Genomic DNA, 43,940 nt, shown 5'->3' with positions numbered 1-43,940 from the left:
TTATTAAAAAGTATTCATGCTACGACTGGTGAAACTTTGCCTTATGAGTTTCACCATGCAACCGAGCAAGAGATTAATCAGGCCTGTGAAGCAGCCAGTCAAGCCTTTAAGACTTACCGCCATACCTCACCTGAACAGCGTGCAGTTTTTTTAGAAAATATTGCCGATGAGCTCGATGCTTTGGGTACAGATTTTCTTGAAATTGTCTCACAGGAAACCGCTTTGCCAATTGCACGCCTACAAGGTGAACGTGCCCGTACCAGTGGGCAAATGCGTTTGTTTGCCAAAGTATTGCGCCGTGGTGATTTTTTAGGTGCCCGTATTGATACTGCTTTACCTGAGCGTCAGCCTTTACCTCGCTCAGACCTGCGCCAGATTAAAATCGGTGTTGGCCCTGTTGCAGTCTTTGGGGCAAGTAACTTTCCTTTAGCATTCTCAACTGCGGGTGGTGACACTGCTTCGGCACTGGCAGCAGGTTGCTCTGTAGTGGTGAAAGCCCATAGTGGACATATGGCGACAGCAGACTTTGTAGCGCAGGCAATTGAACGTGCCGTAGAAAAATCAAATATGCCAAAAGGTGTGTTTAATATGATCTACGGTAATGGTGTGGGTGAACCACTGGTTAAGCATCCTTTAATTCAGGCAGTTGGTTTTACCGGTTCACTGCGTGGTGGTCGTGCTTTATGTGATATGGCCGCAGCCCGACCACAACCGATTCCGGTGTTTGCTGAAATGAGTAGTATTAACCCGATGTTGATGTTGCCCGAAGCCTTAAAAAACCGTGGTGAAAAAATTGCACAGGACTTGGCTGATTCAGTAGTTTTAGGCTGTGGTCAGTTCTGTACCAATCCGGGTTTAATCTTGGGAATTAAATCAGCTGAATTTAGTCAGCTCATTAACAACCTGACCGACATTATGGGGGCTAAGCCTGCACAGACTATGCTCAATGCTGGCACCTTAAAAAGTTATACCGCTGGTCTTGAGCACTTAACCGAGCATCAAGGCATCAAGCATTTGGCAGGTCAAACTCAACAAGGTAATCAGGCGCAGCCACAACTGTTTAAAGCTGATGTTGAGCTTTTACTGGCGGGTGATCAGCTTTTACAAGAAGAAATCTTTGGGCCAACCACAGTCATCATTGAAGTTGAAGATAAAGCCCAACTCATTCAAGCCCTACAAAGCATGAATGGGCAACTGACTGCGACTTTAATTGCCGATGAAGCTGACTTAACCGAGTTTGCAGATGTAGTTCCTGTACTAGAAGAAAAAGCCGGTCGTTTACTTATAAATGGCTACCCAACAGGTGTTGAGGTCTGTGATGCGATGGTACATGGTGGACCATACCCAGCCACTTCAGATGCACGAGGCACCTCAGTTGGAACCTTGGCCATTGACCGTTACTTGCGCCCTGTGTGTTACCAGAACTATCCACAGAGTTTATTGCCGGAAGCCTTAAAAGACAGCAACCCGTTGCAGATTTTAAGACTGGTTAATGGTGAGATGACCAGAGAAGCGATCTAAAAAATAAAAAGAGACCACGAGTTGGTCTCTTTTTATATCTCGAAGAATAGATTTATAACGGAGTAGGCAAATTAAGGACTGCTTGGGCATCTTGAATAACATCTAAGCGGAGAATTTTTGAAGCGCCAAGTTCATTTAGCAACTTTGTCAAAGGGCCTTCATTTTTCACAAATTGTACTTTCTTTGGAAAAAGCTTTTGCGCAAAAGAAAGAACGTTTGATTGAACATCTGTTTGATGCCATTTCCCATCGACTATATGTAGCATGGTTGCTTTATTAATATGTGTTTCAGAATCGACATGTTTTAAAGTCGGTACACTGGTTTTTAAACTTAAATCCAATTTGCCATTAACATCGAAAATTTTGGCTTGAAGCTCTTTTGAACTAATACCGATATCAATTTTTGTTAACCATTTTGGTAACTGGTAACCATATACACCACGGACTCTAGCAATTTCTGTATCTACAGGCAAAGCTAAAACATGTGCATGAAAGTGGCGTTGACGCATCGATTTCATTAACTCTGCGATGTGAGGCCCACGAGCCTTGGGTTTGCGTACAACAATCGCAATCGACACCTCGTTATACGGGTCATTGTCACAAACCGAATAAGAGAAAAAAGTGACGGCGACTAACCCATAACCAGGAAATGGTTGTAAGGGCGTTAAAGCATCAGGAAGTTTTGCCTTAATCTGTTTAATGGGAGCAAGCATTAATAGCTGAACATTTGCACTACGATAATAAAAGTTCGGTGCCCAAACACGTCCAACTCTTGATTCAACTAATTTTTTAGGAATATGACGGAAAAAGTCGATATTGCCAGCAGCAGGGTCTTGAGCGACTTCATCTAAATCGGGATTCATTCTAAAACGGTCATAATAACCACCTTTGGGTACTTTGATTTTTTGTTGTCCAAATTCAACCTCAGTAAATTGTTGTTTTATATTCATTGGAGTTCACCTTTACATTAATTGACCGCGTAGCTACCGTTGTCTTTATCAAGACGTGTTAATTTATAGCCAACGTTGGCACTATAAGGTTAAAGTTCACTTTAAAGTCAAGACTTTAATTTCTAGCTGTAAAGTCTTTGACATTTAAAAGGAATAAAATAAAAAACAATTAAATATTAAAAAGATACAGAGTACAGTAGAGTCTTCATATAAATTTTATTTTAACAATAAGATTGAGACTATTGACCTTAAAGCTAACTTTAATCTTACGATAAACATTCATACCTTTATAACGAATCTAGAAGCAGATTTTCAGCAGGAGTACAAAGATGGGATATGTAACCACAAAAGATGGCGTAGACATTTTCTATAAAGACTGGGGGCCACGCGATGCCCAAGTTTTATTTTTTCATCACGGTTGGCCTTTGAGTTCAGATGATTGGGATACACAATTACTTTTCTTTTTAGGACAAGGCTACCGTGTGGTGGCTCATGACAGACGCGGCCATGGGCGTTCAAGTCAGGTGTGGGATGGTCACGATATGGACCATTATGCAGATGATGTTGCAGAAGTGGTTAAACATCTCGATATTAAAAATGCTATTCATATTGGACACTCAACTGGTGGTGGCGAGGTAGTCCGCTATATTGCACGTCATGGTCAGGAAAATGTTAACAAAGCAGTCCTTGTGAGTGCAGTTCCTCCACTAATGGTTAAAACTGAAAATAATCCCGAAGGTTTACCAAAAGAAGTTTTTGATGACCTTCAAAACCAGGTCCTTACAAACCGTGCGCAATTTTTCCGTGATCTACCATCTGGCCCGTTCTATGGTTTTAACCGACCAGATGCGAAACCATCTGAAGGTATCATTTCTAACTGGTGGCGTCAGGGTATGACGGGTAGTGCAAAAGCACATTACGATGGTATTGTGGCATTCTCACAAACTGACTTCACCGAAGATTTAAAGAAAATCACGGTTCCTGTTTTGGTGTTGCATGGTGACGACGACCAGATCGTGCCGTATAAAACTTCTGGCGTAAAATCTGCTGAGTTACTTCAAAATAGCCAACTCAAAATCTACCCAGGTTTTTCTCACGGTATGTTAACCGTAAACCATGAAGTGATTAATGCTGACTTGTTGGCGTTTATTTGCGAATAATTTAAAGCTTTAAACTTTAAAAAAAAAGAGGCATATTAAGTGCCTCTTTTTTATTTATAAATTACTGAAATTGAAAGTAATAAATATAAAAATAATAAAAGGTATTGACATTAAAGTTAGCTTTAATCTTAAAGTAAAGTCATACTGAATGAGGTCATACCAATGAAAGTGTTCGAAAAATTAGTATTCCCAAATGGCTCATATGTTCCTAACCGTATTGCTAAAGCAGCAATGGAAGAAAACATGGCTGATTTAAACCATGCACCATCAGAAGAATTAATGCGTTTATATCAGGCTTGGGCAAATGGTGGCGTAGGTCTAATCATTACCGGAAATGTAATGGTAGACCGCCGAGCGATGACTGGACCGGGCGGCGTAGTGCTTGAAGATGAAAAGCATCTAGATACTTTTAAAAAATGGGCACAAATTGGGCGCTCAAAAGGCGCTCAGATGTGGCTTCAAATTAACCATCCGGGTCGCCAAATGCAAGCCAATCTTGGTCAGCAGACGTGGGCACCATCGGCTATTTCACTTGATCTTGGCAAAATGTCAAATCGCTTTAATACACCAATTGAAATGACTGAATCTATGATTGCAGAGGTGATTCAGCATTTTGCAAACACAGCGCGTCTAGGTGAAAAAGCTGGGTTTACTGGTGTAGAAATTCATGCAGCACATGGTTACTTATTAAGCCAGTTTCTTTCACCACTCAGCAATAAACGCCAAGATCAGTGGGGTGGTTCTTTAGAAAACCGCGCTCGCATTTTAATTGAGATTGTTGAAGCTGTTCGTAAAGTGGTTTCGCCTCAGTTTACTGTTGCAGTGAAACTAAATTCAGCCGATTTCCAACGTGGTGGGTTTAGCGCTGAAGATGCTCAACAAGTGGTTAAAATGTTAAATGAGCATGCAGTCGATTTGGTTGAACTTTCAGGCGGTAGCTATGAAGCGCCTGCAATGCAAGGTCAAGCACGTGATGGCCGTACACTTGCTCGTGAAGCTTACTTTTTAGAATTTGCGCAAGAGATTCGTAAAGTTGCCAAAATGCTTGTTATGGTGACAGGTGGGATACGCCGTAAACAAGTGGCAGAGAAAGTGATTGAAAGTGGTGTAGATATGGTCGGTATTGCCACAGCTCTAGCAATTGAACCTAATTTGCCAAATGCTTGGAAACAAGGCCAGAATCTTACTCCTGAGTTAAAACCAATTACTTGGAAGAACAAAACACTTGCTTCACTTGCCAATATGGCTGTGGTCAAATTCCAGTTACGTAATTTAAGTGCAGGTAAAAAAACAAAACCAAATGTTTCACCAGCTTGGGCTTTAATTTTGCAACAATCAGCTATGTCATGCCGTACTCGCCAATACAAAAAAGGCATGCGTGACTATTCATTTGCTTCTTAATAAGTGAGTTGTGTTATGACAAATGCGAACGATTCAAACTGGATAATTTATGGAGCAAATGGCTACACGGGCGAGTTAATCGCTCGTGAAGCTGTACGCCAAGGTCTAAAACCAACTTTGGCTGGTCGTAACAAAGCTAAGGTTGAAACACTCGCTCAAGAGTTGGGACTCGACTATAAAGCTTTTGGGCTAGATAACGTGGATGCGGTAAGTGAACAACTCCAAGGCTTTAAACTGGTCATGCACTGTGCAGGGCCATTTTCCGCGACATCGAAACCCATGATGGAAGCTTGTATAAAGGCAGGTGCTCACTATCTAGATATTACGGGCGAAATCTCAGTATTTGAGTTGGCACAGTCACTTAACAGCCAAGCCGAAAAAGCCGATGTTGTGCTTTGTCCGGGTGTTGGTTTTGATGTGATTCCGACAGATTGCGTTGCCGCTGCGCTCAAAGAAGCTCTGCCAGATGCGACCCATTTGGCGCTTGGTTTTGATTCAAAAACAGGGCTTTCACCAGGTACTGCAAAAACAAGTACAGAAGGTATGGCCGAAGGCGGCAAAATTCGTAAAGACGGAAAAATTACCACTGTTCCATTAGCACATTATGTCCGTACTATCGATTTCGGTGATGGTAAAAAAAGTGCTATGAGCGTTCCGTGGGGAGATGTATCTACAGCGTTTTATACAACGGGTATTCCAAACATTGAAGTATTTGTTCCTGCGCCTCCCAAAATGATTTTTGGTGCGAAAATGATGAACTGCTTCCGCCCTGTATTAAAACTCAATGCCGTGCAAAAGTTTATTAAATCACGTATTGAAAAAACGGTTGTCGGACCAAATGAGGAACTCCGCGCGAAAGTACCCACCTATGTTTGGGGAGAAGCAAGAAATTCACGTGGTGAAATAAAAACCGCCCGTATCCAAACTGAAAACGCTTATAGCCTTACCGTAAATGGCTCACTAACTGTGGTGAATTATTTACTCAAAAATACCGTTAAGGGTGGTACATATACGCCTGCAAAACTGATGGGTTATAAGCTAGTGACTGAGCTGCCGGGTTCTGGTCCGCTGGTTATTACTTAAAAGAAAAGCCAATTAGAGAGTTAATCTGTAATTGGCTTTTTAATATGAATATTTTATCAATTTACTGAATGCTGCTTAAACGCTTAACGACTGCTTCTGCAATTTCTTTACTCGACTGCGGGTTTTGTCCAGTAATAATTCTGTTGTCCGAAACTACATAAGACGTAAACGGAATAAATGCTTGTTTGTAGTTTGCTCCACGTTCAATGAGTCCGTTTTGTAAAGAAAATGAAACTTGAGACTTAATACCAGATAAAGTTTCTTCAATATTTGCAAAACCAGTAACAGTTCTACCCGCAATTAGTGGTTTACCATTTTCATTCTGTAGAGGTAATAAACCACCTACGCCGTGACATACTGCTGAAACAACTCCACCTTGGAGATAAATTTGTTCGCTAATGTTTTGCAAAGCTTTATTGTTTGGGAAATCCCACATGGTGCCGTGACCACCCGTATAGTAAATGGCTTTGTACTGTGAGGGATTAATTGCACTCGGGGCTAATGTTGTTTTTAACCGCTGCATAAATGCTGACGCGCTGATTTATCTAAGTAAATGGACTTTAAACTACGCTCATCAAGGGGAACCTGACCACCTAAAGGACTTACAAAATCCATTTCATAGCCAGCAGCTGATGCAACATCATAAAAATGGGTGAGTTCAGTCAACCACAGCCCTGTTTTATCCGAACGAGAAGGGTAAGCCGAGTGATTAGTCATGACGACTAAAATTTTTCCATTTATTTTTGCAGGGCTTTGAGCTTTATCTGAACCTGCGGCATAAACCGCATTTGTAGATAAAAGAATGGCAAAAATAATGCTTAAACAACGTTGAAAATTCCACACTTTAAACATGATAGGTCCTCATTTATCACCTGTAATCAATCGTATGTTTAAAGTGTACTTTAAGGTCAATAGAATTCTATAGGTTTACGGCGTTTTTGATTTATCGTAATAGAGGTTCATAAGGCGTTCGGCATTTTCTTCACAGGTAATTTCATCGGGTTTGTTATTAATTGCTTCAATCATAGTACGTAAGTTTTGCTTACTGATTTTTAGCTTTTGTTCTAAAAGCTCTATTTCCTGAATTTTAGATTCAAGTGTTTGGATGAGTGCATCATGGTTCCAAGTAGTTACCTTTGACGGTAAAAATGATTTAATTTCTGCTAAAGAAAAGCCAACTTGCTGAGCTTGCTGAATTAAAGAAAGTTGTTTCAAATCATTATCAGTATATTCACGATAGCCATTCGATTTTCTTTTTGCTTTAGGCAAGAGTTTGATTTGCTCATAATAACGAATTGTAGGGGTACTTAAACCACTTAGTTTTGATAACTCGCTAATATTCATAGCCACATACTCTCTTGACATTAAAGTTAACTTTAGACTTATAGTAATGTAAAAGCAAGGTTCATAACTTTACTAAGCGCACACTTTCAGTAACAGCTTTCTATGCTTTGATAGATGAAAGAATAGAATTATAAATATGAAGAATGAGGTGAGAAAATGTCTAAACGCATATTACATGTCGTGACCAATGTTTCACGCTATAAGAATGTCGATGAACCAACAGGGCTGTGGTTAGGCGAACTCACTCATGCTTATGATGAGTTTGAAAAGCAGGGTTATGTGCAAGATATCGTCAGCCCAAATGGTGGAAAAACTCCAATTGAACCAAAATCGCTTGTGCCTTTAGTGGCAGATAAATCTGTTAAAGACCGAGAAAAAGATCAAGCTTTTATTACGCTGCTGGCAAATACCTTTAAGCCTTCCGACATTAATTGGCAAGATTATGACGTGATCTATTACACGGGTGGTCATGGTGTGATGTGGGATTTTTTAGATAACCCTGAACTTCAAGAAATCACCAAAAATATTTATGAAAAAGGCGGTATTGTTTCGAGTGTTTGTCATGGCTACTGTGGCTTGCTCAATGTCAGACTTTCCAATGGCGAAAGACTTATAAAAGGCAAAAAGTTAACAGGCTTTGCATGGAGTGAAGAAGTTTTGGCAGGGGTGGCAAAAAAAGTGCCATACAATGCCGAAGAGTTAGCGAAAGAATATGGTGCTCGTTATGAAAAGGCTTTTATTCCTTTTGCACCGTATGTCGTTCAAGACGGTAAGTTAATTACGGGGCAAAACCCGTTTTCAGCTAAGAAGACGGCTTTAGCGATAATAGAAGAGCTAGAAAAGTCATAATTTAATAATTCAAATATAAACCCTAAAAGTAGAACCAACGATGGTCTTACTTTTAGGGTTTTAAATAAATGGATTGGTGCAAAAATTAAGCTTAAGGAACAATCACAAAATCAGGGTTTGCTATTGCAAAAACTGCTTCACGGTCTGCAACTGGGGGATAAATCCAAACAGTATTAATTTCCTGTTTAATTTTTTTCGCTTCTTCACGCACAAATTGAACCTGTCGATCCCAACCTTCAGTATAAAGTGCGCCCCAAGGACCTAAGTCAACACAAGTGACATACTTTGGTTGGCTGTATGGATGAAGTGGTAAATTAACCAATTCTGCCGCAGCGTTATAACCCGCCACACGGCCTAAGCTCATAGCATGCTGGCACGACATCACATTAAAATTGCCTAAATCATCGGTTGGAACTTTTACAGTGTCACCAGTCACAAAAATGTTTTTTGCTTCAGGTGCATGTAAATAAGTATCCCCAATCAAACGACCTAAATTATCTTTTTCACCAGCAATTTGAGAGGTGAGTGGATTAGCCCGCATACCGGCAGTCCAAATCACGGTTTCTGTTTCAATTTTTTCGCCGTTAGAAAGCGTTACGCCAGTGGCATCTAGCGCAGTAACTCTTAGCCCAGCTTTACCTTCAACACCGAGTTCGTTAAGGGCCTCTCGAATAACAGTCGCAGCTTGGTCACCCATTGCCGCACCAATGTCTGTCGAGGAATCAACCAAAACCACACGGACATCAGTTTCACCTAAAATGCTACGCAAACGTTCAGGCATTTCGGTCACAGTTTCTAACCCAGTAAGACCACCACCAGCAATGACTACAGTATTACGGGCTGCATTTACAGGTTTGTTGACTAAATTTTTAAGATGTTGGTCCAGTTTTTCAGCATCTTCTAATGTATTTACGCTAAATCCATATTCTTTTAGACCTGGTATAGGTGGCATAAAAGTCGTACTTCCGGTTGCCAGAACAAAACGGTCATAGCTTAAATTTTGTTTGTTACCATCGGTGGTTGCAACTTCGATAGTCTGTTGGTTTGAGTCAATTTTATTTACCCAACCTGCCAGAAATTTAACCCCAACCACGCTTAATAACTCTGAAATATCAGGGTTCATGTTTTCAAGCACAGCCTCATAAAGACGTGGACGAATCCCGACATTTGGGCTAGGGGAAACCATCATCACTTCAATGTTTTGTTCTTGTGATGCTAAATGGATTGCTCTTTGTGCAGCGAGTGCAGCCCATAAACCTGCAAAGCCAGAACCAGCAATAATAATACGCTTACTCATTGGATTATCCTTTTGATCGATTTTTCGGACAACACGTTCCAGCTCATCATAAAATTTAGGGTGAGCGAATCCATTCTCTGATTGTCCGAAAAAATCTGAGAAGGCGTTTAAAACGGATTAGGGATGTTTTACTTTAGTATTTGAGGCTTATTAGCTCATTAGTCGGGAGTATCCCGCGATATTTTACTTTTCCGCATTTTTGCTGTTCTTCCTTCAATGCGTTCATTGATCCAACCATTTACATCACTAAAAAATACGTCGGGGGCATAACGGCCAAAACGGTCTGCAATATCGCCAAGTGTATGAGCACCTAATGCGTCTCGCATAGCTTTTTCGGCTTGTAGCATGACAGCATGTACGGCACACACACCACTGGTTGCCCAATCTGGTGGGGCATTGTTAAAGACTGCACATTTACCGCGAACTTCTTGACACTCAAAAAGCGGTTTTTCACCTTCGATTGCATTCACGATATCTAAAAAGCTGATTTCGTGAGCAGATCGAGCCAGTAAATAGCCGCCGCGAACACCTTCTTGAGCAACAACCAGACCTGCCTTTTCAAGTTTGGGAAAAATCTTGGCCATAAAACTCGGAGAGACTCCTTGTAATTCAGCAAGATCCTTACTACTCAAAGGTTTGTCTTCATTGTTCACAAGAAAAAGAAGACAGTGAATCGCATACTCGACGCTACTAGTGATATAAGCCATTTAATTTCATAATTGATCAACTATAAACACAGACTAATGTAGTCTGTGTTTTAAGTCAATAATAAAACTAAGACAAATTTAGTCCTAGTTTTATTTGGAAGTGGTATTGAGGCTAGATTTGTAGGTTATATAACTGAATTTAAATACCTTTAAATTGAAATTTAATAAGATAAATAATTTAAAAAATTATCGAAAAACTTACGAACGCCACCAATAATTTTCAATATTTGGTTCCTCTAAGTTCAATAATTCACCCATTTGCGGTGTGCTAATCGCTAAATTATTTTGTTGAGCCAAAGCGACAATACGTTCAAATGGATCATCCCAAGCATGAAGGGCCAAATCAAAAGTACCGTTGTGCACAGGCAGCAAATGACGTCCTTTTAAATCGATATGTGCTTGTAAAGTTTGCTCTGGTTGCATGTGAACATCAGGCCATTCGGGGTCGTAAGCACCCGTTTCTAACATGGTCAGATCGAAAGGTCCATAACGATGACCGATTTCTTTAAACCCGTCAAAATAGCCCGTATCTCCACTAAAAAATACACGTAAATCATTATCAATAATCACCCACGATGCCCAAAGTGTCGCATTGCTATCACCCATACCACGGCCTGAAAAATGATGGGCAGGAGTAGCCACCAGTTCGAGTCCATCTACATGTGTGGTATCCCACCAGTCGAGCTGCTGAACCTTTTCTGCTGGAATTCCCCATTTAATAAGGGTGTCGCCTACACCAAGTGGTGTTAAGAAATGCTCAACTTTATCGTTAAGCTCCATGACCGCATGGTAGTCTAGATGGTCGTAGTGGTTATGCGACAAAATCACGCCTTTAATGGGTGGTAAGTTTGCAATACTAATCGGTGGTTGGTGAAAACGTTTTGGACCAATCCATTGAAAAGGTGAGGCACGCTCCAAAAAAACAGGGTCGGTTAACCAAAACTCATTTTGCAGTTTTAACAAAATGGTTGAGTGGCCCAAACGAAATAGAGAGCGGTCAGGCGCACTTAATAATTGTTCTTTTGACAAACTTAAAACAGGAATTGCCGTGTTTGGAACAGTGTCTTTAGGTTTGTTAAATAGAAACTTCCACATGAGTTGAAGCGTTTTGCCAAAAGAAGGCTGGTGTTGGTTTGGACGTGTATTTCTAAATTTGCCATTGTGTTGTTGAGATGGCATTAGGGGAGAAGATAAGTCTGTTGTATTTGAAATAGTCATCTTATTTTTCCTTATTGGAACAAACCTAATGTGCAAATAAGAACTTGAATTAAGTGCTTATTTCGATTCATTTAAATGAGTATTTACTCACTCATTAATTGATTTAAAAATAAGGACGCCGTGCATCCTTACTCTTTTATCTATAGTGAAACTGCGTGCCAAAATGCTTCAAAACCAGATTTGCGGTAACGCTCGGCTTGAGAAGGGTCTTGGGCAATAAAATTGAGGGTAACTTCGGCAAGCGCACCTAAAATTGAAGCAATAAATAACGGCGGGTAATCTCTTAATTTGCCATCGTTAATACATTCTTGAATGTTTTGGGTGAGGTCACAAAAGGTTTGCATACCAATTTGTTTACTTTGCTCAGTAATTTGTTCCGATGTTGAAAGCTGCGCCATCACTTTACGTTTAAGGGGAGCTTCTAAACTCCAGTCCAAATAGCTTTGCCAAATGTGCGACATTTGTGTTTGCAGGTCAGCGTTAGTCGGGTAACCATGCATCATGACCTGACGTAACTCAGCTTTTAGCGAAAGATATAACTGGTTAAGCAGCTCTTCTTTATTACTAAAATAGGTAAATAAAGTACCTTCTGCTACGCCAGCAACTTTGGCAATTTTTGAGGTAGACGCACGCTCACCAAGCTCTGCCAATGTTTCGATAGCAGCGCTTAAAATTGCATTACGTTTATCTTCACTACGAGGACGAGCCATATACAAATAAAATAATTGAGTGATTACTCAATCATAAATAAAAATGGAAATAATGCAAGCTAAATAAAAAGCTCTTAACGAAGGGGTTTCAATAAAAAAATTGACGGTCTTTCTTTATTTTAGATAAAAGTACCTCCTTAAAAGGAGGTACAAAAGATTAAAAATTTAATAATTTAAATTGATACTAAGCCAGCGCTTGAAGCCGATGAAAAAATTCTATTTTTTCAACGTTACCCATGCCTTCTTTTTGAAAGTTTTGGATATGTGGTCCAAAATTATGATGATGTTCCTGATCTTTTTCACTAGCCCAATGTTCATAAAATATAAATAGACTAGGATCATTTTGATCTTGGAATAATTCATAAGTGATACAGCCGCTTTCTTTACGGGATGGAGCTACCACTTCAATAAGATCACTTCTGACCTGATCAATCTTTTCTGGTTTTGCTCGAAGTCCCACTACTAAATAAACAGCACTCATTTTGATGTGTATCCTTTGAATAGGGACAATACAAAACTTTTATTCAGCTTTGTCGTAAGAGAATTGGATACCCGCTGTACCACCAGTCTCAATAAATAATTTCATAAATTGAGGTACAGTTTCTGAGCGTTTCCAATCACGTTGCAGTTCACAGAATAACTGAGCAACACTGATCATTTTGCCGCCTGCTTGTTCAATACGGCGTAAAGCAGCTTCATGCGCTGCAACAGAAGTACCACCTACAGCATCTACCACAACATATACTTCATATCCTTCAGCTAGGGCGTCTAGTGCAGGAAATGTTAAGCAAGCTTCAGTCCAAAGCGCTGTCATAATGAGTTTTCTACGGCCTGTTGCTTTTACGGCTTCTTTAAATTCGGTATCTTCCCAAGAGTTAATACTTGTACGGTCATAGGTAGGGTAATCTTTCAAAACCTTACTCAACTGTGGAATCGGTGGTTTATTTAAACCAGTCTTAACATTTACGGTTGAATGGATAATTGGCAAATTATAAACAATGGCAGCTTTTGCCGTGCCTACAATATTATTAATCAACAGTTGACGATCCATCGAAGCAATAGAGTTTACTTGAACCGGTTGATAATCAATGACAATAAAAGCAGAGTTTTCTGGAGTTAAAAGATGATCTTGTTTTGGGTCACGGATGTTTTCACTAGTCATTTTTTTCACCTTTATTAAATATAATTAAATAATACAAATATTATTTTTGTGCCATAAGTTTGGCCACTTATGAACTATATAATTAAGTGAGAAAGGACGGAACTACACAAAATTAGGCTAAAGAATCCTAAAATTGAAACAGTGGTAATTGCATGAAAACAGATTTAAATGATCTTTATTATTTTGTAAAAGTTGTACAACATGGAGGGTTTGCTTCTGCTAGTCGCGAAATTGATATTCCAAAATCTAAGTTAAGCCGCCGCATTTTATTATTAGAAGAAAGGTTAGGGGTAAGATTAATCAATAGAAATACTCGTCAATTTGATGTAACCGAGTTAGGACGAGAATACTATCATCAATGCCAAAATATGATTTTAGGTGCAGAAGCTGCACAGCAAGTCATTGAAAGAAATCAGGCAGAACCTTGTGGGGTAATAAGAGTCAGTTGCCCGCCTGCATGGTTATATGACCACATTGCAGATATGATTTCAAAATTTATGAGGTTGTATCCCCAAGTTAATATTCATCTTGAAGTAACCAATAAGAATATTGACCTGTTAAATGACGGAATAGATATCGCGTTAAGAATTAGATTTCCACCCTTGGAAGATTCCGATCAGGTCATGAAGATTTTTGCAAAAAATCCGCAATGTATAGTGGGGCATTGTGAGCTGGTCCAGCAACATGGTATGCCCGAAACCCCATTAGATCTATGTGGTTATCCTTCAATTGGGTTAGGTAACTCGGAACAAAAAAGTATATGGACACTATACAGCCGAGAGAATGGTAAAATCGAAAAAGTTATACATACACCACGTTTGATTGTGAACGACATGATTGGTGTACGAGATGCGGTATTAAGAGGAGTTGGGATTGCTCAATTACCTTTTGCCCTGATTTATAAAGAAATTGAGCGTGGTGAATTAATTAATTTAATGCCAAATTGGGAATTAAAAAATAGCATTATGCATGCAGTTTACCCCTCGCGAAAAGGGCTATTGCCAAGCGTTCGAGCACTATTAGATTTTTTATCGGAGGAGTTCGAAACACTTATTAATGAAAGACCCGGTTTTGAATAATATTCAAGACAAGTGAATTTGTTCTTAATGAGATTTGGTCTTCAACTCAAGATTAAGTCATTTTTGAGATAGTGTGTCTCATTAATATGGATTTTATTCGGTTTTTGATAATTTCATAATAATGAAAGTTTAACTACAGACTAAAGTGCTAAAAACGAAAGCATTAACTTTGAATACGGTGAAAATTATGAATAAACACTTATTACTAAACATTGCTTTTTTAGGTTCGGTCCAGCTTTTTACAATGTCTAATGCATTGGCTGATGTTCCCTTAACTCCAGCGCAATTTGCAAAAGCAAAAACTGAAAATTTTGAAAAAAAGGTTCTTTTATCAAATTTAAATAAACCTCATGCTTTAGTCTGGGGACCGGATAACCAGATTTGGTTGACTGAACTTGTGACAGGCAAAATCTTACGAGTAAATCCAGAAACTGGTGCGGTTAAAACAGTATTTCAAGTACCTGGTATTATTAATGATCCGCATGCACAAAACGGCTTATTAGGTTTTGCATTTCATCCTGATTTTAAAAATAACCCATATATTTATATATCTGGAACTTTTAAAAATCCTCAGGCAACAGACAAAAACTCTCCAAATCAGACAATTATTAGAAGATACACCTATAATAAATCAACAGATACCTTGCAAAACCCAGTTGATTTATTAGCAGGGTTACCTTCTTCTAAAGACCATCAGGCTGGTCGTTTAGTGATTGGACCGGACCATAAGATTTATTACACTTTAGGTGACCAAGGCCATAACCAGTTAACCTATTTGTTTGAGCCAAACTATGCCCAAATTCTTCCAACCCAACAAGAATTAAAGAATAAAGACTTCCATGCCTATTCTGGTAAAGTCCTGCGTTTAAATTTGGATGGTAGTATCCCTCGTGATAACCCAAGTTTTAATGGTGTTACAAGTCATGTTTACACACTAGGTCATCGTAACCCACAAGGTTTGGCATTTGCACCAAATGGTAAGCTCTTACAAGCTGAGCAAGGCCCAAATTCTGACGATGAAATTAATTTGGTTGTTAAGGGTGGGAACTACGGTTGGCCTAATGTGGCAGGCTATAAAGATGACAGTGGTTATGCCTATGCAAACTATTCAGCCGCAACCAATAAATCTCAAATTAAAGATTTAGGACAAAACGGCATAAAAGTAGCGGCGGGTGTTCCAGTAACAAAAGAGTCTGAATGGACTGGTAAAAACTTTATTGCACCTTTGAAGACCTTATTTACCGTTCAGGATACTTATAACTATAACGACCCGATGTGTGGCGATATGACTTATATCTGCTGGCCAACGGTAGCTCCATCTTCAGCTTATGTTTATACGGGCGGTAAAAAAGCAATTCCAGGTTGGGAAAATACTTTGCTTGTTCCATCTTTAAAACGTGGGGTTATTTTCCGTATTAAGATGGATCAGACATATAGCACGACCTATGATGATGCTATTCCGATGTTCAAGAGTAACAATCGCTATCGTGATGTTATTGCAAACCCTGAAGGGAATACTTTATATGTCTTAACTGACCCGGAAGGTAATGTTCAAAAAGATGATGGTTCCGTTACAAACCAGTTGGAAAACCCAGGGGCTTTAATTAAGTTTACCTATAAAGCTAAGTAAAATAATGACAAGAATCTAAAGGTATTCCTTTAGATTCTTTTGTATATCTATATAAGGTTATTGGGCTTTTTAACTAGTTGTAGAGGGTGCCTAATAACATTTAAAAAGTACTTTTTATAAGTTACCAACAATCAAAAGCATGCTTTTTTTATATAGGAAATTACGTTTAATTTACAGCAAGGAGAGGGTGAGAATTTAAATAAATACAAAAAGATAAATCAAAAGATGAGTAGTATATGAGTTCAGAAGCACATTCAATTAGCTTGATTGCCCCTGTAGTTTTATTGGCGGCCGCGGTAATTGCAGTCCCTATTTTTAAACGTATTGGTTTAGGTTCGGTATTAGGTTATCTCATTGCGGGTCTAATTATTGGCCCTTTCGGTTTTGCATTTTTCCAAGATTCCACCGCAATCTTACATATTGCCGAGTTGGGCATTGTGATGTACCTATTTGTGATTGGTCTTGAAATGCAGCCATCACATTTATGGAGTCTACGACGGGAAATTTTTGGGCTAGGAACACTACAAATCATAAGCTGTGCTGTGGCATTAACAGGCGTAGGTTTGCTATTTGGTTTTACGTGGCAAGTTGCTTTTATCGGCGCAGCAGGGTTTGTATTAACATCGACTGCTATTGTGATGCAACTACTGGGCGATCGTGGCGATTTGACTCAGCCTCGTGGGCAAAAAATTGTAGCCATCTTATTATTTGAAGATTTATTGATTGTGCCATTGCTGGCTATTGTTGCTTTTATGGCACCGAATCATGTGGTCGAAAGCACATCGGTACGTTTAGAAAATATAGGAATTGGTTTATTGGCCATTGCAGGTCTGATTGCAGCAGGGCATTGGTTACTTAATCCATTATTTAGAATCTTGGCTGCCGCTAAAGCAAGAGAAGTGATGACCGCTGCCGCTTTGCTGGTGGTATTGGGTGCTGCATTGCTCATGCAAGTGAGCGGTTTGACTATGGCAATGGGCGCTTTCTTGGCTGGTGTGTTGCTATCTGAATCTACCTTTAGGCATCAAATTGAAGCTGATATTGAACCTTTCCGTGGAATCCTGTTAGGCCTCTTTTTCCTTGGGGTTGGCATGTCCCTGGATTTATCAGTGGTTGCTCAAAATTGGCAGCTTATTGTAAGTAGCGTAATTGCTCTCATGTTTGCTAAAGCCATCATGATTTATATGGTCGCGCGGCTAACTAAAAGTTCTCATACTGAGGCCTTAGATCGTGCCTTATTGATGGCTCAAGGTGGCGAGTTTGCCTTTGTACTTTTTTCTGCCGCATTAAGTGCACAAGTCATTGATAGTACTATTAAATCAAACCTGACTGCTATTGTTGTACTTTCAATGGTGTTAACCCCAATTGTAGGTATTATTTTTAAGCGTTTTACTCAATCTAAGGCGAATGTTTCATTAGAAAATATCAATATTGCCGAGGGTTTAGCTGGTAATGTTTTAATGATCGGTTTCGGGCGATTTGGGCAGGTAACCAGTCAATTATTGTTGGCAAGAGGAGTAGACGTCACCATTATTGATAATAATACCGACATGATCCGAAATGCTGAAAGATTTGGTTTTAAAATTTATTATGGTGATGGTTGCCGTTTAGATATTCTACATGCGTCTGGAGCCGCAACCGCACAAGCAATTGTTGTATGTGTAGATAGTAAAGAAACTACCAATAGAATTGTAGAACTTGTGACTCATGAATTTCCGTTGGCAAAATTATTAGTTCGTTCATATGATCGTGAACATTCACTACATTTAGTCAAACAAAAAGTAGACTACATGATTCGTGAAACTTTTGAGTCTGCCATCAAATTTGGGGGTGTTATTTTACAAGAACTAGGTGTAGATGAAGACGAGGTAGAGCGAATTACCGAAGAAATTCGAGATTTGGACAATGAGCGTTTTGAAACTGAAATTGCCGCCGATGATGTATATGCCGGAGCGGGTATGCAATATACGCATGCGCATCATCCGAGACCAACAGCACCATTAATTCGACCAAAACAAGAAGGGCGTATTTTAAATAAAGATGATGCTTCGGATAATGAAAATATGGATGGGTAAATGCTCCAAAATTTTTAGGTGAAAATCTGAAGGTTAAAGAGTTGTTAACGACATTCAGGGCTATAAGGAATCCGGTCGATTCTTTTTTGTAAAATTGACGGATTCACTACGCTTTCATACATTTGTCGGTATGTTAAACGATGATCTTCATTATTATGATAGTTAATTAGTTCGAGTAGCTTAAGCTTATATTCTTTATGACCAGCGTGGTACATTGCCGCATAATTCCCCCATAATGCATATTGGTACCATAACTGTGCTTTAGGAATTAGGTTTATTTCGTTTAAATAGCTGGACGCAGTTTTTTCATAACATTGCTTTATAAGTGATATATCTTTTTTCATCCGTTTTAAGAAAATACATTGCGTTTCTTGAAGTTTGGAATTATTAGCTTTCGTTAACATTTTTTCTGTAATGGCATATGCTTGTTCAAGACAACCTAGACGAATAAGAATTTTCCTTTTAGTTTTTAAAATGGCTAAATTATCTTCATTAGATGGCATGGTATTTAATAATTTTTTTAATTTTAAATTGATTGATTTTTGATCATGGTTGTTAGGTAAGTTATAAATAATATTGTTGTATTCATAAATATATTTATTAGCTGTTAGTTGGTGTTTCGGCATATATTCCTGATTATTTATAGTTAATGCAGAATCCTCACTAGTTTTATTGCAAGCAACCAGACCTATACTAATAAAAGAAAGTGCTAAAAATTTATACATTACAGTTTTACCTATTTTATTAGTTAAGAGATTAATTAATAACATTAAAAAATAGGTATCAATATTGTATAATTTTTTACTATATATTCATATAGAATATAGCTGTTTTGATAAAATCAATTTAATATTGTTTTTCTTGTAATTTATTGTTTTTATGCATTGTTTTTATAATTTTAATTATGATTTATAAATAGAAATCTAATATTTTTCTATTAATCGCTCACACCCATATAAAATGAGTGAAGCGATTAACTAATAAAAATTATTTCTTATCATTTCTCCAAGCTTTTTGTACCTGACTAGCAATAGCAGGATAATCCATAACAAAACGTATATGAGACTCAACACCTGTTTTTAAAGTTGCATCATCTACAATAAATTCTCGACTATGGTTAGGAGCTGCTTTACTCATATCTTGATTTTTAGGAGTCGCACCGAGTGAAATATAAAGCGAGGGCATAAGCTTGCCATAGTGTGCAAAGTCATCACTTGCACTTGCATTAGTCTCCATACGATGCAAATTATTTTTACCAACCGTATTTTCTAATGTAGGCAAAATTAATTGAGTTAACATTTTATTGTTATAAGTTACAGGTGCATAAGGCGAGAGTTCAATATCAGCTTTTACATTGTTTGCAAGTGCAGTATGAGTGACCATTTCAGGCAATTGTTGAAGAATATTTTGACGGATATCTTCGTTATTGGTACGAATAGTACCTTCCATATCAACTTCTTTCGGAATAATGTTGGCCGCAGTTCCGCCGGAAATATGTCCTACCGTTATCACGGCCATACCTTTAGTAAGATCAGAACGGCGACTGATCATCGTTTGAATATTATTAATAATGGCAGCAGATGCCACAATTGGATCTCGACCAGCCCATGGCATAGAAGCATGCACTTGCTGTCCAGTCAGTTTAATGCGGAATTCATCAGCACTATTAAGCATAGCTTCATCTTTATAGAAAATGCTGCCACTTGGAATACCTGAAACGACATGGATACCAAACATGACTTCAGGTTCTGGTTTTTTAAGAGCGCCGTCTGTAATCATCTTTCTTGAGCCGATTTGGTCACCTTGGCTAAAACCAGCCAAATCAGCAGCTCCTTCTTCAGAAGGTTGGAAAACAAAAACAACAGTGCCTGCGAGTCTATTCTTGTTTTCTGCAAGTATTTTTGCTGCACCCAATAGCATAGCCGTATGTGCGTCATGACCACATGCATGCATAACAGGTTGTAACTCACCTTGATATTGTGCTTTTACTTTGCTTGCATAACTCAAATTTGTTTTTTCTTCGATGGGTAAGGCATCCATGTCTGCTCTTAATGCCATAACGGGACCAGGCAGATCGCCTTTTAAGATTCCAATAACACCTGTTTTGGCAAATCCTTTTCGAACTTCGATCCCATAAGACTTCAACTCATTTTGCACTAATTTTGAAGTGTTGAACTCCATGTTCCCAAGTTCTGGATGCTCATGAATATAATGGCGAATTTGAATAGTTTTTGATTCATTTTTAGAAACAGAATCTTTAATCCAATCGGCAAAACTTGTTTGGGCGGTAATGAGGAGGGGTGCCCCCAACACCAGTTTTTGAAATCCTTTCATCGTCTTTTCGAAAGATTTATTAAATAAACAATCCATGTTTTGCCTCAATAGTCAGTTCTTATTTAGAGGAGAACAAACGGACAAAATGCCCGGTTCTCAATATTAAATTTTGTGATAAAGCGTATCTGGCGTTATGGCTATGCATAGTTTTATATGTATAGTCACAACCTAACATGTATATACAACTTTATGCATATAAAAATAGCTTATTTATTAAAAAAAATGCAATATTTATCTAATACTTCTTAATCATTTTTATTAAGTTAAGCTTATAGGTGTATAAGGGGACTTGGCGTATACAACATTTGAAAAAAAATAGAGGCGGAAGCTTGTGCTTATAAAACAGTGTTCAATATTACTTTATATAATGTTTAGATAAAGTACCTAATACAATGAAAAACAATAATTAATTAAATAATTTCTAGCCAATTTCACATTGACAGCTCAAATATTGAAGATTACCATTTGCGGGCTGGCCTACATTGCCAGTCGGTTTTGACGGACCGATGATTCGACCACATCAGGATTATTTCTTCTGAGGAGTAGTCTTGTGTGCACACCCGTTCCCTCCCATAGCGGTAGGACGGGAGTGGGACACCTTCGGGTGTGCTGGATGTCGAACCCAGTCCGTCAACCTGCTTCCGTTCTGCCACCATAATTTATAATGTTTCGGCAGAACTCCCAAAAGAAGGAGTTGGCTATGCACATTCATAAATTATTGGCAGTCACTGTCAAAATCTATCTCGACACAACTTAAATCACTTTAAAGCAGTTTGATCGCCTATAGGCTTTTCAGGCTTTAAATCGTCACGACCAAAAACTTAGCAACAATAAAACTTGAGATGTGCCAAGCACAGTCTTTACGGCTTTGCTGTGCCTTTTTTTCTCCCAGAAAAGGCACAGGCTTTTTATTCTCTTTTAGAAACAACAAGAATTTATAACGGTAAAACTATGCAAAATTTAAAAACTTCTTCCAAAAAATTACAGGTTATTCATACTGCCATACGCCTATTTGTTACTTACGGTTTTCACACGACGGGCGTAGACCTTATTATTAAAGAAGCCAAAATAACCAAGGCGACTTTTTATAATTACTTTCACTCAAAAGAACGGTTAATTGAAATGTGCATCGCTTTTCAAAAAAGCCTGCTGAAAGAAGAAGTACTTGCCATTATTTACTCAAGTCGTTACCGCACTTCAAAGGACAAACTCAAAGAAATTATAAACTTACACGTTAACTTTAATAGCCTATATTACCTTTTGCTTAAAGCCTTTTTTGAAATTAAACATATGTATGCGAGCGCTTACCGTATGGCGGTTGAGTATAGGAAATGGCTACTTCATGAGATTTTTGACCTTATTTTTAGTTTAGAAACCCATGCATTAAAACCCGATGCCAATTTGGTTTTAAACCTAATTGATGGCTTGATGTTCCAGATTTTAAGCTCAAAGAGTTTGGAAGAAAGAGATGTGGTGGTGGAGAGGTTTTTTGGTGGGGAGAGGGATTAATGGTTTAAATCATCATTGAATAAATTATTTAGATAAATTTAAGACATTAGTTTCTTTTTTAGGCTACTGATATGTATTTTAATTTTATCTTGTAAAATCATGATATTATTTAATGTTATTTGGACTAGAGTACTTCAATAGAAGTTTAAACTATGCAACTGAAAGCAATAGACTTATTTGCCGGCGCAGGGGGATTTACATTAGCAGCTCATCAAGCTGGTGTTGATGTTGTAGCAGCTATCGAATGGGATAAAGCAGCAGCCGAGACATACCGTCGAAATTTTATTGAAGAAAAAGCAATTAATATAAATTTAATTAATAATGATATTAATCAAGTTAACTTATTTGAACTAAGGAAACAACTAAACTTAGAAGTCGGCGAATTAGATTTAATATTAGGTGGGCCTCCATGTCAGGGATTTTCTACGCACCGTATAAAAGATGCTGGTGTAGATGACCCTCGTAATTTACTACTTTTAAGATATTTTGAAGTTGTTCATGAGTTTAGACCAAAGTCGTTTTTAGTAGAAAATGTTTCTGGCTTATTATGGGAAAGGCATGCTGATTATTTAAAGAAATTTTTAGAATTAGCACAAGCAGAAGGATATGAAATCCAATTTTGTGATATTTTAAATGCAAAAGATTATGGTGTTCCTCAAAACCGTAAGCGTGTTTTTATATATGGGGTTAGAAAAGACTTAAACTGTTCAAATATTATATTTCCTCCAGAACCAACACATTTTGCTCCGACCTCTGGAAAAACATCAATCTGGAGAACTGCTTCCTCAGTTTTTGAACCAATACCCAACAGTATTATTAAGAGATATATAGAAGAATATTTTGTTCCAAAGTTAAAAGTTTCTGAAGAAGAAGCATATAAAATTTTGAGTACTTTAGAATTTGGTACAAAATTAGATAAAAATGACCCATGTAATATTCATATGAAACCGAGTGAAAATATGATAATCAGATTTATGGATACTAAACTAAACGGGAGTCGTGAAGATGCAGGTGAAAAACATCGTTTAAAATGCCATTCAAATGGATATAAAGGCCATAAAGATGTATATGGGCGTGTTATTATTCATCAACCTAGTAACACAATTACAGCAGGTTGCAACAATCCATCTAAAGGCAGGTTTGTTCATCCTTGGTTAAATCACGGTATAACATTAAGACATGCAGCCCGATTACAGTCATTTCCAGATGATTTTATTTTTTATGGTAATGCTACAGATCAGGCAAAACAAATTGGTAATGCTGTTCCACCTCTATTAGGATCTATTTTAATTAAACAAATTTGTTTAAACTTAAAAAAAACAAACTAAAGTGAAAGTTAGATTAACGATATATTCGAGAGTTTAAATATGAATGAAGACGAAAAATATTCATTTTTTAAAACAAGAGCTAGAACAATTGATCATTTGGGGCGTGAACAAATTGCAGATTGTCCTACTGCAGTTTCAGAATTATGGAAAAATGCTTATGATGCCTATGCTGAAAATGTAGCACTGCATATTTTTGATGGCGATATTCCAGTTGCATGCGTAGTAGATGATGGGCATGGAATGGATATTAATGAATTTAAAAATAAGTGGTTAACTGTTGGTACAGAGTCTAAAACTGATGGATTTGAAGTAACTATTGAAGATCGTAATGATCTACCTAAAAGACCCAAGCAAGGTCAAAAAGGAATAGGCCGTTTATCTAGTGCTGCTTTAGGGTCGCTATTATTATTAGTTTCAAAAAGAAAAAATGGAAAATTTGTTGCAGCCTTAATAGATTGGCGATTATTTGAAAATCCATTTATTTATTTAAATGATTTAAGAATCCCTATTAAGGAGTTTGAGAATTTCGATGAGATATATAATTTACTACCTGAACTATTTGATACATTAATGGGTAATATTTGGGGTGAAAGTGATGATCCAAATAGAAATACAAGACTTGCTCAAGCTTGGGATCAATTTACAAAGCAAGAGCTAGAAAATGATATTTCTGAAGAAGAGACTACAAAAGAAAAGATCATTAATACATTAATTTCGGAAGTTTTTTTTGAAAAGCATTTTAAGGTTTGGTCAGTAGCAATAAATGAAAAGTCGCATGGAACAGCGATGTTTATAGCTCAACTTAATGACGATTTAATTTATCAGTTGTCAACAATACCTCTACTAGATGCTCCAGATACAGAGAAATTAGCACGTGAGCGTTTTTTTCAAACTTTATCTAATTTTACAGATCCATTTAATAAAGAAAATGAATCTTCAATTAAAGATTTTAAATATCTTGTTCAAGTTTGGAATGAAAGCCTTCCAAAAACTATTCTTGGGGATCCAATTGAGTTTGATATAAGTAAATTGGAAGAATTAGAGCATATTCTTGAAGGGAATGTTGATAGTCAAGGATATTTCAATGGTAGAGTTAAGGTTTTTGGTGAATGGATAGAAAATGTTAAATTATCACCTAAAGCAATCTATAAGACCCGTAGAGATTCTTTTGTTGGTGGTTTTCATTTACGTATCGGCACTTTTGAACAAGAAATTGGCAGTACCTCATTAACAAGTGAACAACATTCGAATTTTAAGGAACAAGCCGATAAGTATGCAGGTTTTAGGGTTTACCGCGACGGATTAAGAGTCATGCCATACGGGCGTGAAGATAATGATTATTTTGAAATTGAATATCGCCGTTCTAAAAATGCTGGTAGATATTTTTGGGCTAATAGACGTGTGTTTGGACGAGTTGCTATTACTCGTGCTAATAACCCTAATTTAAAAGATAAAGCTGGTCGAGAAGGCTTTATTGATAATAAAGCTTCTAAAATTTTCCGTGAAATAGTGGAAAAAATTCTATTAGATGTTGCAGATAAGTATTTAGGGTCGAAATCAGAATTAAGAGCACCTAACCTTGCCGCAATAAGAGAAACTAAAGCTTTAGAAAAAGCAGAAGAAGATAAAAGAAAACTACAAACTAAAGAGAAATCAAGAATCAGAAAGTCTATAAAGGAAAAAACTGAACCGTTGTTACAGCATGTTAAAGAGTTAGAGAGCTATAAAAATACTATTGGCCATCATTTAGAAATGAGTAATTTAGATGAGCTTCAGCTTTTAAAGAAAAAAATTGATAATTTGAATGAAATTACACAATCTTTTTCTTTAAGTCCTATTCCTACTAATTTGGGTCGACTAGCTGATGATTATAGAGCGTATAGAAAGCATGAATTATTGGCTAAAGAATTAGTAAAAGATCTGATTAATGTAGTCAATCAAGCTATTTTAGATTCAAAAGATAGAAGTGATTTTGAAAAAATTTCTGAGATTTATAGGTCTAAATTATCGAGTGTAAATAATAAAATTACTCATTTAGCCTCTCAAGGCAAGAGCATGCTATCTAAACAGTCTAATGAGCTAGATGATTTAATAAAAACTTGTCGACAACAGTTTAAAGTATTAGGTGAGTCTATAATTGAAGATGTAAAACTTCAAAGAATTACTATTGAAGACGCATTACAAAAGCTGGAAGAGGGTCAAGAAATAATAGAGGTTGATAACGCACAAAAGTTAACACCATATATTACAGCATTAGAGCGAATTAATGAGCAGATAGACCTTGAAGGTGTTGCTATTCATAGTTTAAATGAATCAGAAAAATATAGAAGTGAGTTGTCAAGATTTTATAGTTTGGCTCAACTCGGTATTACTGTTGAAATAATTGGTCATGAACTACAAAGTCTAGATAAAACTGTTACTGGTAATTTGAAATTATTAGCTAAGGAAGACTTGACTGATAAACAAAAAAATATTTTACAAGTAATAACTGATACACATAGTTCATTAATTAACAAACTACAGTTTTTATCACCACTTAAATTATCCGGTGAGCAAATTATTAGAGAAATTACTGGAAAAGAAATATATAATTATATAAATGATTATTTCTCTGAGTATTTTGAGAGTCAGAATATTAAATTAGATGTATCTAGTGATTTTCTGAAAATCAGGATAATGGATAATATTTCTCGTATTATGCCAGTATTCATTAATTTAATTAATAATGCTCAATACTGGACACAGTTCAGTGAACAAGAAAGGAAAATACTTTTAGACGTTAGAAATGGGGAAGTAATTATTTCAGATAGTGGGCCAGGTGTAGAACCGGATGATATAAATAGTTTGTTTTCATTATTTTTTACTCGTAAACAAAGAGGTGGTCGAGGTGTGGGCCTATATTTGTGTAAACAGAATCTTCAAGCAAGTGGTCATCAAATTAGATATGAAACTATAGACAACAAAAAGTTGTTATCAGGCGCAAATTTTGTAATTCAATTTAAGGGAATGGGGAACCATTAAGGTTTTTTATAATGACAGCTAGTATCGCATATAAAGATTTAATAGAAGAAGCTTTTATTGAACCAATTAGAAGTGTAATGGTAATAGATGATGAATACCCAACATTAACTAACCTTATCTCTGTAATCCAAAATCGGGAGCAAAATAGCTATAAAGTAGAGAATTTAGACAGACTGCAAAATATTATAAGTATGTGCCATGGAGAAATGAAGTGGACTGTTGATGTATTTGATGGAAAGGATAGTATAGAGTCTCATATACCAGATAGGCTCAAACATAGTGATTTAGTAATTCTTGACTATCATCTTGATGGTGATGTTAATCCTATAGATAGTGAGAAAGCTAGAGATATATTGCATTCATTAGATAGAAATCAGCATTTTAATATTGTTATGGTCCATACAAATGGACTTCAAGATGATATTGAAAAGGTTTATGACGAAATTTTATGTGATTTTATAAAGGTTACTAAAAAACATTTGTTTGAATTAAATAATGATCTCGATGATATAGTTGAAGACTGGTTGGTTGAAAATGACCCAAATGAAGATCGGTTTTTATTTTTAAAGCGTAAATTTGGTATTAAGGATGTTGTTAAACTTATAAATATTGATAATGAAAAAGAAGCATATTATCCTCAAAAACCTACTAATTTTTTTCATCCATTTAAAGCTGATATTCAGCAATTAACCGATGCTATTAAAGTTGATCATGAAAATATTCATATAAAAGATATTACTCAATGGTTCGGTTCTAAAATTGTTTTAAAATTAGTTAAGGAGCTAAAAGGAACACGTGAAATATCTGAGGTAAAATGGGGTTGGGAAAATGAAGTTAACTATATATGTACCGATAATATATTTATTACGGTAATAAGAAAGCAAGATGGTCCTGTTAAAGCAGAGTTGTATGAGCAACTATTTAAGTCCTTAGTTAAATTTAATCCATCGCCAATGTTTTTATTACTTGCTAAAATTCGCCACTATATTGATGAAATTGGGTTAGAACAGGCCAATAAAATTACGAATAATAAATATGCTCAAGCAGGGTGGCTGTATAATTTATTGAAAAAATCGGTAGATGTTTCAGAACATGAGAAAGCGATAGATATACATTGGGAGCAATTGGGACGTGCTAGTAAACCTCATCTAAGAGACTTCTCAAAAAAACTATGTGAAAGTTTAATGCTTGAGAATAGTAATGATGAAAAAGCAATTGTTCAGAAATTTTTTAAAGTTAATAATGAGCAAACTCATGAGGTATTATCTAATTTAAATGCTTTTTCGTGTTCAATCCCGCCTTGCAGTACTCATTTGACCACAGGTTCAATATTAGAAATTGATGATAAATTTTGGCTATGTTTGTCGCCTTCTTGCGATTTAGTACCAGGACAACGTTCACGAGATTGGGAAGCAAGAATAGGTGAGCAATACACTGTCTTTAAAGCTGTTCAATTAAACGAAGAGTTAAATGTAAATAAAGCTAATGATGAAGCAAATACTAATAACTATCTATTTTTACAAGATGCAAATGGAGTAATTAAAGCATATTCAATAGCTGTTGGTAAAAAAAACCCAACTTGGGATATTTTTTATGCTCATAATCAAGGCATATTTGATGATTCTAGACAAATTAAATTAACTTGCCTCCGTAAAGATACAGATAATACAACATCTTTACTTTCTACTAAACAATATGTTGCAACAGTCATAGCAGAACTTAGATACGCATATGCTCTTAATTTTTTACAGAAATTGGGGATGAATCAAACACGAATAGGTCTTAATTACAGTGACAAATTTCTTCATTGATTAATTTTAAATGGGGCGTGGAATGAAAATCATTACCCATGATCAGCTTACTATTTCAAATCTCTTTGTGGATTGTTTATATCAAGGGGCACGAAATGGTAATGCATCGGATGATCCTTTGCATCTTTTATTACCCGTGAGTAATCAAGGCGGCTTTCGCATAGTTGGTAAAAAAACAGAACCTAAGTTAGTCGTCCTTACGACAAGTATGAATGACCCCGATTGGCCCGATGAGGTTGATAAAGAAACGGGTATTTTTACTTATTTTGGAGACAACAAGAAACCTGGTCATGAGCTTCACGATACACCACGATATGGGAATCTTTTATTAAAAAATATGTTTGCACTAGCTCATGGTAAACTTGAGGATCGTTTAAAAGTTCCACCTATATTAATTTTTGCCAAAGGTGGTGGTTGGCGTGATGTAGTTTTTATAGGTCTAGCTGTGCCAGGTGCTCCACACCTAGACTCTAACAGTGATTTAGTTGCTGTCTGGAAACTACGTAATGGTAATAGATTTCAAAATTATCGTGCTCAATTTACTATATTACATGAATCTATGATTAGTAGAGAGTGGATTTCTGACATTGTAAAAGGTGATCCTTTAAGCTCAGCATGCCCTTCAAGTTGGAAAACATGGGTTGAGCAAGGGCTATATCTACCCTTAAAAGCCCCTAGAGCACTTGAATATCGAACACGTGATGAACAGTTACCTGAAACCCAATTAGGTCAAATTCTGATTAAAAGAATACATTCTTTTTTTAAAGAAGATCCATATAATTTTGAGAGATGTGCAGGGAAAATAGCTGAAATGATGTTACCAGCTATTGCTGGTAATATGGACTTTACACGTCAATCTCGAGATGGTGGTAGAGATGCAATTGGTTATTATCGAATTGGAGAAGGTGCTTCCGCGGTTCTTGTGGAATTTGCACTTGAAGCTAAATGTTACGCTTTGGAATCATCTGTGGGAGTAAAAGAGATTTCTAGGCTAATTTCACGCCTTAGATATCGTCAGTTTGGTATTTTGGTGACCACTTCTTTTGTGGCAGCTCAGGCTTATAAAGAAATCATGGAAGATCAACATCCAATAGTTATTATATGCGCCTCTGATATTATTAAATTATTAATTAGGCATGGTATTAATGACTTAGAAACTCTTGATAGATGGTTGAAAAGATTTAAGTAATTTTTTTATAAATTAAAAGGAATTAGCTTTACATTTTGCTTAAAAAATATACAGAAACATCTCTGAAACGAGTTGGAACGCTACAAACGCGAATGATATTTTAAACTCCACTCTTCCCAATAAGTGAGGTGAGCTATGAAATTGTTAGCTTTGGTTAGCATGGGAGTTGCAGCGAGTTATTGGTATAAAACTATAAAAAATAGCAAGCCAACTCTTCTGAATCCTAATTTTGATGAAATAGTAAAAAACTTTGTATTAGCAGAATTTAAAGCCTAATGCATTTGATAATCTTAATTAAATAAAAAGCTCATCGGAAGATGGGCTTTTTTGTTGGAGTAAAAACAGACAAGCTTATAGTTTTCATATACAAATAAGAAAATATTGACCCATCTTAGCTTCTATATATTTGTTATAAATAAAAAAGAGACCATTAATGGTCTCTTTTAATTAAATCTTTTATTTCTAAAACCTAAACCAACTTTTGAACCTTTTGCGCTTTTGGCAATGTCGGTTTTCTTCCCAAATACAACGCAATCATGGCACCCGTAAATGTAAGCATACATAACGGTAAAAGAGAAATAGGGAAGCTTCCCGAATAATCTTTTACAATACCCATAATAGAGTTCATAAGCCCAGTACCAATATGCGCAATCGTATTCACCGCTGCAATACCTACAGCCACTAAAGTAGGTGGTAAACGCTCAGAAACCAATGCCCAGAAAGGACCTTTAATGGCATAGTTACCCATCAAAACGAGTGAGAATAAAAGTAAGCTCAAAGTTAAAGACGAGGTAAAAATAGTAAGGAGCAAACCAAAACTGGTTACAAATAATGGAATGGCTGTGTTGAGACTCTTATTGCCACTTTTATCGGCATGTACGCCCCAAACAATCATGAAAGCGGCAGCTAAACCAAACGGAATCATATTTAAAAGACCTGTCTGCATGGCAGTTAAATGGAAGGCTTTTAAAATCTGAGGCATCCATAACGATAAAATATTGCTGGTTGCTGAACTTCCTGCATAAATAATTGCAAAGAACCATAAATATTTATTGGTAATCAGCAACTTGAACTTACTCTTTTTCTGTTCGGCACTGTCTTGTTTTTCAGAGTTCAACAATTGATTTTTTTCAAAAGTTAAAGTGCTTGATAACCAGTCCTTTTCTTCTTGATTTAACCATTTAACATTATTTGCGGTATTTGGCAGCCATACAAGGCACAACAAACCAAGAAGGATTGCAGGTAATGCTTCAAGAATTAAAAGCACTTGCCATCCACTTAAACCCAGTAAACCATGCAAGCCTAACAGTAAGGCAGATAATGGTGAACCGATAAAGTTAGATAAAGGAATGGCAACCATAAATACGGCAACAATTCGAGCCATATATCGTTTAGGGAACCATAGTGTTAAATACAGTAATACGCCTGGGAAAAATCCGGCTTCGGCAGCACCAAGTAAAAAGCGTGAAATTGCATATGAAATAGGGCCAGTAATGAAGGCAGTACAGCAACCGACAATGCCCCAAGTAATCATGATTCTGGCAATCCAGATACGTGCACCTAGCTTTTCCATAGCCATGTTACTTGGAATTTCAAATATGACATATGCAATAAAAAATAATGTCGCACCAAAACCAAAGGCAGTAGCAGTTAAACCAATTTCTTGGTTCATGGTTAAAGCGGCGAAACCAATATTCACCCGATCAATATATGCGATGAAATAACAAAGAATGAGGAAAGGAAGAATACGAAAAGAAAGTTTACGGATCGTTGACTTTTCTACTTCCGATATAGATATATCATTTTTCATACATACTCCTTATGTACGTGAGAAACCAAACAGCTCGGTAGGATTCTGATTTAAAATTAAACATTGCTCGTGTTTATCAAACACAATCTGTTTAAAAGCTTTAATCGCATCTTCATAAGTTATTAAGGATTCATGTTGGGTATGCGGCCAATCGCTTCCCCAAATGAGTTTTTGTAAAAAACCTTTTTCTTTGAAAATGTTATATGCCTGTTTGGCTATATTTATATTGTTGGGTGTAGCACCCAAACGATAGAAACCGGACACTTTAATCCAGTGCTGTTTTACGTTAAGTAAGCTTAAAAATTTCTGATAATCCGGATCTTCAATCCCTTTAACAGGGTCAACTCGGCCAAAATGGTCAATTACGACATCAAAGCTGTATTCATTTAATTGTGGTAAAAGCTGAACCAGATATTTCGGCGGTGCGTGTAATTCAACTTGCCAGTTGAGGCTTTCCACATTTCGTAAAAATTTTTGCCAGTCAGGCGTATTTAGCGCAGGAGGGTTAAGACCGAATAGATTTAAGCGAACACCTACAATGCCTTGTGCCTTGAGATTCACTAGCTCATCAAAAGTCGTCGTATGTTGAACAACGGCGATGCCTTTTAAACGGTCAGGGTATTGCTGAATTGCGTTTAACATCGCTTGGTTATTGGTACCCAAAAAGCTGGGTTGAACCAAAACACCATGCGTGAAATTGTGTTCATCAAGATGAGAGATAAAACTTTGTACAGTTGCCTCATAATCAGGAGCATAACGTGCTGTTTCGATACTGTGGTCCTGAGTCGAAAAAACATGTGCATGTGTATCTATACAGTTCATTTTCATCTCACATTACAAATTTTAAAGCAAAAATAGCGATTAAAGCGGCAATGACTCCTACAGGAATTGCTTTAAATAACAGTTGATTAAAGAATTTGGTTTTGTCGATGTCTGCTGGTGCTGAAGCCATAATGAGGCTACCGCCAGACGAGAAAGGAGAAATCGCTGTAGACTGAGCGCCAACCACAATACAAATGAACAGCACTAGTGGGTTTAGGCCAGAGGTAAGTGCTAGCGCCGGAACAATTGGGAATAAGGTAGGAGCAACTACGCCGAGAGTGCTTGAAAATACAGACATAATGGCACTGATGAGACATAAAAGTACTGGAATGACCCACACAGGAACATTGTTTGCTAACCATTCAGAAAGGGTAGTAATAATGCCAAGCTTCACACCTAATGCGATGAGCATACCGACACCGCAAATCATGATCAGTGTTCCCCAAGGCACAAGTGCAATGACCTTTTTCTCATCGGCAAGTTTCATAAGTAAACTAATGAGCGAGAAAGTAATGGCAAGGAAGGCAATATCAATTTTGGAGTTTAAAAAGCTAATCGTTTTTACATCGGGAAAAACAAGATACAAGATTGGAAAAACTAAAACAATCGACATCATTAAAATAATAAGGAAGATGGATTGTTTCTGTTTTTTGTCGAATGGTTCAGGCTTTTGATCTTCAATCACAATCGAATTACTTTTTCTATTCCACAGGGTGTAAATTCCCAACACCGCAATTGGAATAATTAAAGTCAAGACAAAAATTCCACTGCTATATGAAAAAGCTGTTTGTGAGCTAATGCCAGTATTTTCCATTAAGCTTCGGAAAATTATGCCACTTTGCGATGTCATAAAATTTGCGCCAGCTAAAGCGCCGTAATTTGCAGCCATCCCACCAATAATCATATTCATATTGGTTTTTTTACACAGCAGCAGTGTAATCGGTGCCATAAAGGCAAGTACTGTATAAAAACCAGCACCTAGGCCAGCAATAATGGTTGCTGCGAAAAAAATCGCTAAAGGTAAAAACTGAGGAAACTTACGGCATTTATATAAAAGATGGCTGGCAAGCTTCTCTAAAGCACCATTTGCCAAAGCAAAGTTATAAAACAGAGTGACAGATAAAATAATAAAGAAAATTTTGACAGGCCATAATTCAATAACTTCGGAAGGTTTAAGACCCATGCCAAAGCAACCAATCAGGTAGGCAAACGCTATCGTAAAAAATCCGATATTAATTTTCGTTTTATAACCTAAACCTATCGATACGGCTAAAGCCATCAGCATCAATGCAGTCATATTATCTTCCTTGATAAATATATAAACATCTAAACATATATATGTTTGGTTTTTTGTATTACACAGAACTATGCTAATATTGTCAAATCGATTTCATAATGTTTAACGCAAATGCTTGATGAGACTGCATTTAAAAATTTTAAATTGCCAAGATATGAAAAGGTCCGTTGGGAACTTCAAAAACTACTGATCCAGTCAAAATGGACAGTCGAAGAGCCTATTCCAAGTGAACAAGAACTTGCGCAAATGTATAGTGTATCGGTAGGAACCATTAGAAAGGCGGTTGAAGGACTGGTTGAAGACGGCTTATTGGTTAAACAACAAGGAAAAGGAACTTTCCTCAAACAACCTAATTTTGAAAATTCGCTTATTCGTTTTTTTAGATTACGTAATAAAAAAGGCGAGTTCATGCAGCCACAAGGACAGATCAAAAAAGTAGAAGTGTGTGATGCAATACCGGAAGTAAACGCCGAGTTAGGGCTTGGGCACACTGACAAGTTGCTTTATATCGAGCGTGTCCGTAAGCATGAAGATGTCGTTGTATTAAGTGAGAGAATCTGGCTACCTGAACGCTTATTTAAAAATCTGGAAGAAATTCCAATCGCTGAGTTTGGTAACTTACTTTATCCTTTTTATTATCAGCACTGCGGTCAATTTGTTTCTTCTGCAACAGAACGGTTAACTTTTGAGAAAAATATTAAAGATAGCTATTTAAATAACCACCTTGAAGACCCTTTAGTGAAGGTATGCTGTATTGCAAAAAATCTTGAAGGTGTCGCGGTCGAATACCGTGAGTCTTATGGTTTGGCCGATAATTTTCATTATGAAATAACAATTAATTAATTCTTTATGCAGCTTAATAAAGATTTCCTTATTAAGCTGCAGAGCTTGTTCACTACCGTTTATGGTTAAGTATTTCTTGTAGGAAGTGAGTCATTACCCCATAAATCGAGCATCGGCTAATCCTTGAATGCCTAGCCCATAAATGGCAAAAACACTGCCTCGCAATTGGTTGTCATCAGGGAATCTCGGAAGAGGCGGTTGCGACATAGATGTAACAAACAAGACATCAAGATTTTTTCCACCAAAAACTGCACTGGTAATTTTTTTTACAGGCATTTCAATAATACGATCGATTTGTCCATCAGGACGATAACGTACTAACTGACCGGAATATACTTTTGCATTCCATAAGTAGCCTTCACGATCTACTGTCGAGCCATCTGCTGAACCACCGTCTGATGTATCTATCTTACAAAAAATAGTTTTATTTGAGATTTGGCCTGTTTCAAGATCATAATCATAAGACCAGATTTCACCTTGCCATGTGTCTGCAAAATAGAGCTTAGTACCATCAGGACTCCAGCAAATACTATTTGAAGTATTAATATTATTTTCTAATTTTTCTATTTTATAATCTGCATCTAATTGATAGAGAGACGCGGTATTCCCATCTTCAAGGCGGTTCATAGAGCCAAAAACGAATCGACCTTGCCGATCGACACGACCATCATTTAATCTATTTTGAGGTAGGTCTGGTTCAGGGTTACAAATAAATTTTAAGTTGCCTGTGTCAAAGTCGAGTTGATATAGCCCGTCTTCGAGCGCAACAATTGCGCCGTTATAATTTTCTTGTAAAGCAAAAGAACCTATTTTTTTATGAACTTCCCACGCCCGTATATTCCCACCGAATTCATCACAACAGAATAATCGTCCATCAACAATATCTACCCAAAATAGGCGTTGGCGAACAGCATCCCAAGTTGGGCATTCTCCAAGTTTTGTTTTTACATCTACCAGTACTTTAATTTCCATAATTCCTTTTTTAGTCCTTTTATTCAGTCATTCATCGATGAAACTAAATTAATGAAAGTTAAATATAAAAACCAATGAAAATTTTTCTTTACCTAATAAGGGATTGTTATTGGTCCAGTGGATTAAAAATGTAGGGAAATAAATAGCTAAGAACTAAATTGATAAATATAAGTTATTACGTGGTGTAGAAATATCATTAGTAATTCTAAATCGACTTGATAGTTTAAGAGTGGACAAATGACATAGCGTTATACGTAAAAGCATGTGGATGCATTTTAATTAAAAAGGAATTAGAAATGAGCCTAAAAAAAGTTCATCGCCACTCTTGGGTATCATTAGTGATTTGCTGGATTATCTGGGTAGTTGTTGCATACGACCGAGAGTTGATTTTCCGCGCAGCCAATATGATTTGTAATGAATTTAATTTATCTCCAACGCAATGGGGATACACCATTGCTGCAATTACACTTTCTTTGGCCGTTCTTAGTATTCCGGTTGCTGCTTTAAGTGATAAACATGCGTCCGGTTGGAAGCGAGGAATTTTTCAGTGGCCCTTAGTAATCGGATTTACTTTTATTTCGTTGCTTTCAGGCATTACATCTTTAAGTTCAAGTTTTTATAAGTTCGTAACCTTACGTATTATGGTTTCTTTGGGTTGTGGGGTGGCAGAGCCAGTTGGGGTGAGTAATACCGCAGAATGGTGGCCCAAGGAACATCGCGGTTTTGCCATAGGTGCTCATCACTCAGGTTATCCGGTTGGAGCGCTACTTAGCGGTGTTGCAATGGCCACCATCATTACTTATTTTGGTCCGCAGAATTGGCGCTATGCCTTTTTTCTTGGAATTATATTTGCTGTACCGGCATTAACTTTTTGGGCGATTTATTCGACCCGTAAACGTTATTCAGAGTTTCACCAATCTTGTGTAGATAATCAATTCACACCACCAACAGATTTTGTGCACGATGAAGGAGAAGAAAAAACGAGTACGCATAGTACATGGGAACGTTTAAAACAAACTCTAAGTTCTCGGGGAATTGTGTTTACCGCAGCCAGTACTTTAATTACCCATGTGGTTTATATTGGTTTTTTAACTATCTTTCCTGCATTTTTATACAATATTGTCGGGTTAGATCTGGCGAAATCGGCTGGCTTAAGCGCTGTATTTACAATTACCGGCATGATGGGGCAAATTATTTGGCCGACTTTGTCCGATAAGATTGGCAGACGACTCACATTGATTTTATGTGGTTGTTGGATGGCGGTCAGCATTGCAAGTTTTTGTTTAACCTCAGGCGTGGTTTCCGTCATTGCAATACAACTGTTTTTTGGTCTATCTGCCAACGCAATTTGGCCTATTTTCTATGCGACAGCATCAGATTATGCGCCAGCCGGAGCAATTGGAACTGCAAATAGTTTAATTACAGTTGCTCAGTATGTAGGTGGGGCAGTCGCACCGATTATTATGGGATATTTGCTTACGAGCTTTGGTGGCTGGCATAGTCATCAGGGGTATATCTGGTGTTTTCTCTTAATGTCATGTTGTGCGTTTATTGGCGTGACTTTGCAAATTATATTGGGTTATCTCATTAAAAAAGAAAAATCAGAACAAGTTGATAATTTAAGTTTGAGTGCAAATTAAATTCTTATTTATTTCAAGTTTTTAATCTTATTTTTATCTCTGATGAGACACCAGCAAAGTATGTCGATATTGGAATACTTTGCTGGCATTGAAAAGAAAACTAATTCTGCCAATACGGTGTGTCGCCATAGATTTCTGCAAAATAATCGATCACTGCTCTAATATTAAGTGGTGGATGACGAACATTTGGATAAATGGCTGCGATATGCTGGGGTTGTGATTTAATCGCGACTTCATATTCAGGTAAAAGCTTTATTAAGTCACCTTTTTTTAAAGCTTCGCCAATCAGCCAATCAGGAAATAAAACAATCCCCATGCCATGAAGCGCGGCTGTCATTAAACTCTCGGCATTGTTTGAAGAAAGTAACGGGGTAATTGGATAATGTACCCATTCTTCATTGGGCTTTCTCACTAACCAGCGGTTAGGACCTTCAAAACCTTTATAGACTAGGCACTTGTGTTGATTAAGTTCTGTTGGGTGGTCGAGCGTACCGTATTTGGCAACATACTGAGGAGAGGCGGCTAAATGATATTTTTGTGTACCAAAAATACGGGCATGAAATGATGAATCAGTCAGTGCTCCAATACGAAATATTAAATCTGTGCTTTCGCGTAATGGGTCTATAAATTCATCGGTTTGAATTAGTTCTATTAGAAGCCTTGGATAACGCTCTGATAAACCCGCCAACCACGGCGCAATATGCCGTTGACCAAAAAACACAGGGGCATTAATGCGGACGAGTCCGGATGGCTCTATGGTTTTATCTTGTAAAGCCTTTTGAGCTTCATCAAATTGTTCGGTAATTCTTTTTGCATATTCAAAAAATAATTTGCCCGATTCGGTCGGTGTGATTGCTCGTGTATTTCGGTAGAAAAGTTGTTGCCCCAACGCATCTTCAAGTTGTTGAATGGTTCGAGAAATCATGGAGGCAGACACATCTTCTTTACGTGCTACATTCGAGAAGTTTTGAGCATTGTAAACACTAATAAAGAAGCGAAGCATGCGGATATCAATCGAATTTGTTAAATCCATTTGTGCAATTTCTGCAAAAGTGATTCATGAATTATGCTATTTTTCTGATGAATTAGCTACCTTAGTATTCGTTGCCTAGATACAGATGAGGCAATGTAGATGCAAATTCTATTACTACTCCTAACTATTTTAGGGGGAATGGGGCTATCGGTCGAAGCTGGGCTTTTAGGGCCGTTAGGAAAGGAAGTAGGTGAGTTGTGGGCCACTTTTAGTATTTTTGGTGTGGGTGCAGCACTTACTTTTTTACTCATGTTGTTTTTTAGCCCACGCAATAGCCCTTCATTTTTTACACTTCCATCTTGGCAATTACTTGGTGGCGTTTTAGGTCCGGCTTACGTCATTATTTTGACCATTACCACTCCAATTATTGGCATTGCAATGACCATGATTGGCATTTTAGCGGGACAGGTATCTAAAAGTCTGATTATCGACCACTATGGTTTACTAGGAACTCCGCACCGAAAGGTTGATCGTAAACGAATTTTGGCACTCATCTTTATTGTTGCTGCACTTGTACTTGTGGCAAAAGCGTAGGAGACAGCCATGACAATTTTAATGATTCTTCTCGCCGTTCTTGGTGGTGCTTTATTGAGTGTACAGGCTGCAATTAATGGTCAACTTGGAGCAAAAGTTGGTGTATTTCGTAGTGCTTTTTTGACTTTCTCGGTCGGTGCTCTAATTACGGCTCTCCTTATTTTTTACTTTGAACCAAAACAAACCTTAACCTTGTTAGATGTTCCCAAATGGCAGTTGTTAGGTGCCATGTGTGGAGTGCCTTATATTGTCATTATGGTACTGGCTGTACAAAGAATTGGGGCTGCAGTTGCTACGGTGGCTGTGATTTTTGGGCAACTTTTGATGAGTATCTTAATTGATAACTTTGGCTGGTTCGGCAATGAAACGCTTCCTTTTTCATTGTATCGATTAGGGGCGCTAATTTGCTTAGGAATTGCTTTATATTTTATCTATTCAAGTAGTAAGAATAAAAAGGTAGAAGGGTAAAATACGGGCTTAATTTAATATTGAATTTGATGAGGCCTCATTAGGAGTAAGACTAACAATGAGGCTCATTTAAAGTTTGAAGTGCTCAGTTGATTCCGTTTATTTGGTCGTATCTACAGAAACCACAACAGATAGACCAGGACGCAACAATTTAATATCAGGTTGGTTCTCAAGGAGTTTGATGCGTAAAGGTAAACGCTGAACAATTTTAGTAAAGTTACCCGTCGCATTGGTTGCTGAAATTGGCGAGAAGAATGCACCAGTCGATGGTGAGAAACTATCTACCACACCTTTTAACTCAACATTGTAAGCGTCGACATAAACAGTGACAGGCTGGCCGATTTTAATTTGTTTTAGCTCAATTTCACGGAAGTTTGCTTCTACATACACTTGATCTAAAGGCACAACCACCATGAGTGGATTACCTGCGCCAACAAAGTTGCCCACATTTGCAGACTTCTGCCCAATCATGCCATCAATAGGCGCTCGAATTTCTGTATAGCTTAGATTCAGTTTTGCTTTATCAAGCGCAGCTTGGGCTTGTTTCAAAGCAGCTTGTTTAGCTTGAACCTGAATCTTATATTGGTTGAGCTGATACTGTGCATCAATAACTTTTTCTTTACTACTGTCCAAGTCGGCATATTGCTCGGTCAATGTGGTTTTTGATTGTTGTGTAATCAATCTAGACTCAGCACCAAGTGCCTGTAATTGCTCATAGCGTGCGGTATTATCTTTAGTGAGTTTAATGCCGGCTTCTACTTTTCTAAGCTGGGCCTCTGTTTCTCGAATAACAGTTGGTTGTCTTTCTACTGCCAGCATTGCTTCATTTAAGTCAGCTTGTGCTTTGGTATAATTAGATTCAGCTTCAGCTAAAGCCGCCTGATAATCACGTGCATCAATCCGTGCCAAAAGCTGGCCTTTTTTTACGGTCTGGTGATCTTTAATATAAATTTCTTCAATATTACCTGACACTTTTGGAGCAATGGTTGAGTACTCGACGTCTACCCGCGCATCATCAGTTTTAACAATGGAAGAAGGTAAAAATATAACTTTTAAAATCCATAAAATGGAAACTAGAACAATAATAAATGCAATAACCATAACCCAGTGTTTCTTAAGATATTGCATCTTTGTTAACTTGGGTGACTCGGTCATGGAGTGATCTTGGGCTTCGAGAGTACTCATAAAGATTTTCCTGAGTTATGACTATTCATTAACTTAATGAGAGCAATGCGTGGTGGATAAGTTCTAACTGGCAAAATCAGCATAACGATAAATAAAATTGCAGTAAGTCCCGCTAAAATCAGATATTGATCACTAATGACTAAAACAGATTGCTGTGCCTGAATCGCAGAATTTAAGGCAGATAAACCACCGGAAACACGTTCGGTACCATCTGCACTCAGCACAGGCGGGGTAAGAGGATTAATAACAGGACCTTGAATATTTTGAAAAACATGTTGTGCAGTATTTTCAATCAGCCGTGTTGAATGGTATTCACCACGTACTCGATTGACCCAGTCTAAAAGGCACACACCGAGTACGCCGCTAATAGCACGCGGGGTGTTAATCATAGGCGAAGCATAGATTGCCATAGTTGGATGGACGCTATTTGTACCCATCATGAGGAGCGAAAGCACTACACAGGTTTGTCCTAAACATGAGATTGCATGCCAAAAATAGAATTGGTCTTGGTTCCAAGTCGTATCAAGTTGACTTGCACCTAAGCAGCCAACCATAACCAAAAGCAAACCAAACCCATGTACGTATCGGCTATCAACCCAAGCTTGGTTCAAAACTTTAATAACAATCGGGATATAGATAAATTGTAATGCGGCAATTTGTAAGCCAATCCACATAGTTTGAGTGGGCTTATAACCATGCACAGCGCTTAAGTAATTAAGGGGTAATGTACTGGTTGACATACCAATTACCACAAAGCAGAACAACGCAATAACAGCATAACCAAAATTCCGTATTTCGAGCATTTGCGGTTTAATTAATGGTGTTGGATAGCGCCATTCATGTATTAAAAATAAAGGTAGGGTAATGGCACTCATTAAAGCCAAAACACAAATCAATTTTGAATGGAACCAGTCCAAATGATTGCCATGCAAAAGCATGGTACTAAGGCTTGCCAAACCAATAATGGCTAGAATCGCGCCAGTCCAATCGTAAGTTTTTATTCTTGAGTAATTTAACGGATCTTGCGGAATACCGAAGTAAACTAACGCAGCACTTAAAGCACAAAAAGGAATGGTTTGGAAAAATATCATCTTCCAACCAATCACATCTAAATAAAAGGCAGCAAGCGCAGCGCTTAAGTTTGGGAAAAAAGTTGCTGTCAATGCATAGCAGGCCAAGCCCCATAGACGAATTTCAGGTCCTAGGAATCTAAGTGCACATGCCATTAATAAAGGAATGGTTAAGCCATTGGCGAGTCCTTGTAATCCCCGTAATAAATAAAATATTTCGATATTTGGGCTAAAAGGAATTAAAACGCTAGAGAAGAGGCAAAGTCCTATCGCAAAAAGAAGAACCCGACGCATGGAAAAAATAACGGCCCAACTGGTGGACAGGATCATCCCAATAATCATGGCACTGGCATAAATACTGCTGACCCAATAACCAGAGTCGACACTAATACCCATCTCACCGCGAATATCGACCAAGGTAATGCTGCTAATTCGGTTATTAAATTCGACAGTCATGGCTGCAAAAATGGCACCTGCCAAACCGATGAGTGGTCGTATATTCATCTTTTACCTTAAATTTTAAAATGAGCTTAATGCTTATAGCGGTGATTAAGCTCAACTGTACCGATCGGTACTCTACTATCTTATTAAATTTACGTCAATTCTCGATTTTGAACTTTTCGATGAGTTACACTAAGAATGAAATTGCTAAATATGTTTGTAGGGTCGTATGTCTGATTGCACTAAAACGAATGAGAAAGATCAAAAAATTCTGGATGCAGCAACAAAGTTTTTTCTGATCCATGGTTTTAGTGGAACAACCACAGATATGATTCAAAAAGAAGCCGGCGTTTCAAAAGCGACTATGTATGGTTGTTTTAAAAATAAAGAAGCGATGTTTGCTGCGGTCATTGAACGTCAATGTACCAACATGCAAAAACAAATTATGTCGGTCGAGACAAAAGCCAAAAATTTACGTTCAGCCTTAACCGAAATTGGGAAAACTTATCTGTGCTTTATCTTATCGCATTCAGGTTTAGCTTTTTTTAGAGTGTGTATTGCAGAGGCTGTAAGGTTCCCGGAATTATCCGAAAAGTTCTTTGAAGTGGGACCACAACGTCTGGCAAATATTATTGCAGGTTATCTTGAAAAGTCGATTAAACAAGGAGAAATTGAATTAACGTCTTCTTCGGAAGTCGCAGCAAATATATTTTTATCACTGTTAAGAAGTGATGCCCACTTAAAGTGTTTGACTCATCCTGATTATTTAATCTCAGCTGATGAAATTAGTACTTGGGTTGAATACGCTGTTGATTTATTTTTAAAAAATATTAATTACAAACTAGATTGATTTTAAGGAGCTTATAACTCCTTAAAAACCCTAAATGTAGAAGTAAAAAGAGACCAACTTGTGGTCTCTTTTTATTCTTAAATCGCTTCTTTAGTCATCTCACCATTCACCAGTCTTAAAATCTGCAATGGGTTGCTGTCTTTTAAGGCTTCCGGCAATAAACTCTGTGGATAGTTCTGGTAACACACAGGTCTTAAGTAACGGTCAATGGCCAAGGTTCCAACTGAAGTGCCTCGTGCATCTGAAGTGGCTGGGTATGGTCCACCGTGCACCATCGCATCACACACTTCTACACCTGTTGGGTAGCCGTTTATGAGTAATCGACCAGCTTTTTCCTCTAGCACAGGAACTACATCTGCAAACTCGGTTAAGTCAGCTTCATCGGCAATTAAAGTCGCAGTCAGTTGCCCATTCATGCTTTGTAATGCCTGAATGAGTTGGGCTTTATCTTCAACTTCAATGATGACTGTGGTTGGCCCAAAGATTTCTTCTTGTAAAAGCTGGTCACCTGCCAGTAAAAGCTCAACATTAGCTTTAAACAGTTGTGGCTGAGCCTGATTACCTTGTTGAGTTTGACCTGCCAAGTGTTCAACGCCTTGATGCTGGGTTAAGTGCTCAAGACCAGCGGTATAGCTTTTTAAGGTGCCGGCATTGAGCATAGTTTGCGCAGGCTTAGCCCCCATAATTTCAGTCAGGTTGCTAATGAGCTGGCTAAATTCAGCTGATTTAATTCCCAAGATTAAACCCGGATTGGTACAGAACTGACCACAGCCTAAAACTACTGAATCAGCCAAGTCCTGTGCAATTTTTTCACCACGGTTTTTTAAGGCTTCGGGCAACATCAACATCGGGTTAATACTACTCATTTCAGCAAACACCGGAATCGGTTGTGGTCGGGCTGCGGCCATATCACATAAAGCACGACCACCACGCAGTGAACCGGTAAAACCAACTGCCTGAATTAAAGGATGCTTAACCAGTGGTTCACCCACACCATTACCGTAGATCATATTAAACACACCTTTTGGCATATTTGATTTTTCTACGGCACGTTCAATTGCCTGCGCTACAAAGTCTGCTGTCGCCATATGTCCACTATGGGCTTTCACCACTACAGAGCAACCTGCTGCCAGTGCCGAAGCAGTGTCACCACCCGCAGTTGAGAATGCTAAAGGAAAGTTACTTGCCCCAAAGACTGCAACAGGGCCAACACCGATTTTAATCTGGCGCAGGTCTGAGCGAGGTAAAGGCTGACGCTCAGGTAAAGCAGTATCAATACGGGCACCTAAAAAATCACCACGGCGCAATACTTTGGCAAACAAACGCATTTGCCCACTGGTACGGGCACGTTCACCTTGTAGGCGTGCAATTGGCAAAGCGGTTTCCTGTGAGACAATTTCAAGAAAATCTGTACCCAAAGCATCGAGCTCATCGGCAATATTTTCTAAAAAAACTGCACGCTGTTCAGGTGAGGTATGGCGGTAAGTCTTAAAGGCTTGACTGGCTGCTTCACAGGCCTGATTAATCTCTTGCTCGGTTGCATGGTGAAACTCATAAGGCAAAGTTTCACCAGTCGTAGCATGAATACTTTTTAATAA

General features: G+C 37.6%; 37 protein-coding genes and 1 pseudogene. 19 read left to right on the top strand and 19 right to left on the bottom strand.

The features are described 5' to 3' along the window. A partial coding sequence (locus MKL36_RS02625; protein ID WP_270908970.1) for an aldehyde dehydrogenase (NADP(+)) occupies nucleotides 1-1,521 on the top strand: 1,521 nt, incomplete at its 5' end. A gap of 52 nt (nucleotides 1,522-1,573) precedes the next feature. Here MKL36_RS02625 and MKL36_RS02620 read toward each other — a convergent pair. Beyond that, entirely contained in the window at nucleotides 1,574-2,470 is an 897-nt protein-coding gene (locus MKL36_RS02620; RefSeq protein WP_021510964.1) for a hypothetical protein, read from the bottom strand. A 329-nt stretch (nucleotides 2,471-2,799) separates the two neighbouring features. On the opposite strand from MKL36_RS02620, the gene MKL36_RS02615 reads away from it, so the two are divergent. The 3 genes from MKL36_RS02615 (at nucleotide 2,800) to MKL36_RS02605 (ending at nucleotide 6,114) form a co-directional block, all read left to right on the top strand. Beyond that, entirely contained in the window at nucleotides 2,800-3,630 is an 831-nt protein-coding gene (locus MKL36_RS02615) for an alpha/beta fold hydrolase (protein WP_021510963.1), read from the top strand. Nucleotides 3,631-3,792: 162 nt separating this feature from the next. Further along, nucleotides 3,793-5,031, top strand: a complete 1,239-nt coding sequence (locus tag MKL36_RS02610; RefSeq protein WP_031222686.1) for an NADH:flavin oxidoreductase/NADH oxidase family protein — start codon at nucleotides 3,793-3,795, stop codon at nucleotides 5,029-5,031. Nucleotides 5,032-5,046: 15 nt separating this feature from the next. Continuing rightward, nucleotides 5,047-6,114, top strand: coding sequence for a saccharopine dehydrogenase family protein (locus MKL36_RS02605; RefSeq protein ID WP_021510962.1), 1,068 nt, complete (start codon nucleotides 5,047-5,049; stop codon nucleotides 6,112-6,114). 61 nt (nucleotides 6,115-6,175) lie between these two features. Here the strand turns inward: MKL36_RS02605 and MKL36_RS02600 are convergent. Together MKL36_RS02600 and MKL36_RS02595 are read right to left on the bottom strand one after the other, a co-directional pair. After that, a pseudogene (locus tag MKL36_RS02600) lies at nucleotides 6,176-6,966 on the bottom strand (type 1 glutamine amidotransferase domain-containing protein). A gap of 75 nt (nucleotides 6,967-7,041) precedes the next feature. Beyond that, nucleotides 7,042-7,458, bottom strand: coding sequence for a MerR family transcriptional regulator (locus MKL36_RS02595; RefSeq protein ID WP_001026792.1), 417 nt, complete (start codon nucleotides 7,456-7,458; stop codon nucleotides 7,042-7,044). A 156-nt stretch (nucleotides 7,459-7,614) separates the two neighbouring features. On the opposite strand from MKL36_RS02595, the gene MKL36_RS02590 reads away from it, so the two are divergent. Continuing rightward, a complete protein-coding gene (locus tag MKL36_RS02590; RefSeq protein ID WP_000044221.1) occupies nucleotides 7,615-8,307 on the top strand; it encodes a type 1 glutamine amidotransferase domain-containing protein in 693 nt (230 codons plus the stop codon). Nucleotides 8,308-8,398: 91 nt separating this feature from the next. On the opposite strand, the gene MKL36_RS02585 is transcribed toward MKL36_RS02590, so the two are convergent. The 6 genes from MKL36_RS02585 to MKL36_RS02560 all read right to left on the bottom strand — a co-directional run bounded on the left by MKL36_RS02585 (nucleotide 8,399) and on the right by MKL36_RS02560 (nucleotide 13,401). Further along, on the bottom strand, nucleotides 8,399-9,604 hold the full coding sequence (locus tag MKL36_RS02585) for an NAD(P)/FAD-dependent oxidoreductase (protein WP_021510961.1): 1,206 nt from the start codon (nucleotides 9,602-9,604) through the stop codon (nucleotides 8,399-8,401). A gap of 158 nt (nucleotides 9,605-9,762) precedes the next feature. Continuing rightward, on the bottom strand, nucleotides 9,763-10,311 hold the full coding sequence (locus MKL36_RS02580) for an RrF2 family transcriptional regulator (protein WP_000323486.1): 549 nt from the start codon (nucleotides 10,309-10,311) through the stop codon (nucleotides 9,763-9,765). A 198-nt stretch (nucleotides 10,312-10,509) separates the two neighbouring features. Beyond that, the gene (locus tag MKL36_RS02575; RefSeq protein ID WP_021510960.1) at nucleotides 10,510-11,529 is read right to left on the bottom strand and encodes an MBL fold metallo-hydrolase; all 1,020 of its coding nucleotides are present in this window, start codon (nucleotides 11,527-11,529) and stop codon (nucleotides 10,510-10,512) included. 140 nt (nucleotides 11,530-11,669) lie between these two features. Continuing rightward, a complete protein-coding gene (locus MKL36_RS02570; protein WP_005131693.1) occupies nucleotides 11,670-12,239 on the bottom strand; it encodes a TetR/AcrR family transcriptional regulator in 570 nt (189 codons plus the stop codon). Nucleotides 12,240-12,423: 184 nt separating this feature from the next. Then, entirely contained in the window at nucleotides 12,424-12,720 is a 297-nt protein-coding gene (locus MKL36_RS02565) for a putative quinol monooxygenase (protein ID WP_001277233.1), read from the bottom strand. Between the two features lie 39 nt (nucleotides 12,721-12,759). Further along, the gene (locus tag MKL36_RS02560; protein ID WP_000200064.1) at nucleotides 12,760-13,401 is read right to left on the bottom strand and encodes a hydrolase; all 642 of its coding nucleotides are present in this window, start codon (nucleotides 13,399-13,401) and stop codon (nucleotides 12,760-12,762) included. A gap of 152 nt (nucleotides 13,402-13,553) precedes the next feature. On the opposite strand from MKL36_RS02560, the gene MKL36_RS02555 reads away from it, so the two are divergent. From MKL36_RS02555 to MKL36_RS02545, 3 genes are all read left to right on the top strand, one after another. Then, nucleotides 13,554-14,480 (top strand): LysR substrate-binding domain-containing protein, encoded by a 927-nt coding sequence (locus tag MKL36_RS02555; RefSeq protein WP_000845355.1) that lies wholly within the window; start codon nucleotides 13,554-13,556, stop codon nucleotides 14,478-14,480. 187 nt (nucleotides 14,481-14,667) lie between these two features. Continuing rightward, entirely contained in the window at nucleotides 14,668-16,110 is a 1,443-nt protein-coding gene (locus MKL36_RS02550; RefSeq protein ID WP_021510959.1) for a glucose/sorbosone family PQQ-dependent dehydrogenase, read from the top strand. Between the two features lie 236 nt (nucleotides 16,111-16,346). Further along, nucleotides 16,347-18,185: a monovalent cation:proton antiporter-2 (CPA2) family protein gene (locus MKL36_RS02545; protein ID WP_021510958.1), complete on the top strand. Its 1,839-nt coding sequence runs from the start codon at nucleotides 16,347-16,349 to the stop codon at nucleotides 18,183-18,185. 44 nt (nucleotides 18,186-18,229) lie between these two features. On the opposite strand, the gene MKL36_RS02540 is transcribed toward MKL36_RS02545, so the two are convergent. Further along, the gene (locus MKL36_RS02540; protein WP_031222685.1) at nucleotides 18,230-18,910 is read right to left on the bottom strand and encodes a hypothetical protein; all 681 of its coding nucleotides are present in this window, start codon (nucleotides 18,908-18,910) and stop codon (nucleotides 18,230-18,232) included. Nucleotides 18,911-19,172: 262 nt separating this feature from the next. Next, on the bottom strand, nucleotides 19,173-20,555 hold the full coding sequence (locus MKL36_RS02535) for an amidohydrolase (protein WP_021510956.1): 1,383 nt from the start codon (nucleotides 20,553-20,555) through the stop codon (nucleotides 19,173-19,175). Between the two features lie 915 nt (nucleotides 20,556-21,470). Between MKL36_RS02535 and MKL36_RS02530 the strand changes: the two genes are divergently transcribed. The 6 genes from MKL36_RS02530 (at nucleotide 21,471) to MKL36_RS02505 (ending at nucleotide 29,653) form a co-directional block, all read left to right on the top strand. Further along, on the top strand, nucleotides 21,471-22,028 hold the full coding sequence (locus MKL36_RS02530) for a TetR/AcrR family transcriptional regulator (RefSeq protein ID WP_178943601.1): 558 nt from the start codon (nucleotides 21,471-21,473) through the stop codon (nucleotides 22,026-22,028). 152 nt (nucleotides 22,029-22,180) lie between these two features. Beyond that, nucleotides 22,181-23,356, top strand: a complete 1,176-nt coding sequence (locus MKL36_RS02525; protein ID WP_001176101.1) for a DNA cytosine methyltransferase — start codon at nucleotides 22,181-22,183, stop codon at nucleotides 23,354-23,356. A gap of 39 nt (nucleotides 23,357-23,395) precedes the next feature. Next, nucleotides 23,396-26,377 carry an ATP-binding protein gene (locus MKL36_RS02520; protein WP_021510954.1) on the top strand — a complete coding sequence of 994 codons (2,982 nt, stop codon included), beginning with the start codon at nucleotides 23,396-23,398 and terminating at the stop codon, nucleotides 26,375-26,377. An 11-nt stretch (nucleotides 26,378-26,388) separates the two neighbouring features. Continuing rightward, a complete protein-coding gene (locus MKL36_RS02515) occupies nucleotides 26,389-28,188 on the top strand; it encodes a response regulator receiver domain (RefSeq protein ID WP_021510953.1) in 1,800 nt (599 codons plus the stop codon). Nucleotides 28,189-28,210: 22 nt separating this feature from the next. Beyond that, a complete protein-coding gene (locus MKL36_RS02510) occupies nucleotides 28,211-29,377 on the top strand; it encodes a restriction endonuclease (RefSeq protein WP_000692248.1) in 1,167 nt (388 codons plus the stop codon). A 135-nt stretch (nucleotides 29,378-29,512) separates the two neighbouring features. Beyond that, on the top strand, nucleotides 29,513-29,653 hold the full coding sequence (locus MKL36_RS02505) for a hypothetical protein (protein ID WP_000770271.1): 141 nt from the start codon (nucleotides 29,513-29,515) through the stop codon (nucleotides 29,651-29,653). A gap of 193 nt (nucleotides 29,654-29,846) precedes the next feature. Here MKL36_RS02505 and MKL36_RS02500 read toward each other — a convergent pair whose 3' ends face one another. Genes MKL36_RS02500 through MKL36_RS02490 form a run of 3 tightly spaced genes read right to left on the bottom strand, consistent with a single transcriptional unit; the run spans nucleotide 29,847 to nucleotide 33,306 of the window. Then, on the bottom strand, nucleotides 29,847-31,187 hold the full coding sequence (locus tag MKL36_RS02500) for an MFS transporter (protein ID WP_000786782.1): 1,341 nt from the start codon (nucleotides 31,185-31,187) through the stop codon (nucleotides 29,847-29,849). Between the two features lie 9 nt (nucleotides 31,188-31,196). Then, complete coding sequence (locus tag MKL36_RS02495) at nucleotides 31,197-32,009, bottom strand: amidohydrolase family protein (protein WP_000995624.1); 813 nt, start codon at nucleotides 32,007-32,009, stop codon at nucleotides 31,197-31,199. Between the two features lie 7 nt (nucleotides 32,010-32,016). After that, nucleotides 32,017-33,306: an SLC13 family permease gene (locus tag MKL36_RS02490; protein WP_000126042.1), complete on the bottom strand. Its 1,290-nt coding sequence runs from the start codon at nucleotides 33,304-33,306 to the stop codon at nucleotides 32,017-32,019. Nucleotides 33,307-33,417: 111 nt separating this feature from the next. Here MKL36_RS02490 and MKL36_RS02485 point away from each other — a divergent pair, with 111 nt between their 5' ends. After that, nucleotides 33,418-34,149: a GntR family transcriptional regulator gene (locus tag MKL36_RS02485; protein WP_270908968.1), complete on the top strand. Its 732-nt coding sequence runs from the start codon at nucleotides 33,418-33,420 to the stop codon at nucleotides 34,147-34,149. Nucleotides 34,150-34,242: 93 nt separating this feature from the next. On the opposite strand, the gene MKL36_RS02480 is transcribed toward MKL36_RS02485, so the two are convergent. Continuing rightward, nucleotides 34,243-35,121 (bottom strand): SMP-30/gluconolactonase/LRE family protein, encoded by an 879-nt coding sequence (locus MKL36_RS02480; RefSeq protein ID WP_000404159.1) that lies wholly within the window; start codon nucleotides 35,119-35,121, stop codon nucleotides 34,243-34,245. A 296-nt stretch (nucleotides 35,122-35,417) separates the two neighbouring features. Here MKL36_RS02480 and MKL36_RS02475 point away from each other — a divergent pair, with 296 nt between their 5' ends. Beyond that, nucleotides 35,418-36,761: an MFS transporter gene (locus tag MKL36_RS02475; protein WP_000053791.1), complete on the top strand. Its 1,344-nt coding sequence runs from the start codon at nucleotides 35,418-35,420 to the stop codon at nucleotides 36,759-36,761. Between the two features lie 100 nt (nucleotides 36,762-36,861). Here the strand turns inward: MKL36_RS02475 and MKL36_RS02470 are convergent, their stop codons facing one another. Beyond that, nucleotides 36,862-37,794, bottom strand: coding sequence for a LysR family transcriptional regulator (locus tag MKL36_RS02470; protein ID WP_000366413.1), 933 nt, complete (start codon nucleotides 37,792-37,794; stop codon nucleotides 36,862-36,864). 99 nt (nucleotides 37,795-37,893) lie between these two features. On the opposite strand from MKL36_RS02470, the gene MKL36_RS02465 reads away from it, so the two are divergent. Beyond that, nucleotides 37,894-38,328, top strand: coding sequence for a DMT family transporter (locus MKL36_RS02465; protein WP_001166490.1), 435 nt, complete (start codon nucleotides 37,894-37,896; stop codon nucleotides 38,326-38,328). Nucleotides 38,329-38,337: 9 nt separating this feature from the next. Then, nucleotides 38,338-38,796: a DMT family transporter gene (locus MKL36_RS02460; protein WP_000153889.1), complete on the top strand. Its 459-nt coding sequence runs from the start codon at nucleotides 38,338-38,340 to the stop codon at nucleotides 38,794-38,796. 99 nt (nucleotides 38,797-38,895) lie between these two features. Here MKL36_RS02460 and MKL36_RS02455 read toward each other — a convergent pair whose 3' ends face one another. Then, complete coding sequence (locus tag MKL36_RS02455) at nucleotides 38,896-39,981, bottom strand: HlyD family secretion protein (RefSeq protein ID WP_000105394.1); 1,086 nt, start codon at nucleotides 39,979-39,981, stop codon at nucleotides 38,896-38,898. Further along, a complete protein-coding gene (locus tag MKL36_RS02450) occupies nucleotides 39,978-41,555 on the bottom strand; it encodes an MFS transporter (RefSeq protein WP_001026286.1) in 1,578 nt (525 codons plus the stop codon). Before MKL36_RS02450 ends, MKL36_RS02455 begins: the two co-directional genes overlap by 4 nt. Before the next feature lie 166 nt (nucleotides 41,556-41,721). On the opposite strand from MKL36_RS02450, the gene MKL36_RS02445 reads away from it, so the two are divergent. Further along, nucleotides 41,722-42,342: a TetR/AcrR family transcriptional regulator gene (locus MKL36_RS02445; protein ID WP_001278390.1), complete on the top strand. Its 621-nt coding sequence runs from the start codon at nucleotides 41,722-41,724 to the stop codon at nucleotides 42,340-42,342. Nucleotides 42,343-42,419: 77 nt separating this feature from the next. Here MKL36_RS02445 and MKL36_RS02440 read toward each other — a convergent pair. Then, the coding region (locus MKL36_RS02440) for an aldehyde dehydrogenase (NADP(+)) (protein WP_270908967.1) at nucleotides 42,420-43,940 on the bottom strand (1,521 nt) is incomplete at its 5' end.

The organism is Acinetobacter sp. AOR12_HL (genome assembly GCF_027855275.1).
GTDB lineage: Bacteria > Pseudomonadota > Gammaproteobacteria > Pseudomonadales > Moraxellaceae > Acinetobacter > Acinetobacter baumannii.
This window is presented reverse-complemented; position numbering and strand designations above follow the sequence as displayed.

Excerpts from the sequence above, each read along its gene's own strand:
- MKL36_RS02620 (WP_021510964.1), bottom strand. The coding sequence starts at position 2,470 with ATGAATATAAAACAACAATTTACTGAGGTTGAATTTGGACAACAAAAA.
- MKL36_RS02615 (WP_021510963.1), top strand. The coding sequence starts at position 2,800 with ATGGGATATGTAACCACAAAAGATGGCGTAGACATTTTCTATAAAGAC.
- MKL36_RS02610 (WP_031222686.1), top strand. The coding sequence starts at position 3,793 with ATGAAAGTGTTCGAAAAATTAGTATTCCCAAATGGCTCATATGTTCCT.
- MKL36_RS02605 (WP_021510962.1), top strand. The coding sequence starts at position 5,047 with ATGACAAATGCGAACGATTCAAACTGGATAATTTATGGAGCAAATGGC.
- MKL36_RS02595 (WP_001026792.1), bottom strand. The coding sequence starts at position 7,458 with ATGAATATTAGCGAGTTATCAAAACTAAGTGGTTTAAGTACCCCTACA.
- MKL36_RS02590 (WP_000044221.1), top strand. The coding sequence starts at position 7,615 with ATGTCTAAACGCATATTACATGTCGTGACCAATGTTTCACGCTATAAG.
- MKL36_RS02585 (WP_021510961.1), bottom strand. The coding sequence starts at position 9,604 with ATGAGTAAGCGTATTATTATTGCTGGTTCTGGCTTTGCAGGTTTATGG.
- MKL36_RS02580 (WP_000323486.1), bottom strand. The coding sequence starts at position 10,311 with ATGGCTTATATCACTAGTAGCGTCGAGTATGCGATTCACTGTCTTCTT.
- MKL36_RS02575 (WP_021510960.1), bottom strand. The coding sequence starts at position 11,529 with ATGACTATTTCAAATACAACAGACTTATCTTCTCCCCTAATGCCATCT.
- MKL36_RS02570 (WP_005131693.1), bottom strand. The coding sequence starts at position 12,239 with ATGGCTCGTCCTCGTAGTGAAGATAAACGTAATGCAATTTTAAGCGCT.
- MKL36_RS02565 (WP_001277233.1), bottom strand. The coding sequence starts at position 12,720 with ATGAGTGCTGTTTATTTAGTAGTGGGACTTCGAGCAAAACCAGAAAAG.
- MKL36_RS02560 (WP_000200064.1), bottom strand. The coding sequence starts at position 13,401 with ATGACTAGTGAAAACATCCGTGACCCAAAACAAGATCATCTTTTAACT.
- MKL36_RS02555 (WP_000845355.1), top strand. The coding sequence starts at position 13,554 with ATGAAAACAGATTTAAATGATCTTTATTATTTTGTAAAAGTTGTACAA.
- MKL36_RS02550 (WP_021510959.1), top strand. The coding sequence starts at position 14,668 with ATGAATAAACACTTATTACTAAACATTGCTTTTTTAGGTTCGGTCCAG.
- MKL36_RS02545 (WP_021510958.1), top strand. The coding sequence starts at position 16,347 with ATGAGTTCAGAAGCACATTCAATTAGCTTGATTGCCCCTGTAGTTTTA.
- MKL36_RS02540 (WP_031222685.1), bottom strand. The coding sequence starts at position 18,910 with ATGTATAAATTTTTAGCACTTTCTTTTATTAGTATAGGTCTGGTTGCT.
- MKL36_RS02535 (WP_021510956.1), bottom strand. The coding sequence starts at position 20,555 with ATGGATTGTTTATTTAATAAATCTTTCGAAAAGACGATGAAAGGATTT.
- MKL36_RS02530 (WP_178943601.1), top strand. The coding sequence starts at position 21,471 with ATGCAAAATTTAAAAACTTCTTCCAAAAAATTACAGGTTATTCATACT.
- MKL36_RS02525 (WP_001176101.1), top strand. The coding sequence starts at position 22,181 with ATGCAACTGAAAGCAATAGACTTATTTGCCGGCGCAGGGGGATTTACA.
- MKL36_RS02520 (WP_021510954.1), top strand. The coding sequence starts at position 23,396 with ATGAATGAAGACGAAAAATATTCATTTTTTAAAACAAGAGCTAGAACA.
- MKL36_RS02515 (WP_021510953.1), top strand. The coding sequence starts at position 26,389 with ATGACAGCTAGTATCGCATATAAAGATTTAATAGAAGAAGCTTTTATT.
- MKL36_RS02510 (WP_000692248.1), top strand. The coding sequence starts at position 28,211 with ATGAAAATCATTACCCATGATCAGCTTACTATTTCAAATCTCTTTGTG.
- MKL36_RS02505 (WP_000770271.1), top strand. The coding sequence starts at position 29,513 with ATGAAATTGTTAGCTTTGGTTAGCATGGGAGTTGCAGCGAGTTATTGG.
- MKL36_RS02500 (WP_000786782.1), bottom strand. The coding sequence starts at position 31,187 with ATGAAAAATGATATATCTATATCGGAAGTAGAAAAGTCAACGATCCGT.
- MKL36_RS02495 (WP_000995624.1), bottom strand. The coding sequence starts at position 32,009 with ATGAACTGTATAGATACACATGCACATGTTTTTTCGACTCAGGACCAC.
- MKL36_RS02490 (WP_000126042.1), bottom strand. The coding sequence starts at position 33,306 with ATGACTGCATTGATGCTGATGGCTTTAGCCGTATCGATAGGTTTAGGT.
- MKL36_RS02485 (WP_270908968.1), top strand. The coding sequence starts at position 33,418 with ATGCTTGATGAGACTGCATTTAAAAATTTTAAATTGCCAAGATATGAA.
- MKL36_RS02480 (WP_000404159.1), bottom strand. The coding sequence starts at position 35,121 with ATGGAAATTAAAGTACTGGTAGATGTAAAAACAAAACTTGGAGAATGC.
- MKL36_RS02475 (WP_000053791.1), top strand. The coding sequence starts at position 35,418 with ATGAGCCTAAAAAAAGTTCATCGCCACTCTTGGGTATCATTAGTGATT.
- MKL36_RS02470 (WP_000366413.1), bottom strand. The coding sequence starts at position 37,794 with ATGGATTTAACAAATTCGATTGATATCCGCATGCTTCGCTTCTTTATT.
- MKL36_RS02465 (WP_001166490.1), top strand. The coding sequence starts at position 37,894 with ATGCAAATTCTATTACTACTCCTAACTATTTTAGGGGGAATGGGGCTA.
- MKL36_RS02460 (WP_000153889.1), top strand. The coding sequence starts at position 38,338 with ATGACAATTTTAATGATTCTTCTCGCCGTTCTTGGTGGTGCTTTATTG.
- MKL36_RS02455 (WP_000105394.1), bottom strand. The coding sequence starts at position 39,981 with ATGAGTACTCTCGAAGCCCAAGATCACTCCATGACCGAGTCACCCAAG.
- MKL36_RS02450 (WP_001026286.1), bottom strand. The coding sequence starts at position 41,555 with ATGAATATACGACCACTCATCGGTTTGGCAGGTGCCATTTTTGCAGCC.
- MKL36_RS02445 (WP_001278390.1), top strand. The coding sequence starts at position 41,722 with ATGTCTGATTGCACTAAAACGAATGAGAAAGATCAAAAAATTCTGGAT.